At 76.3% G+C, this 54,916-nt stretch carries 61 protein-coding genes and 1 tRNA gene (1 of these 62 cut by a window edge); 36 read left to right on the top strand and 26 right to left on the bottom strand.

Translation table 11 applies throughout. The features are described 5' to 3' along the window. Window positions 1-336, top strand: the 3' portion of a protein-coding gene (locus ACI79X_RS11610; RefSeq protein WP_457025553.1) for a DUF2017 family protein. It extends 162 nt beyond the left edge of the window; the window shows 336 of its 498 coding nt (coding positions 163-498); the start codon falls outside the window, past its left edge; it ends in the stop codon at window positions 334-336. On the opposite strand, the gene ACI79X_RS11605 is transcribed toward ACI79X_RS11610, so the two are convergent. After that, window positions 275-631, bottom strand: a complete 357-nt coding sequence (locus ACI79X_RS11605) for a hypothetical protein (RefSeq protein ID WP_457025552.1) — start codon at window positions 629-631, stop codon at window positions 275-277. The two genes, ACI79X_RS11610 and ACI79X_RS11605, sit on opposite strands and share 62 nt — an antisense overlap. A gap of 97 nt (window positions 632-728) precedes the next feature. On the opposite strand from ACI79X_RS11605, the gene ACI79X_RS11600 reads away from it, so the two are divergent. From ACI79X_RS11600 to ACI79X_RS11560, 9 genes are all read left to right on the top strand, one after another. Beyond that, the gene (locus tag ACI79X_RS11600; RefSeq protein ID WP_457025551.1) at window positions 729-1,202 is read left to right on the top strand and encodes a Mov34/MPN/PAD-1 family protein; all 474 of its coding nucleotides are present in this window, start codon (window positions 729-731) and stop codon (window positions 1,200-1,202) included. 129 nt (window positions 1,203-1,331) lie between these two features. Beyond that, a complete protein-coding gene (locus ACI79X_RS11595) occupies window positions 1,332-1,610 on the top strand; it encodes a MoaD/ThiS family protein (RefSeq protein WP_073419023.1) in 279 nt (92 codons plus the stop codon). A gap of 44 nt (window positions 1,611-1,654) precedes the next feature. Further along, complete coding sequence (locus ACI79X_RS11590) at window positions 1,655-2,605, top strand: PLP-dependent cysteine synthase family protein (RefSeq protein WP_457025550.1); 951 nt, start codon at window positions 1,655-1,657, stop codon at window positions 2,603-2,605. Further along, window positions 2,602-3,258 (top strand): HAD-IA family hydrolase, encoded by a 657-nt coding sequence (locus tag ACI79X_RS11585; protein WP_457025549.1) that lies wholly within the window; start codon window positions 2,602-2,604, stop codon window positions 3,256-3,258. The genes ACI79X_RS11590 and ACI79X_RS11585 overlap by 4 nt, the downstream gene beginning before the upstream one ends. A 22-nt stretch (window positions 3,259-3,280) precedes the next feature. Further along, window positions 3,281-4,018: an MBL fold metallo-hydrolase gene (locus ACI79X_RS11580; RefSeq protein WP_457025548.1), complete on the top strand. Its 738-nt coding sequence runs from the start codon at window positions 3,281-3,283 to the stop codon at window positions 4,016-4,018. Window positions 4,019-4,057: 39 nt separating this feature from the next. Further along, window positions 4,058-5,029: a DNA polymerase domain-containing protein gene (locus tag ACI79X_RS11575; protein WP_457025547.1), complete on the top strand. Its 972-nt coding sequence runs from the start codon at window positions 4,058-4,060 to the stop codon at window positions 5,027-5,029. Window positions 5,030-5,131: 102 nt separating this feature from the next. Continuing rightward, window positions 5,132-5,617: a DUF4262 domain-containing protein gene (locus ACI79X_RS11570; RefSeq protein ID WP_457025546.1), complete on the top strand. Its 486-nt coding sequence runs from the start codon at window positions 5,132-5,134 to the stop codon at window positions 5,615-5,617. Window positions 5,618-5,899: 282 nt separating this feature from the next. Then, window positions 5,900-6,715 (top strand): alpha/beta hydrolase family protein, encoded by an 816-nt coding sequence (locus tag ACI79X_RS11565; RefSeq protein ID WP_457025545.1) that lies wholly within the window; start codon window positions 5,900-5,902, stop codon window positions 6,713-6,715. 122 nt (window positions 6,716-6,837) lie between these two features. After that, window positions 6,838-7,425 (top strand): QsdR family transcriptional regulator, encoded by a 588-nt coding sequence (locus ACI79X_RS11560; RefSeq protein ID WP_457025544.1) that lies wholly within the window; start codon window positions 6,838-6,840, stop codon window positions 7,423-7,425. Between the two features lie 20 nt (window positions 7,426-7,445). On the opposite strand, the gene bcp is transcribed toward ACI79X_RS11560, so the two are convergent. Both bcp and ACI79X_RS11550 read right to left on the bottom strand, forming a co-directional pair. Next, entirely contained in the window at window positions 7,446-7,934 is a 489-nt protein-coding gene (gene bcp, locus ACI79X_RS11555) for a thioredoxin-dependent thiol peroxidase (RefSeq protein ID WP_457025543.1), read from the bottom strand. Window positions 7,935-7,981: 47 nt separating this feature from the next. Further along, on the bottom strand, window positions 7,982-8,386 hold the full coding sequence (locus tag ACI79X_RS11550; protein ID WP_457025542.1) for a YjbQ family protein: 405 nt from the start codon (window positions 8,384-8,386) through the stop codon (window positions 7,982-7,984). Between the two features lie 62 nt (window positions 8,387-8,448). Here ACI79X_RS11550 and rph point away from each other — a divergent pair, with 62 nt between their 5' ends. The 4 genes from rph to ACI79X_RS11530 all read left to right on the top strand — a co-directional run bounded on the left by rph (window position 8,449) and on the right by ACI79X_RS11530 (window position 11,528). Beyond that, window positions 8,449-9,174: a ribonuclease PH gene (gene rph / locus ACI79X_RS11545; RefSeq protein ID WP_457025541.1), complete on the top strand. Its 726-nt coding sequence runs from the start codon at window positions 8,449-8,451 to the stop codon at window positions 9,172-9,174. After that, complete coding sequence (gene rdgB / locus ACI79X_RS11540; protein ID WP_457025540.1) at window positions 9,171-9,782, top strand: RdgB/HAM1 family non-canonical purine NTP pyrophosphatase; 612 nt, start codon at window positions 9,171-9,173, stop codon at window positions 9,780-9,782. The genes rph and rdgB overlap by 4 nt, the downstream gene beginning before the upstream one ends. A gap of 76 nt (window positions 9,783-9,858) precedes the next feature. Then, entirely contained in the window at window positions 9,859-10,371 is a 513-nt protein-coding gene (locus ACI79X_RS11535; protein ID WP_457025539.1) for a pyridoxamine 5'-phosphate oxidase family protein, read from the top strand. A gap of 65 nt (window positions 10,372-10,436) precedes the next feature. Beyond that, window positions 10,437-11,528, top strand: coding sequence for an HPP family protein (locus ACI79X_RS11530; protein WP_457025538.1), 1,092 nt, complete (start codon window positions 10,437-10,439; stop codon window positions 11,526-11,528). A 13-nt stretch (window positions 11,529-11,541) separates the two neighbouring features. Here ACI79X_RS11530 and ACI79X_RS11525 read toward each other — a convergent pair whose 3' ends face one another. Further along, complete coding sequence (locus ACI79X_RS11525) at window positions 11,542-12,393, bottom strand: hypothetical protein (protein ID WP_457025537.1); 852 nt, start codon at window positions 12,391-12,393, stop codon at window positions 11,542-11,544. A gap of 199 nt (window positions 12,394-12,592) precedes the next feature. Between ACI79X_RS11525 and ACI79X_RS11520 the strand changes: the two genes are divergently transcribed. Then, a complete protein-coding gene (locus ACI79X_RS11520) occupies window positions 12,593-13,513 on the top strand; it encodes a DUF6910 family protein (RefSeq protein WP_457025536.1) in 921 nt (306 codons plus the stop codon). A 10-nt stretch (window positions 13,514-13,523) separates the two neighbouring features. Here ACI79X_RS11520 and ACI79X_RS11515 read toward each other — a convergent pair. Then, window positions 13,524-13,604, bottom strand: a tRNA-Leu gene (locus ACI79X_RS11515). Window positions 13,605-13,695: 91 nt separating this feature from the next. Here ACI79X_RS11515 and ACI79X_RS11510 point away from each other — a divergent pair. Both ACI79X_RS11510 and ACI79X_RS11505 read left to right on the top strand, forming a co-directional pair. Further along, window positions 13,696-13,956, top strand: a complete 261-nt coding sequence (locus tag ACI79X_RS11510; protein WP_457025535.1) for a DUF3618 domain-containing protein — start codon at window positions 13,696-13,698, stop codon at window positions 13,954-13,956. A gap of 4 nt (window positions 13,957-13,960) precedes the next feature. Beyond that, window positions 13,961-14,458 (top strand): DUF427 domain-containing protein, encoded by a 498-nt coding sequence (locus tag ACI79X_RS11505; RefSeq protein WP_457025534.1) that lies wholly within the window; start codon window positions 13,961-13,963, stop codon window positions 14,456-14,458. 3 nt (window positions 14,459-14,461) lie between these two features. On the opposite strand, the gene ACI79X_RS11500 is transcribed toward ACI79X_RS11505, so the two are convergent. Next, the gene (locus ACI79X_RS11500; RefSeq protein ID WP_457025533.1) at window positions 14,462-15,079 is read right to left on the bottom strand and encodes a TetR/AcrR family transcriptional regulator; all 618 of its coding nucleotides are present in this window, start codon (window positions 15,077-15,079) and stop codon (window positions 14,462-14,464) included. 120 nt (window positions 15,080-15,199) lie between these two features. Here ACI79X_RS11500 and ACI79X_RS11495 point away from each other — a divergent pair, with 120 nt between their 5' ends. Next, complete coding sequence (locus ACI79X_RS11495; protein WP_457025532.1) at window positions 15,200-16,300, top strand: EAL domain-containing protein; 1,101 nt, start codon at window positions 15,200-15,202, stop codon at window positions 16,298-16,300. Here the strand turns inward: ACI79X_RS11495 and ACI79X_RS11490 are convergent. Beyond that, window positions 16,278-16,859, bottom strand: a complete 582-nt coding sequence (locus ACI79X_RS11490) for a histidine phosphatase family protein (protein WP_457025531.1) — start codon at window positions 16,857-16,859, stop codon at window positions 16,278-16,280. The two genes, ACI79X_RS11495 and ACI79X_RS11490, sit on opposite strands and share 23 nt — an antisense overlap. 59 nt (window positions 16,860-16,918) lie before the next feature. Between ACI79X_RS11490 and ACI79X_RS11485 the strand changes: the two genes are divergently transcribed. Further along, the gene (locus tag ACI79X_RS11485; RefSeq protein ID WP_457025530.1) at window positions 16,919-17,773 is read left to right on the top strand and encodes an aldo/keto reductase; all 855 of its coding nucleotides are present in this window, start codon (window positions 16,919-16,921) and stop codon (window positions 17,771-17,773) included. 24 nt (window positions 17,774-17,797) lie between these two features. Here ACI79X_RS11485 and ACI79X_RS11480 read toward each other — a convergent pair whose 3' ends face one another. Further along, window positions 17,798-18,250 (bottom strand): STAS domain-containing protein, encoded by a 453-nt coding sequence (locus ACI79X_RS11480; protein ID WP_457025529.1) that lies wholly within the window; start codon window positions 18,248-18,250, stop codon window positions 17,798-17,800. A gap of 202 nt (window positions 18,251-18,452) precedes the next feature. Between ACI79X_RS11480 and ACI79X_RS11475 the strand changes: the two genes are divergently transcribed. Both ACI79X_RS11475 and ACI79X_RS11470 read left to right on the top strand, forming a co-directional pair. Next, the gene (locus tag ACI79X_RS11475) at window positions 18,453-19,607 is read left to right on the top strand and encodes an acyl-CoA dehydrogenase family protein (protein ID WP_457025528.1); all 1,155 of its coding nucleotides are present in this window, start codon (window positions 18,453-18,455) and stop codon (window positions 19,605-19,607) included. After that, complete coding sequence (locus tag ACI79X_RS11470) at window positions 19,600-20,277, top strand: PaaI family thioesterase (protein WP_457025527.1); 678 nt, start codon at window positions 19,600-19,602, stop codon at window positions 20,275-20,277. The genes ACI79X_RS11475 and ACI79X_RS11470 overlap by 8 nt, the downstream gene beginning before the upstream one ends. 15 nt (window positions 20,278-20,292) lie before the next feature. On the opposite strand, the gene ACI79X_RS11465 is transcribed toward ACI79X_RS11470, so the two are convergent. From ACI79X_RS11465 to ACI79X_RS11445, 5 genes are all read right to left on the bottom strand, one after another. Next, complete coding sequence (locus ACI79X_RS11465) at window positions 20,293-22,389, bottom strand: DUF222 domain-containing protein (protein ID WP_457025526.1); 2,097 nt, start codon at window positions 22,387-22,389, stop codon at window positions 20,293-20,295. A gap of 81 nt (window positions 22,390-22,470) precedes the next feature. Then, window positions 22,471-23,589, bottom strand: coding sequence for an NAD-dependent epimerase/dehydratase family protein (locus tag ACI79X_RS11460; protein ID WP_457025525.1), 1,119 nt, complete (start codon window positions 23,587-23,589; stop codon window positions 22,471-22,473). A 9-nt stretch (window positions 23,590-23,598) separates the two neighbouring features. After that, window positions 23,599-24,864 (bottom strand): MFS transporter, encoded by a 1,266-nt coding sequence (locus ACI79X_RS11455; protein ID WP_457025524.1) that lies wholly within the window; start codon window positions 24,862-24,864, stop codon window positions 23,599-23,601. After that, on the bottom strand, window positions 24,861-25,442 hold the full coding sequence (locus ACI79X_RS11450; RefSeq protein ID WP_457025523.1) for a helix-turn-helix domain-containing protein: 582 nt from the start codon (window positions 25,440-25,442) through the stop codon (window positions 24,861-24,863). The genes ACI79X_RS11455 and ACI79X_RS11450 overlap by 4 nt, the downstream gene beginning before the upstream one ends. A 58-nt stretch (window positions 25,443-25,500) precedes the next feature. Continuing rightward, window positions 25,501-25,698 (bottom strand): hypothetical protein, encoded by a 198-nt coding sequence (locus ACI79X_RS11445; RefSeq protein ID WP_457025522.1) that lies wholly within the window; start codon window positions 25,696-25,698, stop codon window positions 25,501-25,503. 108 nt (window positions 25,699-25,806) lie between these two features. Here ACI79X_RS11445 and ACI79X_RS11440 point away from each other — a divergent pair, with 108 nt between their 5' ends. The 3 genes from ACI79X_RS11440 to ACI79X_RS11430 are packed head-to-tail and all read left to right on the top strand — an operon-like array spanning window position 25,807 to window position 30,457. Next, window positions 25,807-27,342 (top strand): MFS transporter, encoded by a 1,536-nt coding sequence (locus ACI79X_RS11440; RefSeq protein ID WP_457025521.1) that lies wholly within the window; start codon window positions 25,807-25,809, stop codon window positions 27,340-27,342. Then, complete coding sequence (locus tag ACI79X_RS11435) at window positions 27,339-29,030, top strand: FAD-dependent oxidoreductase (protein ID WP_457025520.1); 1,692 nt, start codon at window positions 27,339-27,341, stop codon at window positions 29,028-29,030. The genes ACI79X_RS11440 and ACI79X_RS11435 overlap by 4 nt, the downstream gene beginning before the upstream one ends. After that, window positions 29,027-30,457, top strand: a complete 1,431-nt coding sequence (locus ACI79X_RS11430) for an ATP-binding protein (protein WP_457025519.1) — start codon at window positions 29,027-29,029, stop codon at window positions 30,455-30,457. The genes ACI79X_RS11435 and ACI79X_RS11430 overlap by 4 nt, the downstream gene beginning before the upstream one ends. A gap of 4 nt (window positions 30,458-30,461) precedes the next feature. Here the strand turns inward: ACI79X_RS11430 and ACI79X_RS11425 are convergent, their stop codons facing one another. Genes ACI79X_RS11425 through ACI79X_RS11415 form a run of 3 tightly spaced genes read right to left on the bottom strand, consistent with a single transcriptional unit; the run spans window position 30,462 to window position 32,697 of the window. Next, a complete protein-coding gene (locus ACI79X_RS11425; RefSeq protein ID WP_457025518.1) occupies window positions 30,462-31,295 on the bottom strand; it encodes an alpha/beta fold hydrolase in 834 nt (277 codons plus the stop codon). Between the two features lie 36 nt (window positions 31,296-31,331). After that, the gene (locus ACI79X_RS11420) at window positions 31,332-31,946 is read right to left on the bottom strand and encodes a TetR/AcrR family transcriptional regulator (RefSeq protein ID WP_457025517.1); all 615 of its coding nucleotides are present in this window, start codon (window positions 31,944-31,946) and stop codon (window positions 31,332-31,334) included. Beyond that, window positions 31,927-32,697 (bottom strand): hypothetical protein, encoded by a 771-nt coding sequence (locus ACI79X_RS11415; protein ID WP_457025516.1) that lies wholly within the window; start codon window positions 32,695-32,697, stop codon window positions 31,927-31,929. The genes ACI79X_RS11420 and ACI79X_RS11415 overlap by 20 nt, the downstream gene beginning before the upstream one ends. A 76-nt stretch (window positions 32,698-32,773) precedes the next feature. On the opposite strand from ACI79X_RS11415, the gene idi reads away from it, so the two are divergent. The 4 genes from idi to ACI79X_RS11395 all read left to right on the top strand — a co-directional run bounded on the left by idi (window position 32,774) and on the right by ACI79X_RS11395 (window position 35,382). Beyond that, window positions 32,774-33,319 carry an isopentenyl-diphosphate Delta-isomerase gene (gene idi, locus ACI79X_RS11410; protein WP_457025515.1) on the top strand — a complete coding sequence of 182 codons (546 nt, stop codon included), beginning with the start codon at window positions 32,774-32,776 and terminating at the stop codon, window positions 33,317-33,319. Window positions 33,320-33,434: 115 nt separating this feature from the next. Then, entirely contained in the window at window positions 33,435-34,217 is a 783-nt protein-coding gene (locus ACI79X_RS11405; RefSeq protein WP_457025514.1) for a polysaccharide deacetylase family protein, read from the top strand. Window positions 34,218-34,337: 120 nt separating this feature from the next. Further along, on the top strand, window positions 34,338-35,111 hold the full coding sequence (locus tag ACI79X_RS11400; RefSeq protein ID WP_457025513.1) for an SDR family NAD(P)-dependent oxidoreductase: 774 nt from the start codon (window positions 34,338-34,340) through the stop codon (window positions 35,109-35,111). A gap of 13 nt (window positions 35,112-35,124) precedes the next feature. Beyond that, window positions 35,125-35,382, top strand: a complete 258-nt coding sequence (locus ACI79X_RS11395; RefSeq protein ID WP_457025512.1) for a hypothetical protein — start codon at window positions 35,125-35,127, stop codon at window positions 35,380-35,382. Between the two features lie 50 nt (window positions 35,383-35,432). Here the strand turns inward: ACI79X_RS11395 and ACI79X_RS11390 are convergent, their stop codons facing one another. The 3 genes from ACI79X_RS11390 to ACI79X_RS11380 form a co-directional block, all read right to left on the bottom strand. Further along, the gene (locus ACI79X_RS11390; protein ID WP_457025511.1) at window positions 35,433-37,796 is read right to left on the bottom strand and encodes a SpoIIE family protein phosphatase; all 2,364 of its coding nucleotides are present in this window, start codon (window positions 37,794-37,796) and stop codon (window positions 35,433-35,435) included. Then, a complete protein-coding gene (locus tag ACI79X_RS11385; protein ID WP_457025510.1) occupies window positions 37,793-38,413 on the bottom strand; it encodes a biliverdin-producing heme oxygenase in 621 nt (206 codons plus the stop codon). Before ACI79X_RS11385 ends, ACI79X_RS11390 begins: the two co-directional genes overlap by 4 nt. Window positions 38,414-38,603: 190 nt before the next feature. Further along, the gene (locus tag ACI79X_RS11380) at window positions 38,604-39,710 is read right to left on the bottom strand and encodes a helix-turn-helix domain-containing protein (RefSeq protein WP_457025509.1); all 1,107 of its coding nucleotides are present in this window, start codon (window positions 39,708-39,710) and stop codon (window positions 38,604-38,606) included. A 91-nt stretch (window positions 39,711-39,801) separates the two neighbouring features. Between ACI79X_RS11380 and ACI79X_RS11375 the strand changes: the two genes are divergently transcribed. Both ACI79X_RS11375 and pruA read left to right on the top strand, forming a co-directional pair. Next, complete coding sequence (locus ACI79X_RS11375) at window positions 39,802-40,731, top strand: proline dehydrogenase family protein (protein WP_457025508.1); 930 nt, start codon at window positions 39,802-39,804, stop codon at window positions 40,729-40,731. Between the two features lie 19 nt (window positions 40,732-40,750). Beyond that, window positions 40,751-42,376, top strand: coding sequence for an L-glutamate gamma-semialdehyde dehydrogenase (gene pruA / locus ACI79X_RS11370; protein ID WP_457025507.1), 1,626 nt, complete (start codon window positions 40,751-40,753; stop codon window positions 42,374-42,376). Window positions 42,377-42,443: 67 nt separating this feature from the next. On the opposite strand, the gene ACI79X_RS11365 is transcribed toward pruA, so the two are convergent. After that, window positions 42,444-42,968 carry a DUF488 domain-containing protein gene (locus tag ACI79X_RS11365; protein ID WP_457025506.1) on the bottom strand — a complete coding sequence of 175 codons (525 nt, stop codon included), beginning with the start codon at window positions 42,966-42,968 and terminating at the stop codon, window positions 42,444-42,446. 80 nt (window positions 42,969-43,048) lie between these two features. Between ACI79X_RS11365 and ACI79X_RS11360 the strand changes: the two genes are divergently transcribed. Continuing rightward, window positions 43,049-44,197: an MFS transporter gene (locus tag ACI79X_RS11360; RefSeq protein ID WP_457025505.1), complete on the top strand. Its 1,149-nt coding sequence runs from the start codon at window positions 43,049-43,051 to the stop codon at window positions 44,195-44,197. 4 nt (window positions 44,198-44,201) lie between these two features. On the opposite strand, the gene ACI79X_RS11355 is transcribed toward ACI79X_RS11360, so the two are convergent. Continuing rightward, window positions 44,202-44,633 carry an Lrp/AsnC family transcriptional regulator gene (locus ACI79X_RS11355; RefSeq protein ID WP_457025504.1) on the bottom strand — a complete coding sequence of 144 codons (432 nt, stop codon included), beginning with the start codon at window positions 44,631-44,633 and terminating at the stop codon, window positions 44,202-44,204. Window positions 44,634-44,736: 103 nt separating this feature from the next. On the opposite strand from ACI79X_RS11355, the gene ACI79X_RS11350 reads away from it, so the two are divergent. Next, entirely contained in the window at window positions 44,737-45,774 is a 1,038-nt protein-coding gene (locus tag ACI79X_RS11350; RefSeq protein WP_457025503.1) for an ornithine cyclodeaminase, read from the top strand. Continuing rightward, complete coding sequence (gene ctlX / locus ACI79X_RS11345; RefSeq protein WP_457025502.1) at window positions 45,771-46,712, top strand: citrulline utilization hydrolase CtlX; 942 nt, start codon at window positions 45,771-45,773, stop codon at window positions 46,710-46,712. Before ACI79X_RS11350 ends, ctlX begins: the two co-directional genes overlap by 4 nt. A 3-nt stretch (window positions 46,713-46,715) precedes the next feature. Here ctlX and ACI79X_RS11340 read toward each other — a convergent pair whose 3' ends face one another. The 4 genes from ACI79X_RS11340 to ACI79X_RS11325 form a co-directional block, all read right to left on the bottom strand. Further along, window positions 46,716-47,063 (bottom strand): hypothetical protein, encoded by a 348-nt coding sequence (locus ACI79X_RS11340; RefSeq protein WP_457025501.1) that lies wholly within the window; start codon window positions 47,061-47,063, stop codon window positions 46,716-46,718. Between the two features lie 67 nt (window positions 47,064-47,130). After that, window positions 47,131-47,946: an ABC transporter permease subunit gene (locus tag ACI79X_RS11335; protein ID WP_457025500.1), complete on the bottom strand. Its 816-nt coding sequence runs from the start codon at window positions 47,944-47,946 to the stop codon at window positions 47,131-47,133. Then, a complete protein-coding gene (locus tag ACI79X_RS11330) occupies window positions 47,943-48,875 on the bottom strand; it encodes an ABC transporter ATP-binding protein (RefSeq protein WP_457025499.1) in 933 nt (310 codons plus the stop codon). Before ACI79X_RS11330 ends, ACI79X_RS11335 begins: the two co-directional genes overlap by 4 nt. A gap of 148 nt (window positions 48,876-49,023) precedes the next feature. Continuing rightward, the gene (locus ACI79X_RS11325; protein WP_457025498.1) at window positions 49,024-50,100 is read right to left on the bottom strand and encodes an FAD-dependent oxidoreductase; all 1,077 of its coding nucleotides are present in this window, start codon (window positions 50,098-50,100) and stop codon (window positions 49,024-49,026) included. 152 nt (window positions 50,101-50,252) lie between these two features. On the opposite strand from ACI79X_RS11325, the gene ACI79X_RS11320 reads away from it, so the two are divergent. Genes ACI79X_RS11320 through ACI79X_RS11310 form a run of 3 tightly spaced genes read left to right on the top strand, consistent with a single transcriptional unit; the run spans window position 50,253 to window position 52,186 of the window. After that, entirely contained in the window at window positions 50,253-51,392 is a 1,140-nt protein-coding gene (locus ACI79X_RS11320) for a zinc-dependent alcohol dehydrogenase (protein WP_457025631.1), read from the top strand. A 10-nt stretch (window positions 51,393-51,402) separates the two neighbouring features. Continuing rightward, window positions 51,403-51,984, top strand: coding sequence for a hypothetical protein (locus ACI79X_RS11315; protein WP_457025497.1), 582 nt, complete (start codon window positions 51,403-51,405; stop codon window positions 51,982-51,984). A 10-nt stretch (window positions 51,985-51,994) separates the two neighbouring features. Beyond that, the gene (locus ACI79X_RS11310; RefSeq protein WP_457025496.1) at window positions 51,995-52,186 is read left to right on the top strand and encodes a DNA-binding protein; all 192 of its coding nucleotides are present in this window, start codon (window positions 51,995-51,997) and stop codon (window positions 52,184-52,186) included. 42 nt (window positions 52,187-52,228) lie between these two features. Here the strand turns inward: ACI79X_RS11310 and ACI79X_RS11305 are convergent, their stop codons facing one another. Next, a complete protein-coding gene (locus ACI79X_RS11305) occupies window positions 52,229-54,787 on the bottom strand; it encodes a putative bifunctional diguanylate cyclase/phosphodiesterase (protein WP_457025495.1) in 2,559 nt (852 codons plus the stop codon). Window positions 54,788-54,916 lie beyond the last annotated feature (129 nt).

The raw sequence follows: 54,916 nt of genomic DNA, 5'->3' as shown, positions 1-54,916 counted from the left end.
CACCGCACCCACCCGGAGATCGCCGCCGACTACCGCGAGCTCACCGAGACGGCGCTGCGCAGCGGCAAGACCGACGACCTCGCCGCCGTCCGGGCCTCGCTGCCCGCGGGCGGGGGAGAGGTGCGGCTGGACCCCGACCAGGCCGGCGCCTGGCTGCGCACCACCAACGACCTGCGGCTCGCGCTCGGGGAGCGGATCGGCATCACCGAGGAGACCGAGCCGCCGGAGGACCCGGTCGGCGAGGAGGGCCAGCAGCTGGCCGTCTACTACTGGCTCACCGGGCTGCAGGGGTCGCTGGTCGACGCGGTCGCCGCCGCGCGCGACGCCCGAAGGTGAGCAGCACCAGCGCCGCGAGCAGCAGGTCCAGCACGAAGAACACCGGCACCAGGCTCGGCAGCTCCAGGTCGCGCACGACCGCCCCCACGGCGGAGACCAGCACGACGGCCGACAGCGCCAGCACCAGCAGCAGCACCAGCGAGCGGACGGCGACCAGCAGCACCAGCGACACCCGGTCGGCGGTGACGTCGCTGCTGTAGTGCCCGCTCCGGAGGGTCAGCCCGCGGATGCCGAGCCACAGCGCGGGGAGCGCGACGACGAGCACCCCGGCTCCCATGATCAGCTCGACCGCCACGAGTCCGCACCGTATCCGGTGGGTGTCGGCGCGGTGTCCGGCCCCGGCCGGGCGACCGTCGTCCCGGCGCCGCCGGGGCGCCACCTAGACTGGGCCCGTGCTGCGCATCGACCGCGCGACCTACGACGCCATCGTGGCCCACGCCCGGGAGGACCACCCGGACGAGGCCTGTGGCGTCGTCGCCGGGCCCGAGGGCAGCGACCGTCCCGAGCGGTTCATCCCGATGCTCAACGCCGCCCGGTCGCCGACGTTCTACGAGTTCGACTCGGGCGACCTGCTGCGCCTGTACCGGGAGATGGACGACCGGGACGAGGAGCCGGTGGTCATCTACCACTCGCACACCGCCACCGAGGCGCACCCGTCGCGCACCGACGTCAGCTACGCGTCCGAGCCGAACGCGCACTACGTCCTCGTCTCCACCCGGGAGCACGGCAACCGCACCGGGCTCGAGGGCGACGAGGTCGAGTTCCGCAGCTTCCGGATCGTCGACGGCGAGGTGAGCGAGGAGGACGTCGAGGTCGTCGAGTCCTACCTGTTCGGCCACTCGCCGACCACCGTCGTCTACGACTGAGCGGCGCCCGACCCGGCGCTGTGCCGCGGGGCACGGAATCCCCCGCGACGCACCCGCGTTCCCCCTGGCAAGCCCGCGCCCCCGAGGCGTACCCGCACGTCCCCACCCTCCCGAGGAGAACCGCACGCCATGGCCATCGAGGTCCGGATCCCGACCATCCTGCGCACCCACACCGGCGGCAACAAGACCGTCGAGGGCAGCGGGGACACCCTGGCCGCGCTCGTCGACGACCTCGACGCCAAGCACCCCGGCATCAAGGGCCGCCTGGTGACCGAGGAGGGCAAGCTGCACCGCTTCGTCAACGTCTACGTCAACGACGAGGACGTCCGCTTCACCGGTGCGCTGGACACCGCCGTCAAGGACGGCGACCAGGTCACGATCCTCCCGGCGGTCGCCGGCGGCTGCTGACGCCGCCCGCCCCGCCCCACCCCGTCTCCCGGAAGGGTCCCCGCATGGCCCGCTTCGCCTCCCTCGTCGACTCGCTCGGCGGCACCCCGCTCGTGGGGCTGCCCAACCTGTCGCCGACCTCCGACGTGCGGCTGTGGGCCAAGCTCGAGGACCACAACCCGACCGGGTCGATCAAGGACCGGGCCGCCATCTCGATGATCGAGGCGGCGGAGAAGGCCGGTGAGCTGAAGCCCGGCGACACCATCCTCGAGCCGACGAGCGGCAACACCGGCATCTCGCTGGCCATGGTGGCCCGGCAGCGCGGGTACAAGCTGATCTGCGTCATGCCGGAGAACACCTCGGTCGAGCGCCGGCAGCTGCTGGAGATGTACGGCGCGCGGATCATCAGCTCGCCGGCCGCCGGGGGCTCCAACCAGGCCGTGGCCATGGCCAAGGAGCTCGCCGCCGAGCACGACGACTGGGTGATGCTCTACCAGTACGGCAACCCGGCCAACGCCGAGGCGCACTACACCGGCACCGCACCGGAGATCCTCGCCGACCTGCCGTCGATCACCCACTTCGTCGCGGGCCTGGGCACCACCGGCACGCTCATGGGCTGCTCGCGCTACTTCCGCGAGCACAAGCCCGGCGTCCAGGTGATCGCCGCCGAGCCGCGCTACGGCGAGCTCGTCTACGGGCTGCGCAACATCGACGAGGGGTTCATCCCCGAGCTCTACGACCCCGAGCTGCTCGACTCGCGGTTCTCCGTCGGCCCCGACGACGCCATCCACCGCACCCGGCAGCTCGTCGAGCGCGAGGGCATCTTCGCCGGCATCTCGACCGGCGCGATCCTGCACGCCGCGCTCGGCGTCGCCGACCGCGAGGTGGCCGCGGGCCGCAAGGCCGACATCGTGTTCATCGTCTGCGACGGCGGGTGGAAGTACCTGTCCACCGGCGCCTACGCGGGCACCCTGGAGGAGGCCACCTCCGCGCTCGAGGGCCAGCTCTGGGCGTGAGCGTCCTGCTGCCCGCCCGCGGCCTGCTCTTCGACAACGACGGGGTCCTGGTCGACTCCGACGAGGCGGTCACGACGTCGTGGTCGCGCTGGGCGCTCGAGCAGGGCCTCGACCCGGTGGCGGTCATGGCCGTGGTGCACGGCCGCCGCGCCGCCGACACCGTCGCCGACCTGGTCGCCGCCGACCGGCGGGACGCCGCGGCCGCACTGATCGACCGCTACGAGCTCGAGGACGCCCACACCGTCCCCGCCGTCGCGGGCGCCGCGGCGCTGCTGGCGTCGCTGCCGCCGAGCGTCTGGGCCGTCGTCACCTCCGGCACCCCGGAGCTGGCCGGCGCCCGGCTGCGCGCGGCCGGGCTGCCGCTGCCCGGCGCGATGGTCACCGGCCGCGACGTGCGCACCGGCAAGCCCGACCCGGAGGGGTACCTGCTCGGCGCCCGCCTGCTCGGGCTGGAGCCGGCGGAGACCGTCGTCGTCGAGGACAGCCCGGCCGGGATCGCCGCCGGCCGCGCCGCCGGGGCGCGCGTCCTCGGCATCGGCGAGCGCGCGGTCGCCACCGGCGAGGCGGACGTCGTCGTCGCCGACCTCACCGGCGTCACCTGGGCCGACGGCGTCCTCACCGTCCCGGCCGACGCCGTCCTGCACGCCCGCTGAGCGCGGTCGTTAGCCTGACGCGGTGAGGCTCACGGTCGTCGGCTGCTCGGGCAGCGGCCCGGGGCCGACGTCGGCGGCCTCCTGCTACCTCGTCGAGCACGACGGCTTCCGGGTGCTGCTCGACCTCGGCAACGGCGCGTTCGGCGCCCTGCAGGCGCTGGCCGACCCGGACTCGATCGACGCCGTCTACCTCTCCCACCTGCACGCCGACCACTGCCTCGACGTCGCGCCGATGGTGGTCTGGCACCGCTACTCCGGCCGCTCCTCGCGCCGCCGGGTGCCGCTGATCGCCCCGGCCGGCGCCGACCGCCGGCTGGCGCAGGCCTACGACGCCGACGGCGCCCCGCTGACCGACGTCTTCGACTTCGCCGTCACCCCCGTCTCCGCCGTGCTCGGGCCCTTCGAGGTCCAGACGGCGCGCACCGCGCACCCGATCGAGTGCCACGCCGTCCGGCTCACCGCGCACGGCTCCTCGCTCGTCTACACCGGCGACACCGGGCCCAGCCGGGCCGTCGTCGACCTGGCGCGCGGCGCCGACGTGCTGCTCGCCGAGGCCGCGCACCCCGAGCGCGACGACCTGCCGCCGGACCTGCACCTCACCGGCCGGCAGGCCGGTGAGGCCGCGGTCGCCGCCGGGGTGCGCCGGCTCCTGGTCACGCACGTGCCCGCCTGGGTCGACCCGGCCGCGCAGCTCGCCGGCGCGCAGGCGGTCTTCGCCGCCGCCGAGCTGGTGCGGCCGGGCGCCACGTACGTCGTCTGAGCGGTTGCCCGCCGCGCGGTCGGCGGGCACGGTGGCCCGGTGGCCGACGAGGAGCGCGACGGGGTCCGGCTGACCAGCCTCGACCAGCCCCTCGGCGACGGGCTGGGGGTGACCAAGGGGGACCTGGTCGACCACCTGGACCGCTTCGCCGACCGCATCGTCCCGCAGCTGGCCGGCCGGCCGCTGTCGGTCAAGCGGGTGCGGCCGGGCCAGGAGCCGTTCATGCAGCGCAACGTCGCCAAGGGCGCGCCGGACTGGGTGCGCACCGTGCCCGTGTGGTCGTCCGGGGCGCACCGCGAGGTGCACCAGGTGCTCTGCGACGACCGCCGCACGCTGCTGTGGCTGGCCAACCAGCGCGCGGTGGAGTTCCACGTCCCGTTCTCCCGCTCCGGCGCGGAGACCGAGCCGACCGGCATCGTGCTCGACCTCGACCCGCCCGAGGGCGCCGACTTCGACGTCGTGGTGGCCGCCGCCGGACTCGTGCGGGAGGCGCTCGACGCGGCGGGCCTGGCCGGGGCGGTGAAGACCAGCGGGTCCAAGGGGGTGCACGTCGTCGTGCCGGTGCGCGGCGCCGGCCCCGAGGACGCCGCGGCCGCGACCCGCGCGCTCGCAGCCCGCGCCGCCGCGCTCGGCCCGGACCTCGCCACGACCGCCTACATCAAGGAGGACCGGCACGGCCGGGTCTTCCTCGACTCCACCCGCTCCGGCTCCTCGACGATCGTGGCCGCCTACAGCCCGCGGATCCGCCCCGGCCTGCCGGTGTCGGCGCCGGTGTCCTGGGAGGACCTGCCCTCCGTGCGGCCGGGCGACGTCACGGTGGCGACGGCGCCGGAGCGGCTGGGCGACGGCGACCCGTGGGCGGCGCTGCTGCCCGCCCCGCAGGAGCTGCCGGAGGACCTGGTCGCCGAGGGCCACACCATCCCGGTGGCCCGCGTCCAGGCGATGCACGAGGGCAAGCGGCGGGCCCGGGCGAAGCGGCAGGGGGAGGGCGGGGTCGCGGCGGGGGACTGAGGCACCGACGATCCGGGCGCCGCCGTCCACAGGGGCGTCCGCCGTCCACGACCGGGGGAACGCCCGGCCGTCCTGTCGGTGCCCGGCCGCAGGCTCCCGGGCATGACGACCGACCCGCAGACCACCGCCTGGCTGGACCAGGAGGACGCCCACCTGGCCGCCGTGATCCGCCGCTCCCGCTTCGCCGTGCAGTACGTCGGTCCCGGGGAGCAGCCGGGTGAGCCGGCCTTCGGCTACACGATCGGCCTGTTCGGGCTGGGCCACCCGGAGCTGGTCGTCGTCGGGCTCGGTGCCACCACCACCCACGCGCTGCTCGACGCGGTCGCCGGCGAGGTCGTCCTCGGCCGGTCGCTGGTGCCGGGGGAGTTCCTCGACGAGCCGGCCGTCCGGGGCGGCCTGGTGGTGGAGGAGTGCCCGAACCCGGGGGAGGTCCTGTTCGGCGCCAACCGCTGGTACCGGCGCCCGACGGAGTACTCGGTGCCCGCCCTGCAGCTGACGTGGTCCTCGCCGCCGGGCTCCTTCCCGTGGGACCCGGGCTGGGACGGCGGCCGCTACGGTCAGCCACGGCCCGGGACGTGGACGGCCTGATGTCGCCGCGCCCGCAGATGTGCAGGTGGGGGGCGCGACACGCCCGGGATGGAACATCTCGGGAAAATGTTCCAGCGACCTCTTCCCCCGCACGGACCGGCCCGTTACGTTTCGGTCACGCAGAGGCGTGACGCAGACCACAGAGAGTGGGCCCGGCGCCGAAGCGGTCCGTCCCCTCCCGCGGTGGGTGCTGCGTGCCCGCGGTTCCTCGAAAGGACCTCCGTGCGAATCCGACGTCTCCTGACGGGCGCTGTCGCGGCGACCGTCACGGCCCTGGCGACCGTGGTCGCCGGCGCCTCCCCGGCCAGCGCCGACGAGTCCTGGTGGCGCGGGCCGGCCCCGACGCAGGCGAGCATCTCCGCGGCCGCGGGGCCGTTCGCCACCACGTCGACGACCGTCTCGGACTTCTCCACCCCGGGCTTCGGCGCGGCGACGATCTACTACCCGACGACCACCACGCAGGGGACCTTCGGTGGTGTCGCCATCTCGCCGGGCTACACCGCCGGCCGGGAGACCGTCGCGTGGCTCGGCCCGCGGCTGGCCTCGCAGGGCTTCGTCGTCATCGTCTTCGACACCAACTCCCGCTACGACCAGCCCTCCGCGCGCGGTGACCAGCTGCTGGCGGCGCTGGACTACCTGACCCGCTCGAGCGCGGTCCGCACCCGGGTCGACGCCAACCGCCTGGCCGTCGTCGGCCACTCCATGGGCGGTGGCGGCACGCTCGAGGCGGCCAAGGACCGCCCGACGCTGCGGGCCGCGGTCCCGCTGACCGGCTGGAACACCGACAAGACCTGGCCCGAGGTGCGCACGCCCACCCTGGTCATCGGCGCGGAGAACGACAGCGTCGCGTCGGTCAGCAGCCACTCGATCCCGTTCTACAACTCGTTGACCAACGCGCCGGAGCGGGCGTACCTCGAGCTCAACAACGCCAGTCACTTCGCGCCCAACAGCCCGAACACGGTGATCGCGGCCAACACGATCGCCTGGCTCAAGCGGTTCGTCGACACCGACACCCGGTACTCGCAGTTCCTCTGCCCCGGCCCGTCGGTCTCGGCCTTCGGGGACGTCTCCGACTACCGGAACACCTGCCCGGTCTGACCCGCCGCGCACCGCTCCCGGGGGCGGCCACCGTGACGCCACGGTGGCCGCCCTCCCGCGTCCGGGGGAGGGCCGGGACGGCCACGGTGCCCGCGCCGGTTCCCCGCCCCTAGGCTCGGAGCGTGATCGCGCCGAGGGAAGAGGTCGTCCACCGGGCGGCGCGCACCCTCCTCGCGGGCGAGCGCCTGGACACCACGACGCTGGCCGCGCAGCTCGGCATCTCCCGCGTGACGCTGTTCCGGCGGGTCGGCAACCGCGACGCCATCCTCGGCGAGGCGATGTGGTGGCTCGCCGAGCGCACCCTGCGCCGCGCGACCGAGGCCCACGACGCCCGGCCCGAGGGCGCCGAGCCCCCCGGCCGGCTGCGCAGCCTGGCGATCGCCGAGGACTTCCGCCACGTGCTCGGCACCGCGCCGTCGCTGCGCCGGTTCATCGACGACGAGCCCACCACCGCGCTGCGGGTGCTCACCGACCCCCGCGGCCGCGTGCAGCCCCGGCTCGCCGAGGCCTACACCGCGCTGTTCGAGCGCGACGTCGAGGAGCGGGGGCTGGCCCCGGAGATCCCGCTGCCGGTGCTCGCCTACGCCGTGGTGCGGCTGGGGGAGTCGTTCCTCTACTCCGACGTCATGGTGTCCCGCGACCCCGACCTCAAGGCGGCCACCACCGTCATCGACGCGCTGGTGACCGGCGTGCTCGGCGTGCGGGACTGAGCCGGCACGACCGACCGGGCTCAGCCCAGCCCGAGGTCGCGGCGCAGCTTGGCCACGTGCCCGGTGGCCTTGACGTTGTAGGCGGCGCGCTCGATCCGGCCCTCGGCGTCGACGACGAAGGTGGAGCGGATGACGCCCTGCACCTCCTTGCCGTACAGCTTCTTGGTGCCGAACGCGCCGTAGGCGGCGAGCACCGTCTTGTCCGGGTCGGAGACCAGCGTGATGCCCAGGCCCTCCTCCTCCCGGAAGCGGGCGAGCTTCTCCGGCGGGTCGGGCGAGATCCCGATGATGTCGAGCCCCGCCTCGGCGAGCTCCCCGGCCGCCGCGGTGAAGTCGACCGCCTGCGTGGTGCAGCCGGGGGTCAGCGCCGCCGGGTAGCAGTAGACGATCACCCGCCGCCCGCGGTGGTCGGCGAGGGAGACCGGGGTGCCGTCGGCGTCGGGCAGCGTGAAGTCCGGCGCCGGGTCACCGGGCGCCAGGCGGACGGGTGCGGGCGCGGTCTCGCTCATACCGGCATCCTGCCGTGCCCCGCCGACGGCGCGCGGCGAGGGGCGCGTCAGCCCCGCAGGAACGACAGGCGCACCTGCCGCTGCGGGTTGTCGCGGTTGGGGTCGACCAGGCAGATGCGCTGCCAGGTGCCGAGCTGGAGCCGCCCCTCGAGCACCGGCACGGTCGCGTGCGGCGGCACGAACGCCGGCAGCACGTGATCGCGGCCGTGGCCGGCGCTGCCGTGGCGGTGGCGCCAGCGGTCGTCGCGGGGGAGCAGCTCGTCGAGCTGGGCGAGCAGGTCGTCGTCGCTGCCCGAACCGGTCTCGATGATCGCCAGCCCCGCCGTCGCGTGCGGCACGAACACCTGCAGCAGCCCGTCGCCCTCCCCGCGCACGAACTCCTCGCACTCCCCGGTCAGGTCCACCACCGTGGGCACACCGCCGGTCCGGACCGTCCGCAGCTCCGATCGCACGGGGCCGATCGTGGCATCTCACCCGTCGGGCGGCCGGGCGGACGCCGATAGGCTCGGCGTCCGTGACCCGCCCCGACGGCCGCACGGCCGACCAGCTCCGCCCGGTCAAGATCACCCGCAACTGGCTCGACCACGCCGAGGGCTCGGTGCTCGTCGAGTTCGGCCGGACCCGGGTGCTGTGCGCGGCCAGCGTCACCGAGGGCGTCCCGCGCTGGCGCAAGGGCTCGGGCCTGGGCTGGGTCACCGCCGAGTACGCGATGCTCCCGCGCGCCACCCACACCCGCGGCGACCGCGAGTCGGTGCGCGGCAAGATCGGCGGCCGCACCCACGAGATCAGCCGGCTCATCGGCCGCTCGCTGCGCGCCGCCGTCGACCTCGGCGCCCTGGGCGAGAACAGCATCGCCCTCGACTGCGACGTCCTGCAGGCCGACGGCGGCACCCGGACGGCGGCCATCACCGGCGCCTACGTGGCCCTCGCCGACGCGGTCACCTGGCTCGCCGACCGCAAGAAGCTCGCGGGCAAGAAGCACCCGCTGGTGCAGTCGGTGTCGGCGGTGAGCGTCGGGGTGATCGACGGCGAGCCGCGGCTCGACCTCGCCTACGAGGAGGACGTGCGCGCCGGCACCGACATGAACGTCGTCTGCACCGGCGAGGGCGGCTTCGTCGAGGTGCAGGGCACCGCCGAGGGCGCGGTGTTCGACCGGCCCACCCTCGACCGGCTGCTCGACCTCGCCGTCGCCGGCTGCGCCCAGCTCACCCGGATCCAGCAGGAGGCCCTGCAGCGATGACCACCCGCCTGCTCCTCGCCACCCGCAACGCCGGCAAGCTCGCCGAGCTGCAGCGGCTGCTCACCGACGCCGTCCCCGGCGTCCAGGTGGTCGGCCTGCGCGACGTGCCCGAGTACCCGGAGGCCCCCGAGACCGGCGCGACCTTCGCGGAGAACGCACTGCTCAAGGCCCGCGAGGCCGTCCGGTACACGGGGCTGCCCGCCGTCGCCGACGACTCCGGGATCGCCGTCGACGCGCTCAACGGCATGCCCGGGGTGCTCTCGGCGCGCTGGTCGGGCCGGCACGGCGACGACGCCGCGAACACCGCGCTGCTGCTCGGCCAGCTCGCCGACGTCCCCGACGAGCGGCGCGGCGCGGCGTTCGTCTGCGCCGCCGCGCTGGTCACCCCTGACGGCGCCGAGGCGGTGCTCGAGCGGCAGTGGCGCGGGCGGGTGGTGCGCGCGCCGCGCGGCACCAACGGCTTCGGCTACGACCCCGTGTTCGTCCCCGACGGCCTCGAGCTCACCTCCGCCGAGCTCGAGCCCGCGGAGAAGGACGCCCGCAGCCACCGCGGCCAGGCCTTCGCCGCGCTGGTGCCGGAGGTCGCCCGGGTGCTGCGCGCGGACTGAGCGACCGAGCGGGCGAGTCCGGGCGATGAGTCCCGGGCTCCCCGGGGGTCTGCCCTGCGACCCCCGAGGAGGAGCCGTGACCACGACCGTCCCGCGCACCGACGTCGACGTCCGCTACGGAGAGCCCGGCGCGACCGCCCGCCCGTGGGAGGAGGCGGAGGACGCGCTGCGCCGCGCGCGGATCACCTGGATCTCCACCGTCCGGCCCGACGGCCGCCCGCACGTCACCCCGCTGCTGACCGTGTGGCGCGACGGCGCCCTGCACTTCTGCACCGGCGCGCACGAGCGCAAGGCCCGCAACCTGGAGGCCAACCCGGCCGTGGTGCTCACCGTGAGCACCCCGGCCGGCGGCGGCCTCGACGTCGTCGTCGAGGGGGTGGCCGAACGGGTCCCCGACGACGCCCGGCTCCGCGAGCTGGCCGCCGCGTGGGAGGCCGACCACGGCCCCGAGTGGCACTTCGAGGTGGCCGACGGCGCCTTCGTCGACCCCTACGGCGGCGCGCTCGTCTTCCGCGTCGCGCCGGTCACGGTCTTCGGCTTCGCCCGGTCCCCGGCCAGCCAGACCCGGTGGCGGTTCGGCACGGCCTGATCCGGCCGCCCGCCGCGTAGGGTGCCGCCCGCGGCGGGCACGGGCACCCGCGGGGGAGGAGCGGCGTGCGCGCGGACCGGCGGGCGTGGATCGGCGGGCTGCGGCCGGGGCCGGTGGGCTACCGCCGCTCGGAGGTGCTGCGCGGCGGCCTGGGCGCCCTGCTCGGCATCGGCCTGGCCGGGCTGAGCGCATCGCTGGTCCCGGGCGGGCCGGCCGGGCTGCCGTGGATCGTCGCGCCGATGGGCGCCACCGCCGTGCTGCTGTTCGCCGCGCCGGCGAGCCCGCTCGCCCAGCCCTGGCCGGTGCTGGTGGGCAACACGCTGTCCACGCTGGTCGGCGTCGCCGCCGGCAAGCTGCTCGACGACGTCACGCTGGCCGCCGCGGTCGCCGTCGGGGTGGCGATCCCGCTGATGATGGTGCTGCGCTGCGTGCACCCGCCGGGCGGCGCCTGCGCGTTGTTCGCCGCGGTCGGCACGTCCGCGGTGGCCGACCACGGGTGGCTCTTCGCGCTGTGGCCGGTCGGCGTCGACACCGTCGTGCTGCTCGCCGTCGCCGCCGCCGTCAACAACCTGACCGGACGGCCCTACCCGCACGTGCCCGAGCCGCCGGCGCGGGCCCCGGGCGCCGACGCGCCGCCCAGCGAGCGGGTCGGCCTGCAGGCCGACGACGTCCGGGCGGCGATGCAGCGGCTGGACCGCGGCCTCGACGTCCTGCCCGGCGACGTGCTGGCGCTGGTCCGCGACGCCGAGGCGCACGCGCTCGACCGCCGGCTCGGGCAGCTGCGCGTGGGCGCGCTGATGGCCCGCGACGTCCGCACCGTGCAGCCGCAGGAGACCCTCTACCGCGCCCGGATGCTGATGAACCAGCACGCGGTGAAGGCGCTGCCGGTGGTGACCGGCGAGGGCCGGGTGGTCGGCATCGTGACCGTGTACGACCTGTTCAACCTCGACGTCGTGGCGCTCACGCCGGTGTCGGAGGTGATGAGCAGCCCCGTGACGACCGTCGGCGTGGACACCCCGGTGTCCGAGCTCGTCGCCCTCATGGCCGACCGCGGGTTGCGGCACCTGCCGGTGGTCGACGGGGCGGGCCGGCTCGCCGGGATCGTGACCCGCTCCGAGCTGGTCGCCGTGCTGCACCGGGCGCTGGTCGGCTCCTGAGCGCCCAGCCGGGTCAGCCGGTGGGCTCGGCGGTGGTGCCGGCGCCGGTCCGCGGCGCCTGGGTGGTGGGCTGCGCCGGGGCGGTCTCCTCGGCGTCCTCCCCGGATCCGGGCTCCTCGTCGGACCCCGCGCTGCCGCTCGCGGTCGTCGGGGTGCTCTCCCCGGTCCCCTCCGTCGGCGTGCCGGTCTCCTCGGCCTCGTCGGCCTCGTCGGCGTCGTCGGCGGGTGTCTCCTCGGTCGGCGTCGTGCTCGCCGGGGCCTCCGTCGTCCCCTCCGCGGGGTCGCCGGTGTCCGCGGGTTCGTCGGTGGTGTCCCGCGAGGAGGAGGCGTTGGACAGCTCGCCGATGGTGGTCGAGGACGAGGACTCCTCGGTGCCGCCGACCAGCGCGGAGACCGGCTGCTGGCTCACCAGCTCGATGCCGGTGACGACGACCATCGCGGTGACGAAGACGGCGGCGGTGTAGGCCGCCACGCGCACCCACCGGGGGCGCTGCCGCGGGGCCGGGGCCCGCCGCGGGTCGAGGGAGGCGGGCAGCTCCCGGGTGGCCGTCGCATCGGCCGTGTCCGCCGCGGGGGCCGGTCGGTGCACGCGCGCCTTGCGGAGCCGCTCGCCCGTGGTGGTGAGCGAGGCGCTGTAGAGCGCCGACCCCACGGTGCTCACGATGCTGGCCAGCGCCGCGCCGATGACGGTGCCGGCGACGCCGAAGAAGGACAGCACCACCGCGGAGGAGACCGCGGCCAGGGCGCCGGCGGCCACCTGGACGGGGCTGAGCTGGAGCCGGGCCGGCTTCTCGCCGGCCTTCTCGTCGGGCTTCCCGGCGTCAGGGCCGGGACGGGGGGCGTTCTCGCTGCGCGGGGAGGTCATGGGCTCCGACGGGTCGTGTCCGGAGGACGAGCGTGCGGGGAAGAGGGACCGGCCCGGCGGACCTCGCTGTACGACCGGGCGGTCCCCCCGACCGTACGACGGCTCGCGGGCGTCTGCAGCGGCCCCGGACCCGACCTCAGCGTGCCGACCTGGGGAAAGACAGGTGTGTCACCCCCTCCCCGGTGGGCAGGCAGGGAGGGTGCGGATCGACCTCACCGCCGTGCGCGCGCTGCGCTTCGACGACGGCACCCCGGTGACCGCCGCCTCGGGGATCGCCCCGTTCGGCGACGGCTGGCTGGTCGCGCAGGACGACGCGACGTCGGCCGCCTGGCAGCGCCCCGGCGGGGTCGAGCCGGTGCGCCTGTTCCCACCGGTCGAGGGGCACGACCGCTTCTCCGAGGCGGCCGGGACGAAGGGGCTCAAGCCCGACCTCGAGGTGGCCTGCCCGGTGGAGGCCGGCGGGCGGCCGGGCGTGCTGCTGCTCGGCTCGGGCTCCGCCGCGCGGCGCACGCGGGGCGCGCTGGTCACCCTCGACGGCGGGCGGCCGGCGGTCCGCACCGCCGACCTCGCCCCGCTGTACGCCGCCGTCGCCGCGCGCCTCGGCGTGCCGGCCGGGCAGCTCAACCTGGAGGGGGCGAGCCGCGCGGACGACGTGCTGCGCTGGTACCAGCGGGGCAACCTCGCCGCCGGGGTGCCGAACGCCGCCGTCGAGGTGCCGCTGGCGCCGCTGGTGGCCGTGCTGCTGGGACGCGCCGGCGCTGACGCGGTCCCGCTCGGGCGGGTGCACCGCCTCGACCTCGGGCAGGTCGCCGGCGTGGGGCTCGCCGTCACCGACGCCGTCGTCCTGCCCGACGGCCGCGAGCTGCTGTCGGCCGCGGCGGAGGACACCCCGAACGCCGTCGACGACGGCCCGGTGGTGGCGACGGCGCTGGCGCTCGTCGACGGCGGCCGGGTGCTCGACGTCGCGCCTGTGCCGGAGGTCGCGGGCCGGGTGGTCAAGGTCGAGGGCCTCGCGCTGCGCGGCACCGACGGCGACGCCGTCCACCTGCTCGCCGTGGTCGACGCCGACGACCCGGGGCTGCCCTCGCCCCAGGTCGAGCTGACCGTCTCGCCGGGCTGAACCGGCCGGGTGCGGGAGGCGGGAGTCGAACCCGCACGCCCGAGGGCACCAGATCCTAAGTCTGGCGTGGCTGCCGTTACACCACTCCCGCGTGGGCGCCGAGTCTAGGTGGGATCGCCCGGCCGGGTGCCCGCGATCGCCGGAACGGGCCGGTCGGCGCGGCGTCTGGCAGGCTGTCGCCCGTGCCTCGCGACCCACGAGAGATCCAGCTGGAGATCGACGCCGCCCGCGAGTCGCTGGCGGCCACCCTGGACCAGCTGGCCTTCCGCGGCAGCCCCACGCGCCTCAAGGCCCAGGGGCAGGCCGCCGTCGTGCGGTTCCTGCAGTCGCCGGCCGGCAGGGCCACGGTCGGCGGCCTCGGGCTGCTGGCGTCGCTGGTCGTCGTCCAGAAGGTGCGGCGGCGCCGGACCGCGAAGCGGACGGTCGTGCGCCGCACGCGCTGAGCCCGTGCCCGTCCCGCCGCGGGACCCGGTCGGCCCCGGGCAGGAGTCGGTCTGGGACTACCCGCGCCCGCCGTCGGCGGAGGTGACGCCGCGCCGCGTCGTCGTGGAGGTCGACGGGCGGGTCGTCGCCGACACCACGCGCGCCGTGCGGGTCTGCGAGACCAGCCACCCGCCGGTCTACTACGTGCCCCGCGAGGACGTCGCGCCCGGCGTGCTGCAGAAGGCCCGCGGCGCGTCCTTCTGCGAGTGGAAGGGCGCCGCGACCTACTGGGACGTCGTGGTCGACGGGCACCGGCGCCCCTCCGCCGGCTGGTCCTACGAGCGGCCGACGCCCGGCTACGAGCACCTGCGCGGCGCGATCGCGTTCTACCCGAGCCGGGTGAGCCGGGCCGCGGTCGACGGCGAGCAGGTGCGCGCCCAGGCCGGCGACTTCTACGGCGGCTGGATCACCGACGAGGTCGTCGGGCCGTTCAAGGGCGAGCCGGGCACCCTCGGCTGGTGAGCCTCAGCGGGTGCGGCGCACCAGCGGGAGGACCACGGTCTCGAGCACCGCGTCGGCGTAGGCGGCGTCCACCGGCTCGCGCGTGACGAGCCAGCGCTGCACGAGCAGGGCGGTGGAGGCCTCGGCGGGGATGGACTGGCTGAGGTCGCCGTCGATCTCGCCGCGGGCCTGCGCCCGGGTCCACATCTCGGCGAACGCGCGGCGCCACACGGCCAGCGGCCCCTCGCGGAACGCGTCGATGAGGGCGGGCTCGTGCTGCATGGCCGCGAGCAGCGAGCGGGTGGCCGCGCCGACCGGGCTGGCCATCATCTCGACCATCCGGTGCACCAGCTCGCGGAGGTCGCCCTCGAGGGAGCCGGTGTCGGCGTCGACGGTCCAGGACCGGTTGAGGTCGGCGACGGTGTCGACGACGAGCTCCTGCTTGGTGCGCCAGCGGCGGTAGATCGTGGCCTTGCCGACGCCGGCCTCCGCGGCGACGGCATCCATCGTCAGCGCGCCGTAGCCGACATCGCCGAGCAGACGCAGGATCGCGGCGCGGATGACGTCGTCGCGGCTGGGGTCGCGGGGACGCCCCCCGCGGCCCGTGCGTGCCGGCGGCTCGGTGATCAGTGCGGCGGCCATGGGGGGACACTAGGGCCTCCGGGGTCCGCGCGGTCGTCCCGCGGCGCGGCGACGTCCCGGATCTGGTGCGTCCGGTGCGCCTGGTCGCGGCGGGCGGCACCGTCGGTCATCCTGCTGCGCGTGTCGAGTCCGGTGTCCACGGCTGTCCCCGCGGCCCGGCGGCGCGAGGCGTGGGACCTGCCGGAGGCGGCCACCCGGGTGCTGCTGGCCAGCCCGGCCGAGCACGTGCTGCCGGCCGTGGCCGCCGTCGCGCGGTCGGTCGGCCTGTCGGTGTTCTCGGCGCCGGGGGTGCTCGACCTGTCCGACGAGCGCGACGGCCTGCGGGTGGAGCTGTTCTTCGACCGCATCTCACGGGAGCTGACCGGCGCCGAGGCGGAGTCCGTGCGCGTGGCCACCGACCCGGCCGACGAGTACACGGCGCTCGTGCGGGGCCTGCTGACCGCGCCCACGCTGGCGCAGGAGCTCGCCCGGCGCGGGGTGACCGCGGAGGTCGGGGTCCTGGCCGAGGCGGAGCTGTGGTCGGCGTACCAGCCGATCGTCGAGCTCGGGGGCCGGTCCGTCGTCGCCCACGAGGCGCTGCTGCGCGCGGACTCCGACGGCCGCGCCGTCGACGGCGGGGACCTGTTCTTCGTCGCCGACTCCGCCGGCTGGCTGCCGCGGCTGGACCGGGTCGGCCGGGAGTGCGCGATCGCCGGCGCCGCGGGGTGGCTGGGCGACGCCGACCTGTTCGTCAACACCCAGCCGACGTCGGTGCTGCAGCCGGACGCCGACCTCGCCAGCACCGTCGCGGCGCTGGAGGCCGCGGGGATCGCCCCGGGGCAGCTGGTGCTCGAGGTGGGGGAGCGGGCCGCCGTCGCCGACCGCGGCCACCTGCTCGCCGTCCTCGAGGCGTTCCGGGAGCGCGGCTGGCGGGTGGCCCTCGACGAGGTGGCCGCCGGCTGGTCGAGCGCCCCGCTGCTCGACGTCGTCCGGCCCGAGGTGGTCAAGCTCGGGCGGGCGCTGGTGTCGGCGCTGCCCGACGACGGTGCCCGCGCGGTGGTGCGCACGGTCGCCGCGCACGCGCACGCCCTCGGCGCCGTCGTGGTGGCGGAGGGCGTGGAGACCGAGCAGGCGGCCGAGGAGGTCGCCGCGCTGGGCGCCGACCTGGGTCAGGGCTGGCTGTTCGGCCGGCCCGCCGCGCCGGAGGGTGCCGGGGAGGTCAGCCCAGTCCCCACCCCGTGAGCACCGGCCGCGCGTGCTCGTGGCCGAGCACGCCGTAGGCGCCGGCGGGGAGGGCGAACAGGGCGCCGGCGGCGGGCTCGAGGCCCAGCCAGCGGGCGGTGAGGACGCGCAGCACGTGGCCGTGCGCGACCAGGGCGACGTCGCCGTCGTCGAGGCGGGCGCGGGCCCGGTCGAGCACCCGGTCCACCCGTTCGCCGACCTGCTCGAGCGTCTCGCCGGGGGTGTCGCCCGCGATCACGGGGTCGCGCCAGACCGACCACTCGCGGCCGAGCTCCTCGCTGATCTCGGCGGTGGTGCGGCCCTCGTAGCCGCCGTAGTCGAGCTCGACGAGGTCGTCGTCGACGCCGGTGGCGGCCAGCCCGGCGAGCTCCGCGGTGCGCCGGGCGCGCTGCCGGGGGCTGGTCCACACCTCGACGATCCTGCGGCGGGCCAGCGCCGGGGCCAGCGAGCGGGCCCGCTCCTCGCCCTCGGGCAGCAGCGGCAGGTCGGTCACGCCGGTGTGCTGGCCGCTCCTGCTCCACTCGGTCGCGCCGTGCCGCAGCACCAGGATCTCGCCCACGCCGCCCATCGAACACGCCCCTGGGAACACCCGCGCGGGCTGGTGTGCTGGCACCGGGCATGACCACTGCACAGCTCAGCGACACCTTCGCCCTCGGTGGCGACCTGCCCGTCCACCGGCTCGGCTACGGCGCCATGCAGCTGCCCGGCCCGGGTGTCTGGGGCGAGCCGGCCGACCGGGACGGCGCGCTGCGCGTCGTGCGGGCCGCCGTCGAGCAGGGCGTCGACCTCATCGACACCGCCGACTCCTACGGCCCCTTCGTCAGCGAGCAGATCATCGCCGAGGCGCTGCACCCCTACCCGGAGGGCCTGGTCATCGCGACCAAGGCCGGCCTGACCCGGCAGGGCCCCGGCATCTGGACGCCCGTCGGGCGCCCGGCCTACCTCAAGCAGCAGGTGGAGCTCTCGCTGCGGCACCTGCGGGTGGAGCGCATCGACCTCATCCAGCTGCACCGCATCGACTCCCAGGTGCCGCTAGGTGACCAGCTCGGTGCCTTCAAGGAGCTGCAGGACGAGGGCAAGGTGCGCCACATCGGCGTCTCCGAGGTCTCGGTGGACCAGCTGCGCGACGCCCGCGACATCGTCGACGTCGTCAGCGTCCAGAACCTCTACAACCTGACCAACCGGCAGTCGCAGGACGTCCTCGACTACGCCACCGAGAACGGGATCGCGTTCATCCCGTGGTTCCCGATCGCGACCGGCGACCTCGCCGCGCCGCACAGCCCGGTGGCCGACATCGCCCGCGAGCTGGACGCCACCCCGGCGCAGGTGGCGCTGGCCTGGCTGCTGCGGAAGTCGCCGGTGGTGCTGCCCATCCCCGGCACCAAGTCGGTCGACCACCTGACGGAGAACATGGGCGCCGCGGGTCTCTCGCTCTCCGACGAGGACACGGCGCGCCTGGACGCCCTGGCCTGAGGCGTCGGCGTCCTCGGTCGGGGCTCAGCGCCTCCGGTCGAGGACGAACGGGACCGTCGGGGGCAGGAGTGCCTCGCGCCCGTGCGGGGGGTTGGGCTCCGGGGACCGGCGCTGCGCCGGCACCCGGCGGTCCGGCCGCGGGGGCACGGGGTCCTGTCCGGTGAGCGGGCCGTCGAGCTCGAGCCGCCCACCGAGCCCGGCGTCGGCGACCTGGCGGCGGACCGCCGCGGGTGCGCCGACGACCCGCAGCCGGCGGCCGGCCGCGGCGAGCGTGTCGCTGAAGCGGGCGAGCGTCTGCAGGCCGGTGCCGTCGCCGAAGCGGGCCCCGGCGACGTCGACGACGACGCTGCCGGTGCCGCGGCCGGCGGCGTCGGTGAGGGCGGCGACGAGGCGGTCGAGCGTCGACCGCCCGGCGTCTCCGGTGAGCCGGACGACCACCTGGGCGGGAGCGGGTACGAGTGCGACGGAGAGGTGCACGGGGACTCCGGGGGACAGCGGGTGCCACTGGGTTCGGGCACCCGCGTCGAACGTAGTCCGCCCAGCCCCAGGCCACAACGGGGAGTGCTCGGTCGGTAGCTGAACGTCTCGGCTCCCGAACCTGCAACGCCCCGGCCTGCTGTTTCATCCGTCCGGTCCACCCCGGTCGTCCGGACCGCCCTCCAGGCGGCACCATGGGGCCGTGGACGCCGAGGACTTCACGCAGATCAGGGACGCGGTGCGCCAGCTCGTGCGGGAGGTGGTGGTCCCGCGCGAGGAGGAGATCGACCTCGACGACCGCATCCCCGAGGAGCTCCGCGGCGCCGCCGCCGACATGGGGCTGTTCGGCTACGCGCTGCCCGAGGAGTACGGCGGCCTCGGCGTCTCGATGAGCGAGGACGTGGAGCTCGCGTTCGAGTTCGGCTACACGACGCCGGCGTTCCGCTCGCTGTTCGGCACCAACAACGGCATCGCCGGGCAGGTGATCGCCCGCTTCGGCAGCGAGGAGCAGAAGAAGACCTACCTGCCGCGGCTGGCGGCCGGCGAGCTGATCGGCTCGTTCGCGCTGACCGAGGCCGAGGCGGGGTCCGACCCGGCCGGCCTGCGCACCTCCGCGCGCCGCGACGGCGAGGGCTGGGTCGTCAACGGGGCCAAGCGCTACATCACCAACGCGCCGCTGGCCGACTTGTTCGTCGTCTTCGCCCGGACCGACCCCGAGGAGAAGGGCGGCCGGGGGATCTCGAGCTTCGTCGTCGACGCGAAGGCGCCCGGGGTCACCCTCGGCCCCAAGGACGTGAAGATGGGGCAGTCGGGCGCCTGGACGTCGGAGGTGTTCTTCGACGACGTGCACGTGCCGGCCGACGCGCTGATCGGCGAGGAGGGGCGCGGCTACTCGAAGGCGCTCACCGTGCTGTCCCGCGGCCGGCTGCACATCGCGGCGTTGTGCGTGGGGATGGCGCAGCGGGTGCTCGACGAGTCGGTGGCCTACGCGGCGACGGCGAAGCAAGGCGGCGCCCCGATCGGCCGGTTCCAGCTGGTGCAGGCGCTCATCGCCGACATGCACGCCGAGACGGTGGCCGGCCGGGCGATGGTGCGCGAGGTGGCCGCCCGGTACGACAGCGGCGAGGACACCTCGATCGGGCCGTCGTCGGCGAAGCTGTGGTGCAGCGAGATGGTCGGCCGGGCGACCGACCGCGCCGTCCAGGTGCACGGCGGGCTGGGGTACCTGCGGACGACGCCGGTGGAGCGCTTCTACCGTGACGCCCGCCTCTACCGGCTCTACGAGGGCACCAGCGAGGTGCAGCGGGTGATCGTCGGCAGCGGGCTGCTGCGCGCGGCCGGCATGCCGCGTGGCTGAGCCGCTCACGTCGGAAGGGCGCGCCGCCCGGCGGGCGGCGGTCGGCGAGCTGGGTGACGCGCTGCGCGAGCTGGTCGACGCCGCCGTGCGGACCGAGGTGCCCGACGCCGAGCTGGAGGCCGCGGCCGCCGCCGCGCGCGAGCTGGCGGCGCGGCTGCGGGTCGCCGGGCGGGGCCTGCACGAGATCGCCCGCGTCGACGACCCGGAGACCGGTGAGCGCTGGTACAGCCCGGTCTACGGGCCGGGCAGTCCGGTGGCGCCGCCGCTGGTGGCCACCGACAGCCCCGACGGGCGGGCGACCGGCCGGGTCACCGTGGGCAAGCCGCACGAGGGGCCGCCCGGGCTGGTGCACGGCGGGGTGGTGGCGACGCTGCTCGACCACGTGCTCGCCCGCGCCCTGCGCGCGGCCGGCCGCGGCGGGCTGACGGCCACGCTGACCGTCCGCTACCGGCGGCCGGTCCACCTCGGGGTGCCACTGCTGCTCACCGCGGAGATGGGGGAGACCGTCGGCCGGCGGACCACCGCGCACGCCCGGCTGGTGGCCGAGGGCGCTCCCGAGGTGGTGCTGGCCGAGGCAGAGGGCCTGTTCGTGGCGCTGCGTGCCGAGCAGGCCGCGGACGTGTTCGCGGCCACCGGCCGGTCGGTGGGGGCCTGGACCAGCCGCAGCTGACGCCGCCCGTCGCGGTCAGTACGGCGGCGGCTGCGTGGTGGCGGTGAGGCCGCTGGGGGTGGTGACGGTGAGGGTGCCGTCGGGGGCGAGTGTGTGGGTCCAGCCGGGTGCCTGGTGCTTGCCGCGGTGGTGGCCGGTGCAGAAGCCGGTGAGGTTGGCGGCGCTGGTCGCGCCGAGGGGCCACGGCACGCCGTGGTCGAGCTCGCCCTTTCTCGGCACGGGGCGGCGGCAGCCGGGGAAGCGGCAGCGCCGGTCGCGGACGCGCACGTGCCGGTCGAGAGCGGCACCCGGGCGGTAGCCGTCGGTCTCGCGCGGTGCGGCGAGTCCGGTGCCGGCGCGGGCGGTGCGGCGCAGCTCCGGTAGGTCGGTGAGGGCCAGGAGGGCACCGGTGAGGGCGTCGGTGACCGCGATCCGCGGCCGGTCGGCGAGCCCGCCGCCCGTGGTGCGATCGAGGAGGTCCGCCAGGTCCAGGCGGGTGTCGTCGGTGGCCGCTGCCAGTGCGTCCAGGGCGTCGGCCGCCGCGGTCACGCGGCCGGCCGGACTATCGGCCCAGGCGCTCTCATCGCTCGCCTCGGCGCGTTCGGCGGTGGCCACCAGGCGGCGGGCGTGGCCGACCGCCTGCTCGGCCACGAGCAGCGCGGTGCCGGCGGCGGTCACCGCGTCATCGGCGCGCGCCCACCACCCGTCGGGCACGGGTTGGGGTGCCGGCGGGGTGCCGGGGCGGGGATCGGCCGGGTCGTCGGGGTCGGGGTCGTCCCAGGGCGGTGGCCACCCGGGCGGTGGCCAGGGGTCGTCGTCGAAGGCGGGGTCGAGGTCGGCGTAGAGCTCGCCGGTGGCGACGCGGCGCTCGATCTGCGCCCACCAGGCGGCATCGGCCTCCATCTCGGTGACGTGCTGGGCGATGGCGGCGTCGCTCAGGCCGCGCAGCGGGTCCTCGCCCTTGACGAGACTGACGCCGGAGGTGGCGGTGCCGGAGATGGTGTTGCTGGGCTGCGCCGCGGTGGGGTCCGTCCGGGCGTCAGCGGCCCGAACGCCCTCAGCGGTTCCCTCCTCGGCCGGCGTGGGGTTCTGCTCGGACGCGGGATCCCCAGCGGTGTCGGCAGCAGCGGCGTCCGCGGTGTCCTGAGTGGTGGTGTCCTGGGCGGACGTGGAGTCCTCAGCCGCAGTGTCCTCGGCGGTGGCCGTGTCGGCCGTGACGTGCGCGCCGGTGAGGGCGGCGAGCAGGGCGCGCACGACCTCGGCGGGGACGACCTGGCCGTCGATCTCGCACGGCTGGTCCCCGCCCAGCAGCGCCCCGACCGGCGCCACGACGGTGAGCACCACCTGGACCGGGGACAGCCCGTTCTCCCCGGGCCGGAGCACCAGGTCGAGCAGCGCGTCGGCCATCTTCTGCCCGCGGGTGCGCCCGTCGTCGGGCAGCGCGTCGGCGTACGCGCCCAGCGCCGCCATCAACGCGGCGGCCTCCGGGGTGGTCAGCAGCGCGGAGACCACGCTCATCCCGTCGCAGCTGTCGGGGCGGCAGGACAGCCCGCGCCGCGTGACCGCCCGGGCGAGGTCGTCGGCCGCGGAGCGGGCCCGGCGCTCGAGCACCTCACGACGCGCCTTGTCCCGCAGCTGCGCCGGCGTGCACACCGTCCCGCGCCGGGCGGCCCACGCCAGCAGGTCCCGCTCCAGCGCCGCGCGCACGGCGTCGTCGGCGACCGACGCGACGTGATCCACCAGCGCGCTCACGTGACCGGCGTGCACCGCCCCGGCCTCCAGCGCGTCCAGCGTCGCCGGCAGCCGGTGCACGAGGGTGAGGGAGGTGGTCAGGAGGGCCTCGGCCGCCGTCGCGGTCAGCGACAGCGCGATCGACAGTTCCTGGGCGGCCCACTCGCTCACCGAGCGCAGCAGCTCCGGCCGCACCGCCCACCGCTCGGCCGCCATCGCACCCCGCGTGCCCTGCGGCCGATCGGCCGACGCCGGACGGGACAGCGCGAACGCCGCCACCGCCCGGTACCGCAGCGCCGACTGCCGCGACACCTCACGGTCCGCGGCCTGCACCAGCCCCAGCGGACCCCGCGCCCACCCGACCGGCGGCGCCCCGGCCGGAGCGGGCAGGACCGTCGTCACGCGTTCGATCATACGTTCGGATAGAACGGCGGACAAGGCCTGTGGACACTCGAAGCCGCAGGCCAGCGGCGAGCGGCCACCTCAGTCGGGACGCTGGTTCGGCACGTTGTGCGGGTCGCCCGCCGGGTCGTGCTCGCGGCCGCCGGTGGCGCGCAGCAGGGGACCGGGGCCTCCGTCACCGCGGCCGAGGGCCGCGACGAACTGGCGCAGCACGTCGTCGCCGCGGTGGGCGGGCTGCCAGTCGAGCTGCGTGCGCGCGCGGGCGGTCTCGAGCACGGGCGACTGCAGGCCGAGGTCGAGCCAGCCGGGCTCGGTGGGCGTGAGGTGCGCCCGGAAGGCCGCCGTCAGCCCGGCGCGCAGCACCGCGGCCGGCACGGGGATGCGCGTGGTCCCGAGCGCGCGGGCGAGCCCGTCGGCGTCGAGTGCGGGGTCGGCGGAGAGGTTGAACGGCCCGGGGGCGCGCCGGTCGAGCATGCGGACGATCGCGTCGGCGACGTCGTCGGCGTGCACGAGTCCCACCCGGAGCGAGGGGAGGGGCAGCGGCAGCACCGACGCCACCTGCGCCGGCACCAGCCGCGCGGCGCCGAACAGCAGCGGGCCGAGGAAGTAGCGGCCGATCTCGCTGGCCGCCTCCGGCTGCAGCACGAGGGTGGGGCGGACGACGGTGAGCGTGACGTCCTGCTTGCGGCCCACCACCTCGCGCACCACGCGCTCGGCCTCCGACTTCTGCCGGCTGTACTGCGACGACGGGATGCCGGTGACCGGCCAGTCCTCGGTGACCGGCCGGGAGCCGCCGCCCGCGGCGTACGCGCCGAGCGACGACATGTGCACCACGTGCTCGACGCCCGCCGCGACGGCGGACCGCATGACCCGCCGGGTGCCGTCGACGTTCGCCTTGTGCAGCTCCTCGGTCCTGCGCCCGGGCTGCAGCGCCCACGCGAGGTGCACGACGGCGTCGACGTCCTCGAGCAGGTTGGTGAGCGCCTGCTCGCTCGCGGTCTCGCCCAGGTCGGCCTGGTACCAGGTCACCGAGGAGTACGGCTCGGTGTCCGGCGGCTGCCGGCGGGCCAGCCCGCGGACCTCCGCCACGCCGCTGCCCGGTGCGGTCAGCCGCCGCAGCAGGGCGGTGCCGACGTTGCCGCTGGCGCCGGTGACCGCGACGCGCAGGCCCGAGAGGTGTGCCTGGGGGAGCTCAGCCATGACCCGCCGCTACCCGGTGGGCGACGCGGCAACCGGTGACCGGGACCGCAGGCCCAGCGACACGAGCGCGGTCAGCAGCGCGGCGGCGGCCGCGCCCAGGAACCCGGCCGGCAGGCCCGCCGCGTCCGCCAGCCGGGCGAGGCCCAGCGACCCGCCGAGCGCCCCGACCTGCAGGGCCAGCGACGACGCCGACAGCGCCGTGGCCCGCCGTCCCGCCCCCACGCGCCCGTGCAGCACGGACTTCCACAGCGGCCACGAGGCGGCGTTGCCCACGTAGAACACGGCGAACAGCGCGGTCAGGACGACCGGCCCGGCCAGCGGCACCGCCGCGATCGCGAGCGCCCCGAGCGCCGCCAGCCCGGCGGCGGCCACGGGCCCGGAGCCCCGCGCCAGCCGGCGCGCGGCCGGCGCGAGCAGCGCCCCGAGCCCGGCGGCCGCGAACGACACCGCCATGACGACGCCGAACAGCGTGGCCCCCGCCGCGCCGCTGCCGGTCAGCTCCGCGGCGTGCAGCGGCCCGAGCAGCTCCAGCGTCGACAGCACCGCGCCCACCAGCAGCGAGACCGCGAGCACCCGCCGCAGCAGCCGGTCGCGGGAGACGAGCCGGGCGGTGTCGCGGACGACGGCGGGCGCCGCACGGACGCCGGCCCCCGCGTCCGCCAGGCGCCGGCGCGGGGTCCCGGGCGGGTCGACGACGAGCAGCGCGACCGCGACCGCGGACACGGCCGTGAGCGCCGCCGCGGCGAGGACCGGCAGCACGAGGGCGTCGTCACCGGCCCGGCCGGACAGCAGCGGCAGGAGTCCGCCGACGACGGCGCCCAGGCACAGGCCCGCGCCGTCGGCCGCCCCGGCGCGGGACAGGCCCGGTGCCACGTCGGCGTCCGGGTCGGCGGCACGCACCGTGTCGACGTACCAGGCCTCCAGCGGGCCGGAGTCCAGCGCCCGCCCGACGCCGCGCAGCGCCTCCGCGGCCGCGAACGCCGCCACGCTCTCCGCGAACCCCAGCGCCAGCAGGCCGGCGGTGCTGAACAGAGCGGAGGCGACGAGCACCGGCCGGGTGCCGAGCGAGTCGGCGAGGCCGCCGGTCGGCAGCTCGAGGACGAGGACCACCACGGAGTAGACGGCGATGACGACGCCGACGTCGGCCGGCGACAGCCCGCGCGAGGCGGCCAGCAGCACCGTGACCGGCGCGCTCAGCCCCACCGGCAGCCAGCGCAGCGCGGTGAGCCCGACGAACCGGCGCCCGGCGGCCGCGGGCGTCAGCGGCGCGCTCATCCCGGGTCCTCGGACAGCGGGAACAGGTCCAGCAGCACGTGCACGAGGGGCTGGCCGGGCTCCTCGCGCGTCGCCCGCCACCGCTCCAGGACGCCGTTGAGCTCCTCGGTCAGCTCGGCGGCGGCGGCGGGGGAGAGGCGCAGCGCCCAGTCGTTGAGCGAGACGGTGTCGCGCCAGGCCGGCTCGAGCTCCTCGCGCTGCTCGGCGTGCGCGGCGAGCATCCGCCGCTGCCGGCCGAGCAGCTGGTGGGTGAGCTCCTCGAGGACCTCCCGGCCGCCGGGCCGGTCGACGAGGTCCTCGGTGCGCCAGCGGGTGCTGCGGTGCCGGGCGCGCCACCACCGCTCGCGCGCGGTGCCCTCGCCAGGCACCTCCTCGACCAGGCCGAGGCCGGCCAGCTGGCGCAGGTGGTAGCTCGTCGTCCCGCTGCTCTCGCCCAGCCGCTGGCCCAGACGGGACGCGGTCGACGGGCCCTCGGAGCGCAGCAGCGCGAGCAGGCCCGTGCGCAGGGGGTGGGCCAGCGCCCGCAGCGTGCGGGGGTCGCTGACGTCGACGGTGTCCTCGGGGGGCAGCTCCGGCACACGGCGAGGCTACGGGTGCAGAGAACCCTTTGCAAAGAGTTCTCTGCACCCGGTCGGGTCAGCCGTCGGAGTCCTCGCCGTCGGTCGCGTCCTCGACCTCCTGCTCGGCGTCGTCGACGCCCTCCTCCACGTTCTGCTGCACGTCGTCGTCGACGACGTCGGACCCGCACGCCGCGGTCGTGAACGACGCGGCGGCCACGGCGACGCCGGCCAGGGCGAGGCGCCAGCGGCGGCGCGGGGTGGTGGCGGTGGACATCGAGGCCTCCTCGGCTCGGTCGGTCAGGACCCCGGGGGTGCCCCGGCCGTCCGCCGCCCATGCGGAGGGGTCGTTGACAGCCCCGACGCCGCCGACGAGGCTCGGCGCGTGACGTCCCGGCCGCAGCCGGACCGCGGACTGCGGATGGGCACCTCCCAGGGGCGCTGGGTCCTCCTGACGACCGTGCTCGGGTCGAGCCTGGCGATGCTCGACGGCACCGTCGTCAACGTCGCGCTCGAGCGCATCGGCACCGACCTCGGCGCGTCCTTCAGCGGCCTGCAGTGGACGGTCAACGCCTACACGCTCACCCTCGCCTCGCTGATCCTGCTCGGCGGCTCGCTCAGCGACCGGCTCGGCCGGCGGCGGGTGTTCGTCGTCGGCGTCGTCTGGTTCGCCGCGGCCTCGCTGCTGTGCGGCCTGGCCCCCGACGTCGGCACGCTCGTGGTGGCCCGCGCGCTGCAGGGCGTCGGGGGAGCGCTGCTGACCCCGGGCAGCCTGGCGATCATCTCGGCCTCCTTCGCCCCGGAGGACCGCGCGGCCGCGGTCGGCGCCTGGTCGGGCCTCGGCGGGGTGGCCGGCGCCGTCGGCCCGTTCCTCGGCGGCTGGCTGGTCGAGTGGAGCTGGCGGGCGGTGTTCCTCGTCAACCTGCCGGTCGCGGTGCTCATCGTCGCGGTCGCCGCGAAGCACGTGCCCGAGACCCGCGACCCGGCCGCGGCGCCCGGCCTGGACTGGACCGGGACGGCGCTGGTCGTCGCGGGCCTCGGCGGGCTCACCTACGGCCTGACGGCGGCCGGGGGTGACGGTGGGCCGGGCGCGCTCGCCTGGGTGGCCGCCGGCGTCGTCGCGCTCGCCGCGTTCGCCGTCGTCCAGCGCCGGTCGCGGCACCCGCTGGTGCCGCCGGTGCTCTTCCGCAGCCGGGTGTTCACCGCCGTCAACGCCGTCACGCTGCTGGTCTACGCGGCGCTCGGCGTCGTGTTCGTGCTGCTGGTGCTGCACCTGCAGGTGGTCGCCGGGTACAGCCCGCTGGTCGCCGGGACGGCGCTGCTGCCGGTCACCGCGCTCATGCTGCTGTTCTCCGCCCGGGTCGGCGCGCTCGCGCAGCGGATCGGCGCCCGGCCGCTGCTCACCGCGGGGCCGCTGGTCGCCGCGGCCGGCCTGCTGCTCCTGCTGCGGGTCGGGGAGGACGCCTCCTGGCCGGGGGACGTGCAGCCCGGCACCGTCGTCTTCGGCGCCGGCCTGACCCTGCTGGTCGCGCCGCTCACCGCCACCGTCCTCGACGCCGCCGAGGACCGCCACGCCGGCGTCGCCTCCGGCGTGAACAACGCCGTCGCCCGCGCCGCCGGGCTGCTCGCCGTCGCTGTGGTGCCGGTCGTCGCCGGCATCGGCGACGACTACACCGACCCGGCCGCGTTCGCGGCCGGCTTCCGCACCGCCCTGCTCATCTGCGCCGGGCTGCTCGTCGCGGGCGCGCTGGTGGCCGCGGCGGCGATCCGCCGGCCGCCCGCCGAGCGCCCCTCGGGCGGCCGCCTGCCGGTGGAGGAGTGCCTGCACTGCGGCGTCGACGGGCCGCAGGTGCACCCCCGGATCCCGGCCGGCGGCGGCGCGGCCGCCGGCCGCCGCCCCGTCCCCCTGGAGGAGTCGTGACCACGCCCGCCGAGTCCGCCGCGCCCGCCGCCCGGACCCGCCCCGTCCTGCTCACCGTCGACGACGACCCCGGCGTCTCGCGCGCCGTCGCCCGCGACCTGCGCCGCCACTACGGCGAGCGGTTCCGCGTGGTCCGCGCGTCGTCCGGGGAGGAGGCGCTCGACGCGCTGCGCGAGCTCAAGCTGCGCGGTGACCGGGTGGCCGCCGTGCTCGCCGACTACCGCATGCCCGGCATGGACGGCATCGAGTTCCTCGAGCAGGCGATGGACCTGTTCCCCCGCGCGCGGCGGGCGCTGCTCACCGCCTACGCCGACACCGACGCCGCCATCCAGGCGATCAACGTCGTCGACGTCGACCACTACCTGCTCAAGCCCTGGGAGCCCCCGGAGGAGAAGCTCTACCCGGTCGTCGACGCGATGGTCGAGACCTGGGCGGCCAGCCCCGACGTCGCCGTCGAGGACGTCAAGCTCGTCGGCCACCACTGGTCGGCGCCGTCGTTCGCCGCGCGGGACTTCCTCGCCCGCAACGCCGTCCCCTACCGCTGGTACAGCGTCGAGGAGCCCGAGGGGCGGCGACTGCTCGCCGCGGCCGGCGCCGCCCCGGAGGACGTGCCGGTCGTCGTCCCGCCGGGTGGGGAGCCGCTGCTGGCGCCCACCGAGGCGGAGCTCGCCGCCGCGGTCGGGCTGACCGTGGAGCCGAGCACCGACTTCTTCGACCTGGTCGTCGTCGGCGGCGGCCCGGCCGGGCTGGGTGCCGCGGTCTACGGCGCCTCCGAGGGCCTGCGCACCGTGCTCGTCGAGCGCCAGGCCACCGGCGGGCAGGCCGGGCAGAGCAGCCGGATCGAGAACTACCTCGGCTTCCCCGACGGCGTCTCCGGCGGGCAGCTGGCCGACCGCGCCCGGCGGCAGGCGGCGAAGTTCGGCGCCGAGGTGCTCACCGCCCGCAAGGTGACCGCGCTGGAGGCCCGCGGGCCGGCCCGGGTGGTGCACTTCGCCGACGGCGGCAGCATCGCGGCGCACGCCGTCGTCCTGGCCACCGGCGTCTCCTACCGGACGCTGCCCGCCGAGGGCGCCGACTCCTTCACCGGCCGCGGCGTCTACTACGGCTCGGCCCTCACCGAGGCCGAGGCCTGCGCCGACCAGGACGTCTACGTCGTCGGCGGGGCCAACTCGGCGGGGCAGTCGGCGGTGTTTTTCTCCCGCCACGCCCGCTGCGTCACCCTCGTCGTCCGCGGCCCGTCGCTGGAGGCGTCGATGTCGCACTACCTGATCCAGCAGCTGGCCGACCTGCCGAACGTCGTCGTCCGCACCGGCACCACCGTCACGGCCGTCCGCGGCGGGGACCACCTGGAGGAGATCGACCTCGTCGGCCCCGACGGCCAGGTGCGCACCGCGAAGACCTCCCACCTGTTCGTCTTCATCGGCGCCGAGCCGCGCACCGACTGGCTCGACGGCGTCCTCGACCGCGACGACCACGGCTTCGTGCTCACCGGACCCGAGCTGCTCGTCGACGGCGAGCGGCCACCGGGCTGGCGGCTGCAACGCGATCCCTACTTCCTCGAGTCGGGCCTGCCCGGGGTGTTCGTCGCCGGCGACGTGCGCGCCCAGTCGGTGAAGCGGGTGGCCTCGGCCGTGGGCGAGGGCGCCATGGCCGTCACGCTGGTGCACCGGTACCTGGAGGAGCGGTGAGCGCGCCGACCCGTCTCGCGCCCGACGAGCTGCGCGAGCTCTTCCTCTTCGGCGACCTCGACGCCGAGCAGCTGGCCTGGGTGGCCGCGACCGGCGACGTCGTCGACGTGCCGGCCGGCAGCGACGTCTGCACGGAGGGCGAGCCCGCCGAGTGCTTCTACGTGCTGCTGTCGGGCACGCTGCGGATGACCCGCCGGGTGGGCCGCGACGAGGTGGAGACCGCGCGCACCGACCAGCGCGGCGTCTACGCGGGGGCGGTGCAGTTCTACCTCGGCGACCAGGTGCCGCAGGTCTACCCGTCGTCGGTGCGGGCGGTCACCGACTGCACGTTCCTGGCCCTGCCGGCCGGCGAGTTCGCCGCCGTCTTCCGCCGCTGGTTCCCCATGGCGGTGCACCTGCTGCAGGGGCTGTTCCTCGGCAGCCGCAACACCGAGGAGCTCGTCGCGCAGCGGGAGCGGCTGCTGGCGCTGGGGAAGCTGACCGCGGGGCTCACCCACGAGCTGAACAACCCGGCGGCCGCGGCGTCGCGGGCGACGGCGTCGCTGCGCGAGCGGGTGGCCGGCATGCGGCACAAGCTGGCGCTGCTCGCCGACGGCCGCTTCGACGGCGAGCAGCTGCGGCGGCTCACCGAGCTGCAGGAGCGCTTCGTCGCCGGCATCGACGGCGCCGTGGAGCTCACCGCGCTCCAGCGCTCGGACCGCGAGGACGTGCTGTCGGACTGGCTCGACGGCCACGACGTCGCCCGGCCCTGGGAGCTCGCGTCGGTGTTCGTGCCGGCCGGGCTCGGGCCCGCGGAGCTCGACGAGGTCGCCGGCGCCGTCGACGCGGACTTCCTGGAGCCCGCGCTGCGGTGGCTCGCCTACACGGTGGAGACCGAGCTGCTGCTCGCCGAGATCGTCGACAGCACCGCGCGGATCACCCACCTGGTCGGCGCGGCCAAGCAGTACTCGCAGCTCGACCGCACCCCGCACCAGCCCACCGACCTGCACGAGGGCCTCGACGCGACGCTGGTGATGCTCAGCGCCAAGACCGGCCCGGGCATCCGGGTGGTCAAGGAGTACGACCGGTCGCTGCCGCTGGTCCCGGCCTACGCCGCCGAGCTCAACCAGGTGTGGACCAACCTCATCGACAACGCGCTCGACGCGATGGCGGGGGAGGGCACGCTGACCCTGCGCACCGCGCTGGAGGGGGAGTCGGCCGTCGTCGAGGTCGCCGACACCGGGCCGGGCATCCCCGAGGAGCTGCGGCGGCGGGTGTTCGAGCCGTTCTTCACCACCAAGCCGGTGGGACAGGGCACGGGGCTCGGCCTCGACGTCGCCTGGCGGATCGTCACCACCCGGCACGGCGGCGTGCTCAAGGTGCGGTCGCGGCCGGGGGAGACGCGGTTCGTGGTGCGGCTGCCACTGGTCGACGGGCTGCCCTCCTGAGCGCTCAGGCGGCGGCGCGGGCGTGCGCCACCACGAGCTCGGCGGTGCGCTCGGCGGCCAGCTCCGGGATCCAGTGCGGCACGTCCTCGAGGACCTCGAGCCGGTAGGGGCCGGTGACGAACTCGCGGGTGCGCTCGGTGGCGGTGCGGCCGAGGAAGGTGTCGCCGGTGCTCCACACGTGGAGCACCGGCACGCCCACCCGGCCGACGGCGTCGCGGGCGGCGAAGGGCACCGCGCGGTACCAGGCCAGCGCGGCCGGCAGGGCGCCCGGCTCGCGCATCCGGTCGACGTAGCGGGCGACGGCGTCGTCGGGCAGGCCGCCGTTCTCCAGGACGCCGCGCAGCGCCGCGCCGTCCCGGGCGAGCAGCAGCCGCTCGGGGAGCACCGGCAGCTGGAAGGCGGCCATGTAGGACGAGCGCAGCCCTTGGTCGCTGGTCAGCACGGCCTTCGCGACGGCGCCCGGGTGCGGGGTGGACAGCGCCGTGATGGTCCGGACGCGGTCGGGGTGCCACGCGCCGAGCGCCCACGCGACCGCGCCGCCCCAGTCGTGGCCCACGACGTGGGCGCGCTCCAGCCCGGCGGCGTCGAGCAGCGCCACGACGTCGCCGGCGACCGCCCGCAGCCGGTAGGGCGAGCGGCCCCGCGGTCGGGCGCCGGGGCTGTAGCCGCGCTGGTCGGGGGCGAGGGTGCGCAGGCCCTCCGCGTGCAGCAGGGGCGCCATCCGGTCGAAGGCGGAGGAGTCCTGCGGGAAGCCGTGCAGCAGGACCACCGGCTCGCCGTCGGGCGGGCCGCCGTCGCGGACGTCGAAGGTGAGGCCGTCGTTGCGGAACCGGTCCATGTCCCCCCGGTGCCCGGCCCGCCCGTCCCGCACGCCTCAGCCGGCCGGTTCCTCACCGGTGTACCGGAGGGCGCGGGCCACCAGCCGCTGGGCCGCCCGCAGCTCGGCCGGCCGGTCCCGGTCGGGCTCGGGGTAGCCGCGGGTCATGAAGCCGTCGGTGACGGTCAGCACCCAGCGCGCCGCGACGGCGGAGGGGGCGCCGGGGTCCGCGAGCCCGGCGTCGCACAGCCGGTCGACGATCTCGGCGACGCCGCGCAGCATCCGCCGGTCGTTCTCGGCGACGAGCCCGGCCATCTCCGGGTCGCGGTGCGCCTGGGCGAGGACCTCGACGAGCAGGCCGGCCATCAGCGGGTGCGCGGCCTCGGCGGCCAGCCGCTCCACCACGTCCATCAGCGCCGCCCACGGGTCGGGGTGCGCGCGGGCGGCGGCGAACGCCTCGTCCCACTCGTCCCGGTCGGCTTCGAACATCGCGAGGAACACCGCCCGCTTGGACGGGAAGTAGTGGAACAGCGCGCCGCTGGAGATCCCGGCCGCCCGGGCGATCTCCGCCGTCGTCGTGCGGTCCAGGCCGCGGGTGGCGAAGAGGTCGAGCGCGGCGCCCACGATGGCCATCCGGCGCTCGCGGTGCCGCTCAGGGTCGACGGTGCGCATCCGGCGCATCATCCCCCGGGGGAGGCGCCCCGCGACGGCGCCGGCGGCGCACCTCGGCGACCGCCACGCCGACGCCGACCAGCAGTGGCCCCCAGATCTTCGCCGTCGCCAGGACCGCGGCCAGCCAGCCGGGCAGGTGGACGTCGGGCAGGTCGAGGTCCGGCCACGGGATCGAGGGCAGGTCCAGGTCGGGGAGCGGCAGGTCGGGCAGGTCGACGTCGGGCACCAGGCCGGCCAGCCAGCGGAGCACCGGCCGCACGAGCGCCTGCAGCAGCAGCGCGAGGCCGAGCAGGCCCGCGACCACCTTCCCGACGGCGACGACGACGTGCCGCGCCGCCCACAGCCGCGGGTGCCGCTCCTCGAGAGCGCGCAGCCGGGCCGCGAGCGTGCCCGGGGCCGGGGCGAAGGGGTGCCGCTCGGCGGTGGCCAGGTCGAGCAGCCGGGCGGCGTCGTCCTCGTGCCCGTCGCGCCCGTCGTCGTCCCCGTCGTCGTCCCCGTCGTCGTCGCTCCCCTCGGGAGGGCGCGGGACCAGCAGCACCGTGCGGGCCACCGTGCCGGGCAGGGGAGCCAGCACGAGGACGGCCGGGGACGGGTCGGCCTCGCCCGGCACGGGGAGCAGGACCCGGCCGAGGCCGCGCCCCTCCGCCACGGGCCGCTCGTCGCGCACCAGCGTGGCCGTGGTGCGCAGGCCCGCCCGGGCGGTGCGCACCTCCCACGTCCGGCCCTGCCACTCCAACCGGGATCCGGTCATGCACTCATGGTCCGACCGGCTGCTCGGTTTATCAAGGCCCTGACACGGACCGCGGTGATCGGGGAGGATGGGCGCCGTGACGGTGACCGCGGCGGAGCTGATCGTGCTGGTCGACGACGACGGGGCGCCGATCGGCACCATGCCCAAGCCGCTGGTGCACCACGGCGAGACGCCGCTGCACCGCGCCTTCTCGGCCTACCTGTTCGCCGACGACGGCCGGCTGCTGGTCACCCGCCGCGCCGAGGACAAGCAGACCTTCCCCGGCATGTGGACCAACACCGTCTGCGGGCACCCCGGCCCCGGCGAGGACGACGCCGCCGCGATCGCCCGCCGCGCCTCGCAGGAGCTCGGCCTGCAGGTGACCGACCTGCGCCCGGCGCTGCCCGGCTACCGCTACCGCGCCGAGTTCCGCGGCGTCGTCGAGAACGAGGTCTGCCCGGTCTACCTCGGCCGGTTCGCCGGCACGCCCGACCCCGACCCCCGCGAGGTGGGGGAGTGGGAGCTGCTCGAGTGGGCCGCGTTCCGCCGTCGCCAGGAGGACTCCGAGTTCGACGAGTGGTCGCCGTGGTGCCGGGAGCAGGCGCGGCTCATCGAGCAGGCGGGGCTCGTCCCGGGCGCCTGAGTCGCCATTCGCGCGCGAAAGGCGGTAGTCGGCGGGACACGGACGGTGGCGGGCGCGCGAGCGCCGCTGTGTCGCTGCCGGGGACGCGCCGCACCGCCCCCCTAGCGTCCGCCGCGTGGACCGCCGGGGCTTCCTGTACCTCCTCGCCGCCGGGCTCACCGGCGCGGCCGTCGGACGGGGCGCCGCCGGCCTCGACCTCGCCGCGCCCGACCCCGTGCCCGCCCGCTCGCCGGCGCCCGCGACGCCGACCGGCCCGGGCGGCATCGTCGCCGTCCCCGCGCCGGCCGGGGTGGTGGAGGAGCTGCCCGGCGGCGGCCCGCAGATCGCGCTCACCATCGACGACGGCAGCAACGGCGAGGTGGTCGCCGCGCTGGTCGCGCTGTGCCGCGACACCGGCACCCGGCTGACCTTCTTCCCCAACGGCAGCTACCGCACCTGGGGCGACAACGCCCGCGACCTGTGGCCGCTCGTCGAGTCCGGCCAGGTCGCCTTCGGCAACCACACCTGGTCGCACCCCGACCTCACCACCGCCCCCGACGCCGAGGTCGCCGAGGAGCTGCAGCGCAACCAGGACTTCATGCGGCGCACGCTCGGGGTGACCTCGACGCCGTTCTGGCGGCCGCCGTTCGGCTCGCACGACGAGCGCGTCGACGCCATCGCCGCCGACGTCGGCCACCCGACGACCGTCCTGTGGAACGGCACCTTCGACGACGGCCGGGTCGTCTCCGCCGAGGGGCTCATGGCGGCCGCCGAGCAGTGGTTCACCGCGCGGGCGATCGTCGTCGGCCACGCCAACCAGCCCTCGCTCACCGCGGTGCTCGACCAGATGCTCGCACTGGTCGAGAGCCGGCAGCTGGTGACCGTCACGCTCGCCGACGCCTGGGCCGCCCCCTCCTGACCCGCCGTCCGCGCGCGGGCGGCGGAGCGGGCCCCGACCTGCGGGCCGCGCGGTCCTCCGCGAGAGTGGCGGGGACGCAGTCGTGATCACGGCCCCGCGCGGGCCGGAACGGAGGAACGGGTGGCAGGGGAGCTCAAGGGCCGCGTGGCGCTGGTCACCGGCGGGGCCAGCGGGCTGGGCCGGGCGACGTGCGTGTCGCTGGCCGAGGCCGGCGCGCACGTCGTCGTCGCCGACATCGACGCCGACGGCAGCGCGCGGACCCGCGAGCTGGTGACCGACGCCGGTGGCAGCGCCGACGTCGTCGCCCTCGACGTGACCGACGACGCGAGCCGGCGCGCGGTGGTCGCGCAGCTCTTCGACCAGCACGGCGACGCCTTCGACCTGCTGGTCAACGTGGCCGGCATCGACCGCCCGGGCTACATCACCGACATCGACCTCGACGACTACCGCCGGGTCATGGCGGTCAACTGCGAGGGCCCGATCTTCCTCACCAGCGAGTTCATGAAGCGGGCGCAGCACCTGCCCGAGGGTCGCACCGCCGACGTCGTGCACATCGTGTCGCTCTCGGCGATCACCTCGGGCAGCGGCGCGATCGCCTACAACGGCTCCAAGGCGGGCTTCCTCAACGCCACCCGCTGCATCCAGCGCGAGCTGCGGGAGAAGGCCGTGAAGGCCGAGGACGGCACCGAGCGGCCCTTCCCGGCGCGGGTCATGAGCGTCATCCCGGCCGCCATGGACACCCCGATGATGGAGCAGTGGGGCATCCCCGGGCACCTGATGATGCCGCCCGCGGCGGTGGCCGACGCCGTCCGCACGCTGGTGACCGTGCACCCGGCGGCCTACGTGCCGGAGATGCAGATCGTGCCGCGGCTCGAGCCGAACTTCCCCCGCTGACCGGAGGGCGACCGTGACCGACCCCGACCTGCCCGACAGCGGCATGGCCTCCGGCTCCGACGCCGGGCAGCCGGGCGAGCACCTCGGCACCGGCGAGCTGCGCCCCGACGAGGAGCGCCTGCTCGCCGAGCTCGAGCGCGGCGTCGACCGGGCGCCGCAGGACAACGACGCGGAGGTGCGCGCCGCCGAGGACGAGGCGCCACTGCCGGCCGACGGCGGCGCGCAGGGCGACGGCCTGGAGGCCGGGTTCTCCGACCCGGCGACCGGCTGAGGTGACCGGCGGGGCCGGCCGGCCCGGGGGGACCTGCGCCGGCCGGCCCGTCAGCTCCGGAGGCGGACCGCCACGAGGGCGACGTCGTCCTCGGCGCCCTCGGGCACCAGCCGGTCGAGCACCTCGTCGCTGACCTCCTCGACGGAGGCATCCCGCAGGTCGGCGAGGGCCCGGCCGAGGCGGTCGATGCCGTCGTCGAAGCCCTCGTCGCGGCGCTCGACGAGCCCGTCGGTGTAGAGCAGCAGCGTCGAGCCGGCCTCGAGCCGCACCTCGGCGTCGACCCGGGTGGCCGCGGGGTCCACGCCCAGCAGGAGCCCGGGCCGGCCGCCGGTGAGCGTGCGGGCGGTGCCGTCGGGGCCGGTGGTCACCGGCGGCAGGTGGCCCGCGCTCGACCAGCGCAGCGTCGCCCCGCCGCCGTCGGACGGCGAGAGCCGGGCCACCAGCACGGTCGCCATCGCGCGCAGGTCCAGGCCCTCGATCGCGGCGTCGAGCCGGGTGAGCACCCGCGCCGGGCTGTCGCCGTTGTCGTAGGCGATGCCGCGCAGCAGCCCGCGCAGCTGCGCCATGCACGCCGCGGCCTGCACGTCGTGGCCGACGACGTCACCGATGACCAGCATCGTCGAGCCGTCGGGCTGGCCGAAGACGTCGTACCAGTCGCCGCCGACCTGGGCCTCGCGGGTGGCCGGCACGTAGCGCACCGCGACCTCGAGACCGTCGGTGGTCGTGGGGTCGGACAGCAGGCTGCGCTGCAGCGTCTCGGCGGCGCGCACGATGCTGCGCGAGCGGGCGTAGAGCGCCTCGAGCAGGTGACCGCGCAGCTGCAGGACCTCGCCGCGCTCCTGCGGCGTCCACGGCTGCGAGCGCTCCCGCACCGTCTCCCGCCAGCGGTCGAAGCTCTTGCGGGGGCTCAGCCGCACGTCGTCGCCCTCGCGCTCGGCGATGGCCTTGTTGTGCGGGTCGCCGCCCCAGTCGACGTGCCGCACGGCCTCGCGGCGGTGCCACAGCACGTACTGGCCCTCCGGCAGCGGCAGCACCAGGACGCCGGCGACGACGTCGACCGGGACGCCGAGGTGCGGGGCGTCCTGCTGGAGCGCGTCGGTGGCGACGAGCTCCTCGCCGCGCGCGGCCGCCCAGGCCACCACGCGCTCGGCGACGTCGTCCGGCAGGGCCGCGCCCTTGGTCCCGCTGCTGCCCTGCAGGCAGACGGTGACGCCGTCGGCGGGCAGCACGTCGAGCAGGCTCGTGCCGCCCAGGAGCGTGTCGGCGAGCGGGCGGTCCTCGTCGAGGGTGGCGGCGGTCAGCCAGGCCATCGTCGAGCGCACCTGCAGCGCCCGGTGCACCTCGTCCTCGGCCGTGCGGTCGACCAGCCGCAGCGACAGCGTCGAGCCGAGGAACTCCGCGGCCGCGCGGGTGGCGAACGGTGGCTGGTGGGGGCCGGCGTAGTGGTGGCAGGCGATGAGCCCCCACAGCCGGTCGTCCTGCAGCAGCGAGATCGACATCGAGGCGCGCACGCCCATGTTCTGCAGGTACTCGACGTGGATGGGCGAGACGCTGCGCAGCGTCGAGTAGGTCAGGTCCAGCGGCTGCCCGGTGGCCGGGTGCGCGACCGGCTGGATGCGGCTCGGCTCGTAGTCGACGTCGCTGATCAGCCGCAGCCAGTTCTTCTCGTACAGCGCCCGTGCCTGCGCCGGGATGTCGGAGGCGGGGTAGTGCAGGCCGAGGAAGGAGTTGAGGCCCTCGGCCTTCGCCTCGGCCACGACCTCGCCGTTGTAGTCGGCGTCGTAGCGGTAGACCATCACGCGGTCGAAGCCGGTGAGGGCCCGGACGGCGCGGGCGGTGATGTCGTAGAGGTCCTGCAGGCTGCTCGCCCGGTTGAGCTCGGTGACCGTGCCGCGCACCGCCTGGTAGGTGTTCGGGAAGGAGAACGGCCGCGGCCCGCGGGCGGGCTCCAGCTCCACCACGAGGTTGGTCAGCGGCGGCTCGCCGTCGACCGGCTGGCCGTGCCCGTCGCGGGCGCCGCCGAGGACGGCGCGGTGCAGGATCGCGTCGACCGGGACGGGGTCGCCGTCGACGTCGAGGGTCACCTCGACCGGGTTGCGCTCGCGCAGGTCGCCGAAGGCGCTGGCCGAGCGGACGACCGCCTCGCTCGGCGCCACGCCGAGGACGTCGGCCAGCGGCCGGCCCAGCGCGTCGGACCAGACCACCCCGGTCAGCCCGGCGAGGTTCTCCGAGGCCTGCACGACGACGAGGTCGGGCTCGCTGACGGCCAGCAGCACGCCGCGCGGCTGGACGCTGCCCGGGACGTGGATCGGCTCGCGGGCGCAGTTGTCGAGGTCGACCGGCTCCCCCGGGGCCAGCCAGGCGACGTCCGCCCCGGCGGTGTCCGCCCCCGACGTGGCGTCGACGTCGGTCACGCGGGTGCCCCCTGCGGCCGGGCGGCCGGGGCGCACCAGTCGGCGAGGGCGGCGAAGGTCGAGCGGGCGGCGGCCACGACGCGGCCGGCGTCGCCGCCGTCCTCGACGTGGGCCCGGGTGAAGCGGCGGAAGGCCGCCCACATCGCGCCGGTGTCCTCGCCGTAGGGGCTGAACGCGCGGAGCCGCGGGCCGCCGGCCAGGCCGGGGAGCGTGGCCAGGTGCCGGTCGATGAACGTGCCGCCGAGCGTGGAGCCCTCGAGCACGTACATCCGGCCCAGCGCGGCGTCGGTGTCGGGCACGGCGGGCAGCTGGGGCCGGGCGCCGTCGGCGGGCAGGGCGCCCAGCGCGGCGAGGTCGGCGGCGTAGACGCCGGCGCGGCGCCGCCGCTCCCACTGCAGGGCCGCGGCGTCGGCGGGGTGGGCCGCCGCCCAGGCGTCGAGGCCCTCCTCGGCGGCGTGCCAGAAGGCGTGCAGCAGCCCCAGGACGCCGGCCAGCCGGCCGGGGTCCAGGTCGTGGTCCATCAGCCCGAGGGTGGTCTCCACCTGCTCGTGCTCCACGGCGGTGGCCGTGCGCAGGTCCCGGAGGACGTCGCCGGCGCCGCCCGCGTCTCGAGGCAACGCCTCTCCTCCCGCAGCCATCAGCCACCCGAGGGTAGGCCAGGCCTCCGACGCCGTCGCGGCGAGACGGGTGTGTTCCGCAACCATCCCGGGTGTCCCCGGTCAGCCTCCGCCGCTGTCGGCCGTGCACCGCCGCCTGGTACCCCGCGTGCTGGCCTCCGCCGAGCGCCGGCTGTCCCGCCGCTGAGCCTCAGGGCAGCCGGGCCCGCCGCAGCGAGGCGTGGACCAGCAGGCGGGTGTCGCCGTCGGCGAGGTCGAGCCCGGTCAGCGCGGTGATCCGGCCCAGCCGGTAGTACAGCGTCTGCCGGTGGATGCCCAGCGCGGCCGACGTCCGGGCCACGCTGCCGGCGGTGTCGAGGTAGGCCTCGGCGGTGGCCGCGAGCGCGGGCTCGGCCAGCAGCGGCGCGACGGCGGGGTCGGGCGCGGGCAGTGCCGCCGCCGTGCGCCAGCCGCCGAGCTCGGCCCAGGAGGCCACCGGCGCCAGCCCCGGCACGACGGCGGCGACCGCGGCGGCCGACCGGGCCTGCGCCCACCGCCCGGGCAGGTCGGCGACGGCGGTCGCGGGCTCGGCCACCCCGGCGCTGCTGCCGGCGGGCAGCCGGGCCAGCGCGGCGGCCGCGGCGGCCCCGGCCGGGCGCGGGTCGGCGGGGCGCGGCAGCCGGACGGCGACGGCGACCTCGTCGCCCACCACCGCCGCGCCCGCGGGCGGGCGCCAGCCCGGGGGCGGCGTCCCTCCGGCCGGGCGCAGCGCGACCAGGGCCACGCCCGCGCCGTCGAACCGGGCGGCGAGGACGGCCGCGGCCCGCTCGCGCCCGGCCGCGGGGCCACCGAGCAGGGCGGCCAGCGCGGCGCCGTCGTCGTCCTCCTCCTGGCGGCGGGCCAGCAGCTCCCCGGCTCGGGCGGCCAGCGCCACCGCGGCGGCCAGCGCCGGGTCGGCGTCGTCGGCGGGGTCGGTGCGGCCGCCGTCGAGCAGCCACAGGTAGCCGAGCGTGCGGTCGCCGTGCCGGGCCGGCAGCAGCAGGCGGGTGAGGATCCCGGCGCCCGGGTCGGCCGGCGTGCGCAGCGGTCCCCGCGCGCGGGTGATGCCCAGGTCCTCGAACCACCGGCGGGTGGCCGGGGTGGAGCCGCGGCCGAGGATCGAGCGGGTGCGGACGGCGTCCATCGCGGGGACGTCCCCGTCCTCCAGCGGGTGCGCGGCGTAGGCGACCAGCGTGAAGTCGACGTCCTCGAGCGTCGCGGGGGCGGCGAGCAGCCGCGCCACCTCGTCGACCACGTCCTGCAGGTCGTCGCGCACCATACGACTGTATGAGACGGCGCCGTACGTCTGTCCCTGGCAGGGCGGCCCGGCCGTCCCTAGCGTCGCCCGTGACGCCGACGGAGGGATGCGGGTGCTGACGACGAAGACGGTCCTGCTGGGCGCCTCGCGGCGCCCGGCGCTGCGCCGGGCGCTGGTGGGGACGCCGGTGACCCGGCGGGTGGTCGAGCGGTTCGTGGCCGGCGAGACGCTGCCCGAGGCACTCGCGGTGGTCCGCCGGCTGACCGGCGAGGGCATCGCGGTCACGCTGGACCACCTCGGCGAGGACGTGACCGGGCCCGACGAGGCGCGCGCCTCCCGGGACGCCTACCTCGCCCTGCTCGAGGGCCTCGCGCCTCTGGACCTCGGCCCCGACGCCGAGGTGTCGGTGAAGCTGTCGGCGTTCGGGCAGGCGCTGCCCGGCGGACACGACCTCGCCCTGGACCTGGTGCGCCCCGTGGTGGAGGCGGCCGCGGCGATCGGCACCACGGTCACCCTCGACATGGAGGACTCCACGACGGTCGACTCGACCCTCGCTGTCCTCACCGAGCTGCGCCGCGACCACCCGCGGACCGGGGCCGTCCTGCAGGCCGCGCTGCACCGCACCGAGGACGACGTCCAGGCGCTGGCCACGCCCGGCTCCCGGGTGCGGCTGGTCAAGGGCGCCTACGACGAACCGCCGTCGGCCGCCCACCAGGGCCGCCGCGACGTCGACGCCGCCTACGCCCGCTGCCTGGGCGTGCTCATGCGCGGCCCCGGGTACCCGATGGTCGGCAGCCACGACCCCGCGATGGTCGACCTCGCGCACCGCCTGGCCGCCGAGTACGGCCGCACCCGGGACTCCTGGGAGGTGCAGATGCTCCACGGCATCCGGACCGACGAGCAGCAGCGGCTGGCCGCGTCGGGCACCCGCGTGCGGGCCTACGTCCCCTACGGCCGCGACTGGTACGGCTACTTCACCCGCCGGATCGCCGAGCGCCCGGCCAACCTGCGCTTCTTCCTGCGCGCCCTCGTCTCCCGCTGACCCGAACCGGAGGCCCCTCATGGACGGCACCACCCGCGTCCCCGCGCCGCGCAACGAGCCGGTGCTCACCTACGCGCCAGGCTCGCCCGAGCGCGCCGCGCTCGAGACCCGGCTGGCGGAGCTCGCCGCCGAGCCGCTCGAGCTGACCCTCACCATCGGCGACAAGCAGCGGATGGCCGGCGGTGAGCGCTTCGACGTCGTCCAGCCGCACCGGCACGCCGCCGTCCTCGGCACCGCCGCGCACGCCACCCACGCCGATGCCGAGGAGGCCGTGGCCACCGCCAAGGCCGCCGCGCCGGCCTGGCGCGACCTGTCCTTCGACGACCGCGCCGCGGTCTTCCTCAAGGCGGCCGAGCTGCTGGCCGGGCCGTGGCGGCAGACGCTGAACGCGGCCACGATGCTCGGCCAGTCGAAGACCGCCCACCAGGCGGAGATCGACTCGGCGTGCGAGCTCGTGGACTTCTGGCGCTGGAACGTGCACTTCGCCCGGGAGGTCCTGTCCGCGCAGCCGGAGTCGTCGCCGGGGGTGTGGAACCGCAGCGACCACCGGCCGCTGGAGGGCTTCGTCTACGCGGTCACCCCGTTCAACTTCACCGCGATCGCCGGCAACCTGCCCACCGCGCCGGCGCTCATGGGCAACACCGTCGTGTGGAAGCCCGCGCCCACCCAGCAGTTCGCGGCGCACTTCCTCATGCGGCTGCTGGAGGAGGCGGGGCTGCCCCCGGGCGTCATCAGCATGGTGACCGGCGACGGGGTCGCCGTCTCCGACGTCGCGCTGGCCGACCGGGACCTGGCCGGCATCCACTTCACGGGCTCGACGGCGGTCTTCCAGCACCTGTGGCGCACGGTGGGGGAGAACATCGCGGGCTACCGCGGCTACCCGCGCATCGTGGGGGAGACCGGCGGCAAGGACTTCGTCGTCGCCCACCCCTCGGCCGACGTCGACGTGCTGCGCACCGCTCTGGTCCGCGGGGCGTTCGAGTACCAGGGGCAGAAGTGCTCCGCGGCCTCCCGCGCCTACGTGCCGCGGTCGGTGTGGACGCGGCTGCGCGACGACCTGGTGGCCACCACCGAGTCGCTGACCATGGGCGACGTCACCGACCTGTCCCACTTCATGGGCGCGGTCATCGACCGGAAGTCGTTCTCGAAGCTCTCCGGCGTCATCGACCGGGTCGACGACGACCCCGCGCTGTCGATCGTCGCCGGCGGTCAGAAGGACGACTCCGAGGGCTTCTTCGTCCGCCCGACGATCATCGAGGGCAGCGACCCCGGGCACGAGGTGTTCACCACCGAGTACTTCGGGCCGGTGCTGGCGGTGCACGTCTACGACGACGCCGACTACGACGCGGTGCTCACCCAGATGGAGTCGGTGGCGCCGTACGCGCTGACCGGCGCGGTGATCGCCCAGGACCGGGCGGCGATCGCCCACGCCCAGCGGGTCCTGCGGTTCGCGGCGGGCAACTTCTACGTCAACGACAAGCCGACCGGCGCCGTCGTCGGCCAGCAGCCCTTCGGCGGCGGCCGGGCCTCGGGCACCAACGACAAGGCCGGCGCGGCACAGAACCTGCAGCGCTGGACGTCGACCCGCTCGATCAAGGAGACGTTCGCCCCGCCGACCGACCACCGCTACCCGCACATGGATTGAGGACCCTCCCGCCCCCCACCGCTCGCACGCTCGCGGCGGGTCCCTGCGGGAGGGCCGTTCCAGCACGTCACCGAGCCGGCCAGCGGACCAGGCCGTCCCCGCCCCGCACCGCCCCCTCCGACGGGTGGTGCGGGGCGAGCCTGCCGTCGGGCACGAGGTGGTGCACCGGGACGCCCCGGGCCAGGACGGCGACGTCGGCGACCAGCCGCCGGTGGCAGCGCCACCACACGCTCTCGCTGCACATGACCGCGACCGTCGCCGTCGCCGCCTCGGCGAGCACCTCGTCGAGCGCCGCAGCGAACTCCGCGGTCCGGGTGTGCGCGGCGTACGCGGCGAACTGCGCGACGGTCCACCAGCCGTCGGCGACCGGCTCGCCCGGCGGCAGCCGGCGCCGCCCGCCGAGCCGCTGCTCCCAGCGGTAGCCGATCCCCGCCGCGGGCAGCCACTCCTCGAGCGCCTCCCGCCGGACGTCGGGGTTGCCGCGGCTGCCCGGGTAGCGGCGGACGTCGACCAGCGCGGCCACCCCGGCCGCGGTGAGGCGGGCGCGGAGGCGGTCGCGGTCGTCGGGGCCGTGGCCCACGGTGAGCAGCACGGGCACCCCCTACCCGGCCGCCGCCGGGAGGGCGGTCATGCTGGGCCGCCGGGCGAGGTCGCCCGCGGAGGGGGAGCGCGGTGGCACCGGGCACGACGGAGCGGGCGTCGCTGTGGCGGCTCCCGGCGATGCGGGCGCTCGTGGGCGCCACGACGCTCGGGTTCGTCAGCTACTGCCTGACGCTGGCCTCGCTGCCCGCGTACGCGGTGGCCGGCGGCGCCTCCCCGGACACCGCGGGCGTCGTCACCGCCGTCTTCCTCGTCGTCACGATCGCCGTGCAGGCGGTCGTCCCCGCGCTCACCGCCCGCCTCGGCCTCGGGCCCGTGCTGGCGGCCGGGCTGGTCGCGCTGGGCGCGCCCTCGCCGCTGTACGCCGTCGACGACGGGGTCGCGTGGCTGTCGGCCGTCTCGGCGGTGCGCGGCGCCGGCTTCGCGGTGCTCACCGTGCTCGGGGCGGTGCTCGCCGCCCAGGTGGCCCCGGCCGAGCGGCGCGGGGAGTCGATCGGCCTGTACGGGCTGGCGATCGCGGTGCCCAACCTGCTGGCGGTGCCCGCGGGCGCGGCGCTCGTCCTGGACGGTCACGCCGGCTGGCTCGCGTGGCTGTCGGCCTCCCCGGTGCTGGCGCTGCCGCTGGTGCCGGTGCTCGCCCGGTCGGTGCACTGGCAGGGCGCCGCCGGCGGGTCCTCGCGGGCCGCCGTCCGCGCGGCCCTGGCGCCGTCGGCGGTGCTGCTGCTGGTCACCCTCGCCGGCGGCGGCCTGGTGACCTTCCTGCCGATCGAGCGGCCCGACGGCGTCCTCGCGACGGCGGCGCTGCTGGTCTTCGGCGCGACCGGCGCGGTCACCCGCTGGCGGGCGGGCCTGCTCGCCGACCGGGTGGGCACCCGCCTGCTGCTGCCGGCGGGGCTGCTCGTCGCCGCGGCCGGGCTGGCGCTGGTGGCGCTGGGCCTCGGCGCCGGCGCGGGGTGGGTGCTGGCCGGGGCGGCGGTGTTCGGCGCGGGTTACGGCGCGGTGCAGAACCTGACGCTGGTCACCGCCTTCGCCCGGGCCGGGGAGGGCGGGTCGACGGCGGCGAGCGCGATGTGGAACGCCTCCTTCGACGCCGGCACCGCGGTCGGCGCGCTGGCGCTCGGCCTGCTCGCGGCCGGCGTCGGGCTGCCGTGGAGCTACGTGCTGGTGGCCGGCGTGCTGGTGGTGGGCCTGCCGTTGGCCCGGGGGGCCACCCGGGCCTGAGCGCTCAGCGCAGCACGGAGGTCAGCAGCAGGCTCGTCTGGCTGTTGATCACCCCGGGCACCGACCGCATGCGGTTGAGCAGCCGGTCGAACTCGACGAGGTCGGCGGTCCGGTGCTCGGCGACGAGGTCCCACGCCCCGTTGGTCGAGTGCATCGACTCGATCTCCGGGAAGCCGCGCAGCCGCCGGATCACCTCGTCGGTGGAGCGGCCCTCGACCTCGATGAGCGAGACCCCGCGGACCCCGCCGGCCGTCGCCTCGTCGCGCACCCGGACGGTGAACCCGACGATGACGTCCTCGGCGACGAGCCGGTCGAGGTGGCTGGTCACGGTCGCGCGGGTGACGCCGAGCCGGCGCGCGAGCTCGGCCACCGGGGCCCGGCCGTCCTCCCGGAGGGCCGAGAGGAGGCGCCGGTCGAGCTCGCTCAGGTCCGCCATGTACAGAATGTACGAGTGATCACCGCAGACTGACCAGAGTCTGCGCACAACGCGCGCTCATCGCTCATTGTGTGTGCAGATCGCCCAGCCCTACCTTCTGCGCATGACGCTCTTCGTCGACGTGCGCAACATGGTCCGCTGGACGGCCGAGACCGGGCCCGAGCGGATCATCGACGGCATCTCCCGGTACATCGAGCAGGACTTCGCCCGCTGGGAGTCCTTCGACAAGATCGCCCGGGTCGGCAGCCACACGCCGTTCGGCGTCATCGAGCTCATGCCCACCAGCGACGGCGAGACCTACGCCTTCAAGTACGTCAACGGGCACCCGAGCAACCCCGCCCGCGGCTACCAGACCGTCTCCGCGTTCGGCGCCCTGGCCGACGTGCACAACGGCTACCCGGTCTTCCTCGCCGAGATGACCCTGCTGACGGCGCTGCGCACGGCCGCCATGTCGGCGATGGTCGCCCGCCACCTCGCCCGGCCCGACTCCCGGCGCCTGGCGCTCATCGGCGCCGGCAGCCAGGCGGAGTTCCAGGCGCTCGGGATGCGCGCCGCGCTGGGCATCTCCGAGGTCACGGTCTGGGACACCGACCCGGCCGCCATGGCCAAGCTCGCCCGCAACCTGACGCCGCTGGGCTTCGACGTGACGATCGCCGCCTCCGGGCGCGAGGCGGTCCGCGGCGCCGACGTCGTCACCACCTGCACCGCCGACAAGGCCCGCGCCACCGTCCTGCAGGACGAGTGGATCGAGCCGGGCATGCACCTCAACGCCATCGGCGGCGACTGCCCCGGCAAGACCGAGCTCGACCCGACGATCCTGCTGCGCGACGACGTCGAGGTGTTCGTCGAGTTCCCGCCGCAGACCCGCGTCGAGGGCGAGATCCAGGCCGTGCCGGCCGACTTCCCGGTGACCGAGTTGTGGGAGGTCGTCGCCGGCCGCCGGCCCGGGCGCTCCTCGGCGTCGCAGGTGACGCTGTTCGACTCGGTCGGCTTCGCGATCGAGGACCTGTCGGCGCTGCGCTACGTCCGCGACGCGGTGCGCGGCACGCCGTGGGTCGACGACATCGACCTCGTCGCCGAGCCGGAGGACCCCAAGGACCTGTTCGGCATGCTCACCGCGCTCCTGCCGATCGGTTCGTGAGCGCGTCCGGTCAGGCGCCCGCGGCCGTCGTCCTGGTGCGGCCGCACGCCTTCCGGCCCAACCCGCTCACCCTCGCCGACAACGCCTTCCAGGCGGAGGCGGTGGGGGAGGACCCGGCGGTGCTCGCCCGCCGGGCCCACGACGAGGTGACGGCGCTGGCCGACGCGCTCACCGACGCCGGCGTGCGGGTGCACCTGTTCGACGACCCGGAGCCCGACCGGCCCGACAGCGTCTTCCCGAACAACTGGCTGTCCACCCACGCCGACGGGCGGGTGGCGCTGTTCCCGATGTACGCGGAGAACCGGCGGCGGGAGCGGCGCGGTGACGTCGTCGAGTTCCTCAAGGCCGCCTACCGCGTGCACGAGGTGGTCGACCTCTCCGGCCTCGAGCACGACGGCGTCTTCCTCGAGGGGACCGGGGCGATGGTGCTCGACCACGTCGCGCGGGTGGCCTACGTGGCCCGGTCGCGGCGGGTGGACCCGGTCGCGCTCGACCGGTTCTGCCGCGGGTTCGGCTACGAGGCGGTCGTGTTCGACGCCGTCGACGCGAGCGGCCGCGCGGTCTACCACACCAACGTGCTGATGAGCGTGGCCGGCGAGTACGCGCTGGCGGGCCTCGAGCTGCTGCCGTCGGCCGCCGAGCGCTCCCGGCTCGCCGCGCGGCTCGCCGACGGCGGGCGCACCGTCGTCCCGCTCACCGCCGCGCAGGTGGGGGAGTTCGCCGGCAACGCCCTGGAGGTGCAGGGCAGCGACGGGCCGGTGCTGGCGCTGTCGGCCCGGGCGGCGGCGAGCCTGACGCGGGAGCAGCGGGCGGTGGTGGAGGCCTCCGCGCGGCTGCTGCCGGTCGCGGTGCCGACCGTGGAGTTGGCCGGCGGCTCGGTGCGCTGCATGATCGCCGGGGTGCACCTGGAGCCGCGGACCGCGCCCGTCCCCGCCTGAGCCTCAGCCGGCGATCGAGTCGGCCGCTGCGCGCAGCGACCGCAGCAGGAGCAGCTCCTCGCCCGAGCGGCGCAGCCACACCCGCAGGGCGGCGGGGTCGTTGCGGGCGGCGTCGCGGACGGTGCCCAGGTTGAGCTGGCGGGTGTTGGCCTGCGCCCGCTGGGCCGGCGGGAGCGAGCGGCCCTCGCTGCGGGCCAGCGACGTGAGCGCGGCGCCGACGTAGACCAGGTCGCGGACCTCGTCCACCTCGGCGAGGACGGCGTCGGCGCCGGGGCCGTCGCCGGCCTCCAGGCGGTCGATCAGGGCGGCGGCGCGCTCGCGGCCGAGGGCGGTCGGGTCGGGGGAGGTCACCCCTCCACTGTGCACGCCCGTGCTCTGCCCACGGTGCGCGGGCAGAGCACGGGCGGGTCGGGGACCCTCAGGCGTCGCGGCGGGTGAAGACCAGCGCCCCGGCGACCAGGACGACGGCGACCTCGGCGGCGAAGACGGCGAACCCGGTCCACGGCTCGAGCAGCACCGGGTTGAACGACTCCGGCATCGCGATCCGCGAGCCCGCGTTGCCCGGCATCAGCTTGGTCAGCCACTCGCCGAGCGCGCCCGGCAGCAGCATCACCAGGTTGCCGACCAGGAACACCACCGCGAGCACCACCGACACGACCGCGGCGGTCGAGCGCAGCAGCAGCCCGGCGCCCATGGCCAGCAGCCCGAGGCCGGCCATGTAGAGCCCGGAGCCCAGCAGCGAGCGCAGCATGCCGTCGTCGCCCAGGCCGATCCCGATGCCCTCGGCCGACAGGAAGGCGTTGCCGCCGAGCCAGCCGAGCGTCGCGGTGACGACGCCGGCGACGAACAGGACGGCGCTGAGCACGACCGCCTTGGCCACGAGGACCGTGCCGCGGCGCGGGGTGGCGGCCAGCGTCGCCCGGATCATCCCGGTGCCGTACTCGCCGGTGACCGCGAGCGCCCCGAGGACGACGGCGGTGACCTGAGCGAACAGCAGGCCCCAGGTGATGAAGGCGCCGACCGGCTCGTTCTCCGCGCCCGAGGCGAGGTCGGGGGCGATGAGCGCGCAGACCAGCGTGGTCAGGCCGGCGCCGAGGGCGACCATCGCCGCCACCGACCAGCCGGTCGAGCGCACGGTCCAGAGCTTGATCCACTCGGCGTGCAGAGCGCGGCCGAGCCCCGCGCGGGCGGGCGCGGCGGCGGTGCGGGGCGCGGTCAGGGTCGGTGCGGTCACCGGGTCACCTCGGTCTGGGGAGCGGCGGGGCGGGCGGCCGAGTACTCGACGCTGCCGGCGGTCAGGGTCATGAAGGCCTCCTCGAGCGAGGAGGTGACGAGGCCGAGCTCGTGCAGCGCCAGCCCGGCGCCGGCGGCGAGCTCGCCGGTGGTGGCGGCGTCGACGCCCTGCACGTGCAGCTCGTCGCCGTCGCGGGTGACGTCGGCCCCGGAGCGGCGCAGCAGCTCGGCGAGCTGCCCGGCGCGGGGGCTGCGCACCCGGACGAAGGACGCCGCGTGCTCGGCGATGAACTGCGGCATCGGGCAGTCGGCGAGCACCCGGCCGCGGCCGATGACCACGAGGTGGTCGGCGGTCAGCGCCATCTCCGACATCAGGTGGCTCGAGACCAGCACCGTGCGGCCCTCGGCGGCGAGGCTGCGGGCGAGGGTGCGCACCCAGCGGATGCCCTCCGGGTCGAGGCCGTTGACCGGCTCGTCGAGGACGACGACGGGCGGGTCGCCGAGCAGCGCCGCGGCGATGCCGAGCCGCTGGCCCATGCCGAGGGAGAAGCGGCCCACCCGCTGGCCGGCGACCGCCTCGAGCCCGACGAGGCCGAGCACCTCCTCCACCCGGCTGGTCGGGATGCCGTTGCTGGCGGCCAGCCAGCGCAGGTGCGCGCGGGCGGTGCGGCCCGGGTGCAGCGCCCGGGCCTCGAGCAGCGCGCCGACCGCGCGCAGCGGGGCGGGGGAGTCGGCGTAGCGGGCGCCGTCGACGGTGACCGTACCGGAGGTGGGCCGGTCCAGGCCGATCACCATCCGCATCGTCGTCGACTTGCCGGCGCCGTTCGGGCCGAGGAAGCCGGTCACGTGGCCGGGGCGGACGGTGAAGGAGACGCCGTCGACGGCGACCCGGTCGCCGTAGCGCTTGGTGAGGTCGGTGGCGACGATCACGGCGTCACCGCCGGGGGAGGGAGGGCTGCGAGGTCATGGCGAGGACCCTCCCGGTCCGGGGGTGCCGGGCACATCGGGGAGGACCCCCGGCCCGACCCTGGACCGTCCCCCATCCGGCGCCGGGGGAGGACCCGGTCAGGCGCTGCGGTCAGGCGCTGCGGGGCAGGTCCGCGGCGAGCTGCCGGCGCAGTGCCACCGCCGCGCTCCGGCCGGCCCGGTTGGCGCCGATCGTGCTCGCGCTCGGGCCGTAGCCGACCAGCTGCAGCCGTGGCTCGTCGACGGCGGTGGTGCCCTCGATCGGGATGACGCCGTCGCGGGTGCGCAGCCGCAGCGGGGCCAGGTGGCCCACGGCCGCGCGGAAGCCGGTGGCCCAGAGGATCACGTCGGCGGCCACGGTCCGGCCGTCGTCCCACGCGACGCCGTCGGGGGTGATCCGGTCGAACACCGGCAGCCGGGTGAGGACGCCGTCGTCGAGGGCGCGGCGCACCCACGGGGTGACCACGAGCCCGGTGACGCCGACGACGCTGCCGGGCATCCGGCCCGCGCGGACCGCGGCCTCCACCCGGGCGACCGCCTCGCGGCCCTGCTCCTCGCCGAAGGGGCCCTCGCGCCAGACCGGCGGGCGTCGGGTGACCCAGGTGGTGCGGGCGACGGGCGCGATCTCGCCGAGCAGCTGCACCGCCGACGCGCCGCCGCCGACGACCACCACCGACCGCCCGGCGAACTCCTCCGCGCCGCGGTAGCCGACGGTGTGCAGCTGCCGGCCGCGGAAGGTCTCCTGGCCGGGGTAGCGGGGGACGAACGGGCGGGTCCAGGTGCCGGTGGCGTTCACCAGGCCGCGCGCCCGCCAGGTGCCCCGATCGGTCTCGACGGCGAACCGCCCGTCGTCCGTGCGGCGGACCGCCGACACCCGCACCGGCCGCTCGACGGGCAGGGCGAAGCGCCGCTCGTACTCGGCGAAGTAGGCGGGCACGGCCTCGGCGGCGGGGAGGTCCTCCGACGCCGGCTCGAAGGGCAGGCCGGGCAGCTCGTGCACCCGGTGCGTGGTGGCCAGGGTGAGCGAGGGCCAGCGGTGCTGCCAGGCGCCGCCGGGCGCGGCGTCGCCGTCGAGGACGACGAAGCCGCTGCCGGGGGCGAACCCCTGCCGGGCCAGGTGGTACGCGGTGCTCAGGCCGGCCTGGCCCGCGCCGATGACCACGACGTCGACGTCCCGCGGCTCGCTCACGCCCGGGCAACGCCGCCGGGCCCGCCTGGCTTCCGCCGGGCCGGGCCGGGCCGGACGGACCGGCCCGTTTCCCGGCTCCGGACCGCGGGCACGCCTGCGGGGACGCCGGTGACCGGTCCCGGTGCGAGCGAGAGGGGCGCCGCGTGCGCGCGATGGTCTACCGAGGCCCGTACAAGGTCCGGGTCGAGGACAAGGACATGCCGAGGATCGAGCACCCGAACGACGCGATCGTGCGGGTCACGCTCGCCGCGATCTGCGGCTCCGACCTGCACCTCTACCACGGGCTGCTGCCGGACACCCGGGTCGGGCACACCTTCGGCCACGAGTTCATCGGGGTGGTCGAGCAGGTCGGCCCGTCGGTGCAGAACCTGTCGGTCGGCGACCGGGTGATGGTGCCGTTCAACATCTTCTGCGGCTCGTGCTGGTTCTGCGCCCGCGGGCTGTACTCCAACTGCCACAACGTGAACCCGAACGCGACGGCCGTCGGCGCGATCTACGGCTACTCGCACACCACCGGCGGCTACGACGGCGGCCAGTCGCAGTTCGTGCGCGTGCCCTTCGCCGACGTCGGCCCGGTGCGGATCCCCGAGTGGATGCACGACGAGGACGCCGTCTGCCTGACCGACGCCGCCGCGACCGGCTACTTCGGCGCCCAGCTCGGCGAGATCGCCGAGGGCGACACCGTCGTCGTCCTGGGGGCCGGGCCCGTCGGGCTGGTGGCCGCGCAGTCGGCGTGGCTGATGGGCGCCGGGCGGGTGATCGTCGTCGACCACCTGCAGGAGCGGCTGGAGAAGGCCCGCACGATGGCCCACGCCGAGACGCTGGACTACGACGAGGTCGACGACGTCGTCCTCGAGATGAAGAAGCAGACCGACCACCTCGGCGCCGACGTCGTCATCGAGGCGGCGGGCGCGGAGGCCGACGGCAACTTCCTGCAGCAGGTGACGGGCACGAAGCTCAAGCTGCAGGGCGGCTCACCGGTGGCGCTGAACTGGGCGATCGACGGCGTGCGGAAGGGCGGCACCGTCTCGGTGGTCGGCGCCTACGGGCCGATCCCGAACGCGGTGAAGTTCGGCGACGCGCTGAACAAGGGCCTCACGCTGCGGATGAACCAGACGCCGGTGAAGCGGCAGTGGCCGCGGATGTTCGAGCACGTGCGCAACGGCCACCTGACCCCGCGCGAGGTGGTCACCCACCGGTTCCCGCTCGAGCACATCGCCGAGGCCTACCACGTGTTCTCCAGCAAGCTCGACGGCTGCATCAAGCCGGTCATCGTCCCCGACGCGGCCTGAGGAGCTCCCCGTGACCGAGTCCGAGATCCCGAGTGCCTACGTCCGCGACAAGCGGACGCCGACCCCGAGCCGGGAGGAGCTGCGCGCCCGGATCCCCGGCTGGGGCGTCGACCTCGACCCCGCCGACCGGCCGTCGTACCCGAAGCTGCAGTACCCGGCCGACACCGGCGCCCGCTGGGACTTCCCCGAGCGGCAGCCCGGCAGCGAGGGCCGCGAGCACTCGATCGAGCACGCCTTCGTGACGCCGGTGTTCGGCACCGCCCAGCCGCTGCACGGGGTGTCCGGGGCGGTGCGCCGGTTCGCCTACGCCCGCTTCAGCGAGGGCCGGCTCGCCCACTGGGTGCTGCTGGTGGTCGGCGACCGTCTCGACGCGTGGGGGAGCACCCTGCGGCAGCTCGTCTCGGGCCGGCCGGTGCCGCCCGCGACGGGGCTGAGCGCGGAGACCACCCACGGCGGGCTGAGCTCCCGGACCGGGCGCTCCGACGTCCGGCACCAGGTGCTCGACCCGCTCGTCACCGCCGGGCCGTGGCTGGCCGGCGCGGGTGCCGCGGTGCTCGCGGTCCGGGGGCTGGTGCGCGCCGTCCGGGGCTAGCCTCCGCGGCATGACGCCGCTGGACTCCCTGCCGCGCATCGGCCGGCCGGCCACCGCCGCCCTGGAGCTGGCCGGCTACACCCGCCTGGACCAGCTGACCGGGGTGCCGCGGTCGTCGCTGGCCGCGCTGCACGGCGTCGGTCCGAAGGCGCTGCGCCTCCTCGACGAGGCGCTGGCCGAGCACGGCTTGGCCCTCGGCTGAGCCCTCCGGCGACCGGCCCGGCCGTGCCGTGGGCTCGCGGGCTCAGGCCAGCCGGAGGCCGGCGTAGGGCCGGCGCGCGGACTGCCGCTCGTCCAGCCACGGGACGAGGGCGGTGGCCGGCATCGGCCGCCCGAGGTGCCACCCCTGGACGATGTGGCAGCCCATGTCCGCCAGCAGGTCCCAGGTCCGCTGGTCCTCGACGCCCTCGGCGACCACCTCGAGACCGAGGTGTCGGCCGAGGTCGACGATCGCTCGGACGATGGCGGCGTCCCCGCCGCGGTCCTGGAGTCCGGTGACGAAGCTGCGATCGATCTTGACCTCGTCGACCGGGAGCCGCTGGAGGTAGGACAGCGACGAGTAGCCGGTACCGAAGTCGTCGACCGAGAGGCGGACTCCGAGCGCCCGCAGCTCGTGCAGCAGGGCGGTGGCGCGGGCGGGGTCGACCATGACCGAGCTCTCGGTGACCTCGAGCGTCAGCCGGTCCGGCGGAACGGTGTGCCGGCGCAGGAGCCGGGACACCTCGTCGACCAGGTCGGCGTCGAGGAGGCTGCGGCTGGACAGGTTGACCGCGATGCTCAGGTCCACCCCCCGGCGGCGCCAGTCGGCGACCGCCGCGAGGGACTGGTCCAGGACCTGCGTCGTCAGGGGCCCGATCAGGCCGCTGCGCTCCGCGACGGGGATGAACTCGTCGGGGGAGATGCGACCCCGCTCGGGGTGCTCCCAGCGCACCAGCGCCTCCACGCTGCGGACCTCGCCGTCGCCGGTGCGCGCCTGCGGCTGCACGTAGAGCTGCACCCCGCCGGTGCTCAGCGCCGTGCGCAGCTCCGCCACGAGCGAGAGCCGGCTGACGTCGGTGGAGTCGAGGGCGGCGTCGTAGGCCTGCAGACCCCTGCCGGAGGACTTGGCGGCGTACATGGCGACGTCGGCGCGCTTCAGCAGCACCGCCGGGTCGCTCCCGTGGGAGGGGGCCAGAGCCAGGCCGAGGGAGCCGCCGACCTCGACCGCCATGCCCTCCAGGGCGATCGGGTGCTCCAGCGACCGGAGGACGCGCCGTCCGATCGAGGTGGCACGGACCTCGTCGGCGTCCTCGAGCAGCACGGCGAACTCGTCGCCGCCCAGCCGGGCCACCAGCCCGGAGGCGCCGACGGCCGTGCACAGGCGCTCACCGACCTCGATCAGGAGCAGGTCGCCCTGCTGGTGGCCGAGGGTGTCGTTGACGTCCTTGAAGCCGTCCAGGTCGAGGATCATGATCGCCGCGCCGGTGGTGCGGCCGTCGGCCACGTCGTCGAGGACGGTGCCCAGCCGCCGCTGCAGCGCGGCCCGGTTGGGGAGCCCGGTGAGCGCATCGTGCATCGCCTCGTGCCGGAGCTGGGAGACCAGCTCACCGTTCTGCAGGGCGACGCTGGCGTGGTTGGCCACGGTCTCCAGGAGGAGGACGTCGCCCTCCTCGAAGGAGCGCACCTCGCCGAGCCGGTCGGTGACCACGAGGGCGCCGAGGACGCCGGCGCCGCCGCGCAGCGGGACGGCGATCCCGTCCCGGGCGCCGTGGACGTCCAGCCATCCCCGGGCGGGCTGCTCGCGCGTCCCGCGGGGGAGCAGCAGCGGTTCGCCGTCGGTCACCACGGTGCCCAGGAGCCACCCGTCCTCGGGACCCCGCGCGTCCTCCGAGCGCGAGAGGCGCCCGCTGGCGCCGAGCCGCACGCGGGCCACTGCGGCGTCGGCCGCGGCGACGAAGACGATCTCCGCGCGGTCGGCGTGCAGGAGGTCTCGGGCCTCGGCGAGCACGTTGCCGAGGACCTCGTCCACCTCCGGGGAGCTGGAGATCGCCTGGGTGAACCGGTACAGCCGCTCGAGGCTGAGGTGCCGGTCGGACAGCGCCGCGTAGGCCCGGTACCCCAGCAGCAGCCCGCAGCCCATGACCAGGAGGAGCACCCCGGCCTCGGGCGCCGCGGCGAGGCTGGTGACCGCGACGAGGCCCAGGGTGACGACCAGGGGGGAGGCGGGATCACCCGTGACGACGTCGCGCAGGACCGCGAGCGGCCGGAACCCGCCGTCGTACACGGCCAGCACGAGGGCCACGGCGAGCACGCTCACGCGGTTGGCGCCGAGGCAGCCGGCGTACGCCCCCAGCCAGGCGAGCCAGTGGGTCTCGCCGTGGGCGCCGGCGACGACGTGGAACACGGCGACCGCGACGGCCACCTGCAGGGCCAGGGCGGCCAGGTTCCACACGGTCTTGAGCGCCGAGGACCGCCGGTGCAGCAGCAGGATGGCGGCGGAGCCGAGCAGGTGGCCCAGCAGCAGGTCGGCCGGCTGGGCGTAGAAGAGGCCGAGCACGAGCGCGAGCTCGCTGATGGAGACGGTCTGCGCCTCGCGCTTGGTCTGGATGTGGAGGACGCACGCCTCCGTCGCGGCGAAGCAGGCCGCGAGCAGCCACCAGGGCAGCTGCAGGGTGTCACTGGCGGCGGGGGCCGAGGCGTAGGGCAGGCCGACGACGACCGCGAGCGCCGCCAGGGCGACGGTCATCGCCACGACCAGACCGGACTGCCGGTCGGGCCGCGGGAGCCTCGGTCGCCGTCGGCCGGCGGTGTCGTGCGTCGTCATCTCCGCACCTCCTCGCCCCGTCAACGGCGGAGGGGGGGGGGGGGGGGGGGGGGCGGCCCCCCCCCCCCCCCCCCACCCCCACGGCGGCCGGGGTGGCGCCCGTCTGGCCGCGGCGCGCCCCCGGCCGGG

Source organism: Geodermatophilus sp. SYSU D01119, from assembly GCF_054049975.1.
This window is presented reverse-complemented; position numbering and strand designations above follow the sequence as displayed.

What these genes read in the sequence shown, in the direction of transcription:
- ACI79X_RS11595 (WP_073419023.1), top strand. Translation starts at nt 1,332, where the DNA reads ATGGCCATCGAGGTCCGGATCCCGACCATCCTGCGCACCCACACCGGC.
- ACI79X_RS11590 (WP_457025550.1), top strand. Translation starts at nt 1,655, where the DNA reads ATGGCCCGCTTCGCCTCCCTCGTCGACTCGCTCGGCGGCACCCCGCTC.
- ACI79X_RS11570 (WP_457025546.1), top strand. Translation starts at nt 5,132, where the DNA reads ATGACGACCGACCCGCAGACCACCGCCTGGCTGGACCAGGAGGACGCC.
- bcp (WP_457025543.1), bottom strand. Translation starts at nt 7,934, where the DNA reads ATGAGCGAGACCGCGCCCGCACCCGTCCGCCTGGCGCCCGGTGACCCG.
- rdgB (WP_457025540.1), top strand. Translation starts at nt 9,171, where the DNA reads ATGACCACCCGCCTGCTCCTCGCCACCCGCAACGCCGGCAAGCTCGCC.
- ACI79X_RS11525 (WP_457025537.1), bottom strand. Translation starts at nt 12,393, where the DNA reads ATGACCTCCCCGCGCAGCGAGAACGCCCCCCGTCCCGGCCCTGACGCC.
- ACI79X_RS11500 (WP_457025533.1), bottom strand. Translation starts at nt 15,079, where the DNA reads ATGGCCGCCGCACTGATCACCGAGCCGCCGGCACGCACGGGCCGCGGG.
- ACI79X_RS11485 (WP_457025530.1), top strand. Translation starts at nt 16,919, where the DNA reads ATGACCACTGCACAGCTCAGCGACACCTTCGCCCTCGGTGGCGACCTG.
- ACI79X_RS11460 (WP_457025525.1), bottom strand. Translation starts at nt 23,589, where the DNA reads ATGGCTGAGCTCCCCCAGGCACACCTCTCGGGCCTGCGCGTCGCGGTC.
- ACI79X_RS11455 (WP_457025524.1), bottom strand. Translation starts at nt 24,864, where the DNA reads ATGAGCGCGCCGCTGACGCCCGCGGCCGCCGGGCGCCGGTTCGTCGGG.
- ACI79X_RS11445 (WP_457025522.1), bottom strand. Translation starts at nt 25,698, where the DNA reads ATGTCCACCGCCACCACCCCGCGCCGCCGCTGGCGCCTCGCCCTGGCC.
- ACI79X_RS11425 (WP_457025518.1), bottom strand. Translation starts at nt 31,295, where the DNA reads ATGGACCGGTTCCGCAACGACGGCCTCACCTTCGACGTCCGCGACGGC.
- ACI79X_RS11420 (WP_457025517.1), bottom strand. Translation starts at nt 31,946, where the DNA reads ATGCGCACCGTCGACCCTGAGCGGCACCGCGAGCGCCGGATGGCCATC.
- ACI79X_RS11415 (WP_457025516.1), bottom strand. Translation starts at nt 32,697, where the DNA reads ATGACCGGATCCCGGTTGGAGTGGCAGGGCCGGACGTGGGAGGTGCGC.
- ACI79X_RS11380 (WP_457025509.1), bottom strand. Translation starts at nt 39,710, where the DNA reads ATGGTGCGCGACGACCTGCAGGACGTGGTCGACGAGGTGGCGCGGCTG.
- pruA (WP_457025507.1), top strand. Translation starts at nt 40,751, where the DNA reads ATGGACGGCACCACCCGCGTCCCCGCGCCGCGCAACGAGCCGGTGCTC.
- ACI79X_RS11355 (WP_457025504.1), bottom strand. Translation starts at nt 44,633, where the DNA reads ATGGCGGACCTGAGCGAGCTCGACCGGCGCCTCCTCTCGGCCCTCCGG.
- ACI79X_RS11350 (WP_457025503.1), top strand. Translation starts at nt 44,737, where the DNA reads ATGACGCTCTTCGTCGACGTGCGCAACATGGTCCGCTGGACGGCCGAG.
- ACI79X_RS11320 (WP_457025631.1), top strand. Translation starts at nt 50,253, where the DNA reads ATGGTCTACCGAGGCCCGTACAAGGTCCGGGTCGAGGACAAGGACATG.
- ACI79X_RS11310 (WP_457025496.1), top strand. Translation starts at nt 51,995, where the DNA reads ATGACGCCGCTGGACTCCCTGCCGCGCATCGGCCGGCCGGCCACCGCC.
- ACI79X_RS11305 (WP_457025495.1), bottom strand. Translation starts at nt 54,787, where the DNA reads ATGACGACGCACGACACCGCCGGCCGACGGCGACCGAGGCTCCCGCGG.